Origin of the sequence: Nitrospira sp., from assembly GCA_016788885.1 — a bacterium.
Taxonomy (GTDB): Bacteria; Nitrospirota; Nitrospiria; order Nitrospirales; family Nitrospiraceae; genus Nitrospira_A.
The window spans coordinates 1-56,491 of record JAEURX010000013.1 but is presented as its reverse complement, the minus strand read 5'-3'; the positions used below and the strand labels follow the sequence as shown (position 1 = coordinate 56,491).

At 59.0% G+C, this 56,491-nt stretch carries 60 protein-coding genes (1 of these 60 cut by a window edge); 14 read left to right on the top strand and 46 right to left on the bottom strand.

Translation table 11 applies throughout. The annotated features are described in order from the left end of the window. The 15 genes from JNL86_03190 to JNL86_03120 form a co-directional block, all read right to left on the bottom strand. Positions 1-74: the 5' end (the start) of a hypothetical protein gene (locus JNL86_03190; protein ID MBL8041906.1), read on the bottom strand. It extends 604 nt beyond the left edge of the window; 74 of the gene's 678 nt are visible here — the first part of the coding sequence; the start codon lies at positions 72-74; the stop codon falls past the left edge of the window. A gap of 54 nt (positions 75-128) precedes the next feature. Next, a complete protein-coding gene (locus JNL86_03185; GenBank protein ID MBL8041905.1) occupies positions 129-641 on the bottom strand; it encodes a hypothetical protein in 513 nt (170 codons plus the stop codon). A gap of 374 nt (positions 642-1,015) precedes the next feature. Continuing rightward, entirely contained in the window at positions 1,016-2,269 is a 1,254-nt protein-coding gene (locus JNL86_03180; protein MBL8041904.1) for an insulinase family protein, read from the bottom strand. Between the two features lie 6 nt (positions 2,270-2,275). After that, positions 2,276-4,393, bottom strand: a complete 2,118-nt coding sequence (gene pnp / locus JNL86_03175) for a polyribonucleotide nucleotidyltransferase (protein MBL8041903.1) — start codon at positions 4,391-4,393, stop codon at positions 2,276-2,278. A gap of 186 nt (positions 4,394-4,579) precedes the next feature. After that, complete coding sequence (rpsO, locus tag JNL86_03170) at positions 4,580-4,849, bottom strand: 30S ribosomal protein S15 (GenBank protein MBL8041902.1); 270 nt, start codon at positions 4,847-4,849, stop codon at positions 4,580-4,582. 6 nt (positions 4,850-4,855) lie between these two features. Continuing rightward, a complete protein-coding gene (gene truB, locus JNL86_03165) occupies positions 4,856-5,878 on the bottom strand; it encodes a tRNA pseudouridine(55) synthase TruB (GenBank protein ID MBL8041901.1) in 1,023 nt (340 codons plus the stop codon). A 12-nt stretch (positions 5,879-5,890) separates the two neighbouring features. Next, positions 5,891-6,289, bottom strand: a complete 399-nt coding sequence (gene rbfA / locus JNL86_03160; protein MBL8041900.1) for a 30S ribosome-binding factor RbfA — start codon at positions 6,287-6,289, stop codon at positions 5,891-5,893. 9 nt (positions 6,290-6,298) lie between these two features. Further along, positions 6,299-6,580 carry a DUF503 domain-containing protein gene (locus JNL86_03155; GenBank protein MBL8041899.1) on the bottom strand — a complete coding sequence of 94 codons (282 nt, stop codon included), beginning with the start codon at positions 6,578-6,580 and terminating at the stop codon, positions 6,299-6,301. Continuing rightward, a complete protein-coding gene (gene infB, locus JNL86_03150; protein MBL8041898.1) occupies positions 6,577-9,147 on the bottom strand; it encodes a translation initiation factor IF-2 in 2,571 nt (856 codons plus the stop codon). Before infB ends, JNL86_03155 begins: the two co-directional genes overlap by 4 nt. A 63-nt stretch (positions 9,148-9,210) precedes the next feature. Then, positions 9,211-10,350 carry a transcription termination/antitermination protein NusA gene (nusA, locus tag JNL86_03145; protein ID MBL8041897.1) on the bottom strand — a complete coding sequence of 380 codons (1,140 nt, stop codon included), beginning with the start codon at positions 10,348-10,350 and terminating at the stop codon, positions 9,211-9,213. Positions 10,351-10,391: 41 nt separating this feature from the next. After that, positions 10,392-10,913 (bottom strand): ribosome maturation factor RimP, encoded by a 522-nt coding sequence (locus JNL86_03140; GenBank protein ID MBL8041896.1) that lies wholly within the window; start codon positions 10,911-10,913, stop codon positions 10,392-10,394. A 90-nt stretch (positions 10,914-11,003) separates the two neighbouring features. Further along, the gene (gene dat / locus JNL86_03135) at positions 11,004-11,843 is read right to left on the bottom strand and encodes a D-amino-acid transaminase (protein ID MBL8041895.1); all 840 of its coding nucleotides are present in this window, start codon (positions 11,841-11,843) and stop codon (positions 11,004-11,006) included. A gap of 23 nt (positions 11,844-11,866) precedes the next feature. Continuing rightward, on the bottom strand, positions 11,867-12,199 hold the full coding sequence (locus tag JNL86_03130) for a protease inhibitor I42 family protein (protein MBL8041894.1): 333 nt from the start codon (positions 12,197-12,199) through the stop codon (positions 11,867-11,869). Between the two features lie 36 nt (positions 12,200-12,235). After that, entirely contained in the window at positions 12,236-12,562 is a 327-nt protein-coding gene (locus JNL86_03125) for a Rieske 2Fe-2S domain-containing protein (protein MBL8041893.1), read from the bottom strand. A gap of 9 nt (positions 12,563-12,571) precedes the next feature. Continuing rightward, positions 12,572-13,069 (bottom strand): DUF192 domain-containing protein, encoded by a 498-nt coding sequence (locus JNL86_03120; GenBank protein MBL8041892.1) that lies wholly within the window; start codon positions 13,067-13,069, stop codon positions 12,572-12,574. Between the two features lie 260 nt (positions 13,070-13,329). Here JNL86_03120 and JNL86_03115 point away from each other — a divergent pair, with 260 nt between their 5' ends. Beyond that, a complete protein-coding gene (locus JNL86_03115) occupies positions 13,330-13,677 on the top strand; it encodes a 4Fe-4S dicluster domain-containing protein (protein ID MBL8041891.1) in 348 nt (115 codons plus the stop codon). Between the two features lie 228 nt (positions 13,678-13,905). Beyond that, on the top strand, positions 13,906-14,241 hold the full coding sequence (locus JNL86_03110; GenBank protein MBL8041890.1) for a hypothetical protein: 336 nt from the start codon (positions 13,906-13,908) through the stop codon (positions 14,239-14,241). A gap of 101 nt (positions 14,242-14,342) precedes the next feature. Here the strand turns inward: JNL86_03110 and JNL86_03105 are convergent, their stop codons facing one another. The 3 genes from JNL86_03105 to JNL86_03095 form a co-directional block, all read right to left on the bottom strand. Then, on the bottom strand, positions 14,343-14,822 hold the full coding sequence (locus JNL86_03105; GenBank protein ID MBL8041889.1) for a hypothetical protein: 480 nt from the start codon (positions 14,820-14,822) through the stop codon (positions 14,343-14,345). A gap of 284 nt (positions 14,823-15,106) precedes the next feature. Beyond that, positions 15,107-16,672, bottom strand: coding sequence for a fused MFS/spermidine synthase (locus JNL86_03100; GenBank protein ID MBL8041888.1), 1,566 nt, complete (start codon positions 16,670-16,672; stop codon positions 15,107-15,109). A 64-nt stretch (positions 16,673-16,736) separates the two neighbouring features. Continuing rightward, a complete protein-coding gene (locus JNL86_03095; protein ID MBL8041887.1) occupies positions 16,737-17,147 on the bottom strand; it encodes a CBS domain-containing protein in 411 nt (136 codons plus the stop codon). A gap of 189 nt (positions 17,148-17,336) precedes the next feature. Between JNL86_03095 and JNL86_03090 the strand changes: the two genes are divergently transcribed. Then, positions 17,337-18,656 carry a UDP-glucose/GDP-mannose dehydrogenase family protein gene (locus JNL86_03090; GenBank protein MBL8041886.1) on the top strand — a complete coding sequence of 440 codons (1,320 nt, stop codon included), beginning with the start codon at positions 17,337-17,339 and terminating at the stop codon, positions 18,654-18,656. A gap of 20 nt (positions 18,657-18,676) precedes the next feature. On the opposite strand, the gene JNL86_03085 is transcribed toward JNL86_03090, so the two are convergent. From JNL86_03085 to JNL86_03055, 7 genes are all read right to left on the bottom strand, one after another. Further along, positions 18,677-19,387, bottom strand: a complete 711-nt coding sequence (locus JNL86_03085) for a HEAT repeat domain-containing protein (protein MBL8041885.1) — start codon at positions 19,385-19,387, stop codon at positions 18,677-18,679. A 20-nt stretch (positions 19,388-19,407) separates the two neighbouring features. After that, positions 19,408-20,169 carry a HEAT repeat domain-containing protein gene (locus tag JNL86_03080; GenBank protein ID MBL8041884.1) on the bottom strand — a complete coding sequence of 254 codons (762 nt, stop codon included), beginning with the start codon at positions 20,167-20,169 and terminating at the stop codon, positions 19,408-19,410. Next, a complete protein-coding gene (locus JNL86_03075) occupies positions 20,162-21,262 on the bottom strand; it encodes a HEAT repeat domain-containing protein (protein MBL8041883.1) in 1,101 nt (366 codons plus the stop codon). Before JNL86_03075 ends, JNL86_03080 begins: the two co-directional genes overlap by 8 nt. A gap of 9 nt (positions 21,263-21,271) precedes the next feature. After that, positions 21,272-22,471, bottom strand: a complete 1,200-nt coding sequence (locus JNL86_03070; GenBank protein ID MBL8041882.1) for a HEAT repeat domain-containing protein — start codon at positions 22,469-22,471, stop codon at positions 21,272-21,274. Between the two features lie 133 nt (positions 22,472-22,604). Next, positions 22,605-23,975, bottom strand: coding sequence for a HEAT repeat domain-containing protein (locus JNL86_03065; GenBank protein ID MBL8041881.1), 1,371 nt, complete (start codon positions 23,973-23,975; stop codon positions 22,605-22,607). Continuing rightward, complete coding sequence (locus JNL86_03060; protein ID MBL8041880.1) at positions 23,956-24,414, bottom strand: hypothetical protein; 459 nt, start codon at positions 24,412-24,414, stop codon at positions 23,956-23,958. Before JNL86_03060 ends, JNL86_03065 begins: the two co-directional genes overlap by 20 nt. Before the next feature lie 34 nt (positions 24,415-24,448). Continuing rightward, positions 24,449-25,492 carry an alkaline phosphatase family protein gene (locus JNL86_03055; GenBank protein MBL8041879.1) on the bottom strand — a complete coding sequence of 348 codons (1,044 nt, stop codon included), beginning with the start codon at positions 25,490-25,492 and terminating at the stop codon, positions 24,449-24,451. Between the two features lie 189 nt (positions 25,493-25,681). Here JNL86_03055 and JNL86_03050 point away from each other — a divergent pair, with 189 nt between their 5' ends. The 3 genes from JNL86_03050 to JNL86_03040 all read left to right on the top strand — a co-directional run bounded on the left by JNL86_03050 (position 25,682) and on the right by JNL86_03040 (position 28,842). Beyond that, positions 25,682-26,959 (top strand): hypothetical protein, encoded by a 1,278-nt coding sequence (locus tag JNL86_03050; GenBank protein MBL8041878.1) that lies wholly within the window; start codon positions 25,682-25,684, stop codon positions 26,957-26,959. Positions 26,960-26,967: 8 nt separating this feature from the next. After that, positions 26,968-27,519 (top strand): LPP20 family lipoprotein, encoded by a 552-nt coding sequence (locus tag JNL86_03045; protein MBL8041877.1) that lies wholly within the window; start codon positions 26,968-26,970, stop codon positions 27,517-27,519. Between the two features lie 69 nt (positions 27,520-27,588). Beyond that, positions 27,589-28,842, top strand: a complete 1,254-nt coding sequence (locus JNL86_03040; GenBank protein ID MBL8041876.1) for a hypothetical protein — start codon at positions 27,589-27,591, stop codon at positions 28,840-28,842. 84 nt (positions 28,843-28,926) lie between these two features. Here JNL86_03040 and JNL86_03035 read toward each other — a convergent pair whose 3' ends face one another. The 3 genes from JNL86_03035 to JNL86_03025 all read right to left on the bottom strand — a co-directional run bounded on the left by JNL86_03035 (position 28,927) and on the right by JNL86_03025 (position 32,647). Continuing rightward, complete coding sequence (locus tag JNL86_03035; protein ID MBL8041875.1) at positions 28,927-29,313, bottom strand: metallopeptidase family protein; 387 nt, start codon at positions 29,311-29,313, stop codon at positions 28,927-28,929. A gap of 180 nt (positions 29,314-29,493) precedes the next feature. Continuing rightward, positions 29,494-32,139 carry a DNA polymerase I gene (gene polA / locus JNL86_03030; GenBank protein ID MBL8041874.1) on the bottom strand — a complete coding sequence of 882 codons (2,646 nt, stop codon included), beginning with the start codon at positions 32,137-32,139 and terminating at the stop codon, positions 29,494-29,496. Positions 32,140-32,215: 76 nt separating this feature from the next. Beyond that, positions 32,216-32,647 carry a hypothetical protein gene (locus tag JNL86_03025; protein ID MBL8041873.1) on the bottom strand — a complete coding sequence of 144 codons (432 nt, stop codon included), beginning with the start codon at positions 32,645-32,647 and terminating at the stop codon, positions 32,216-32,218. A gap of 89 nt (positions 32,648-32,736) precedes the next feature. On the opposite strand from JNL86_03025, the gene JNL86_03020 reads away from it, so the two are divergent. Next, positions 32,737-33,132, top strand: coding sequence for a hypothetical protein (locus tag JNL86_03020; protein ID MBL8041872.1), 396 nt, complete (start codon positions 32,737-32,739; stop codon positions 33,130-33,132). 5 nt (positions 33,133-33,137) lie between these two features. Further along, the gene (locus JNL86_03015) at positions 33,138-33,557 is read left to right on the top strand and encodes a hypothetical protein (protein ID MBL8041871.1); all 420 of its coding nucleotides are present in this window, start codon (positions 33,138-33,140) and stop codon (positions 33,555-33,557) included. Positions 33,558-33,635: 78 nt separating this feature from the next. On the opposite strand, the gene JNL86_03010 is transcribed toward JNL86_03015, so the two are convergent. The 5 genes from JNL86_03010 to JNL86_02990 form a co-directional block, all read right to left on the bottom strand. Continuing rightward, positions 33,636-34,295: an endonuclease III gene (locus JNL86_03010; protein MBL8041870.1), complete on the bottom strand. Its 660-nt coding sequence runs from the start codon at positions 34,293-34,295 to the stop codon at positions 33,636-33,638. A 70-nt stretch (positions 34,296-34,365) separates the two neighbouring features. After that, a complete protein-coding gene (locus JNL86_03005; GenBank protein MBL8041869.1) occupies positions 34,366-34,560 on the bottom strand; it encodes a 30S ribosomal protein S21 in 195 nt (64 codons plus the stop codon). A gap of 23 nt (positions 34,561-34,583) precedes the next feature. Beyond that, the gene (ftcD, locus tag JNL86_03000) at positions 34,584-36,143 is read right to left on the bottom strand and encodes a glutamate formimidoyltransferase (GenBank protein ID MBL8041868.1); all 1,560 of its coding nucleotides are present in this window, start codon (positions 36,141-36,143) and stop codon (positions 34,584-34,586) included. Positions 36,144-36,282: 139 nt separating this feature from the next. Further along, positions 36,283-36,528 carry a sulfurtransferase TusA family protein gene (locus tag JNL86_02995; protein MBL8041867.1) on the bottom strand — a complete coding sequence of 82 codons (246 nt, stop codon included), beginning with the start codon at positions 36,526-36,528 and terminating at the stop codon, positions 36,283-36,285. A 20-nt stretch (positions 36,529-36,548) separates the two neighbouring features. Beyond that, the gene (locus JNL86_02990) at positions 36,549-37,079 is read right to left on the bottom strand and encodes a DsrE/DsrF/DrsH-like family protein (GenBank protein MBL8041866.1); all 531 of its coding nucleotides are present in this window, start codon (positions 37,077-37,079) and stop codon (positions 36,549-36,551) included. A 240-nt stretch (positions 37,080-37,319) separates the two neighbouring features. Here JNL86_02990 and JNL86_02985 point away from each other — a divergent pair, with 240 nt between their 5' ends. Next, on the top strand, positions 37,320-38,408 hold the full coding sequence (locus JNL86_02985) for an aromatic ring-hydroxylating dioxygenase subunit alpha (GenBank protein MBL8041865.1): 1,089 nt from the start codon (positions 37,320-37,322) through the stop codon (positions 38,406-38,408). Positions 38,409-38,438: 30 nt separating this feature from the next. On the opposite strand, the gene JNL86_02980 is transcribed toward JNL86_02985, so the two are convergent. Further along, positions 38,439-40,463 (bottom strand): cation:proton antiporter, encoded by a 2,025-nt coding sequence (locus tag JNL86_02980; protein MBL8041864.1) that lies wholly within the window; start codon positions 40,461-40,463, stop codon positions 38,439-38,441. Between the two features lie 130 nt (positions 40,464-40,593). On the opposite strand from JNL86_02980, the gene JNL86_02975 reads away from it, so the two are divergent. After that, positions 40,594-41,322 (top strand): HAD family phosphatase, encoded by a 729-nt coding sequence (locus JNL86_02975; protein ID MBL8041863.1) that lies wholly within the window; start codon positions 40,594-40,596, stop codon positions 41,320-41,322. 44 nt (positions 41,323-41,366) lie between these two features. On the opposite strand, the gene JNL86_02970 is transcribed toward JNL86_02975, so the two are convergent. The 4 genes from JNL86_02970 to JNL86_02955 all read right to left on the bottom strand — a co-directional run bounded on the left by JNL86_02970 (position 41,367) and on the right by JNL86_02955 (position 45,190). Beyond that, complete coding sequence (locus JNL86_02970; GenBank protein MBL8041862.1) at positions 41,367-41,750, bottom strand: hypothetical protein; 384 nt, start codon at positions 41,748-41,750, stop codon at positions 41,367-41,369. A 224-nt stretch (positions 41,751-41,974) separates the two neighbouring features. Further along, positions 41,975-42,997: an NAD-dependent epimerase gene (locus JNL86_02965; GenBank protein MBL8041861.1), complete on the bottom strand. Its 1,023-nt coding sequence runs from the start codon at positions 42,995-42,997 to the stop codon at positions 41,975-41,977. Between the two features lie 121 nt (positions 42,998-43,118). After that, positions 43,119-44,741 (bottom strand): MBL fold metallo-hydrolase, encoded by a 1,623-nt coding sequence (locus JNL86_02960; protein ID MBL8041860.1) that lies wholly within the window; start codon positions 44,739-44,741, stop codon positions 43,119-43,121. A gap of 23 nt (positions 44,742-44,764) precedes the next feature. Then, a complete protein-coding gene (locus JNL86_02955) occupies positions 44,765-45,190 on the bottom strand; it encodes a VOC family protein (protein MBL8041859.1) in 426 nt (141 codons plus the stop codon). Positions 45,191-45,365: 175 nt separating this feature from the next. Here JNL86_02955 and JNL86_02950 point away from each other — a divergent pair, with 175 nt between their 5' ends. Both JNL86_02950 and JNL86_02945 read left to right on the top strand, forming a co-directional pair. After that, positions 45,366-46,205, top strand: coding sequence for an SUMF1/EgtB/PvdO family nonheme iron enzyme (locus JNL86_02950; protein MBL8041858.1), 840 nt, complete (start codon positions 45,366-45,368; stop codon positions 46,203-46,205). Positions 46,206-46,329: 124 nt separating this feature from the next. Beyond that, positions 46,330-47,175: a uroporphyrinogen-III synthase gene (locus JNL86_02945; GenBank protein MBL8041857.1), complete on the top strand. Its 846-nt coding sequence runs from the start codon at positions 46,330-46,332 to the stop codon at positions 47,173-47,175. Positions 47,176-47,327: 152 nt separating this feature from the next. On the opposite strand, the gene JNL86_02940 is transcribed toward JNL86_02945, so the two are convergent. From JNL86_02940 to JNL86_02925, 4 genes are all read right to left on the bottom strand, one after another. Further along, complete coding sequence (locus JNL86_02940) at positions 47,328-48,257, bottom strand: SUMF1/EgtB/PvdO family nonheme iron enzyme (GenBank protein ID MBL8041856.1); 930 nt, start codon at positions 48,255-48,257, stop codon at positions 47,328-47,330. 27 nt (positions 48,258-48,284) lie between these two features. Next, positions 48,285-48,935, bottom strand: coding sequence for a hypothetical protein (locus JNL86_02935; protein MBL8041855.1), 651 nt, complete (start codon positions 48,933-48,935; stop codon positions 48,285-48,287). Positions 48,936-49,226: 291 nt separating this feature from the next. Next, positions 49,227-49,838 (bottom strand): polyisoprenoid-binding protein, encoded by a 612-nt coding sequence (locus tag JNL86_02930; GenBank protein MBL8041854.1) that lies wholly within the window; start codon positions 49,836-49,838, stop codon positions 49,227-49,229. Positions 49,839-49,840: 2 nt separating this feature from the next. After that, the gene (locus tag JNL86_02925) at positions 49,841-50,869 is read right to left on the bottom strand and encodes an energy transducer TonB (protein ID MBL8041853.1); all 1,029 of its coding nucleotides are present in this window, start codon (positions 50,867-50,869) and stop codon (positions 49,841-49,843) included. Between the two features lie 247 nt (positions 50,870-51,116). Here JNL86_02925 and tdh point away from each other — a divergent pair, with 247 nt between their 5' ends. Next, on the top strand, positions 51,117-52,151 hold the full coding sequence (gene tdh, locus JNL86_02920; protein ID MBL8041852.1) for an L-threonine 3-dehydrogenase: 1,035 nt from the start codon (positions 51,117-51,119) through the stop codon (positions 52,149-52,151). Between the two features lie 86 nt (positions 52,152-52,237). Further along, positions 52,238-53,428 (top strand): glycine C-acetyltransferase, encoded by a 1,191-nt coding sequence (locus JNL86_02915; protein MBL8041851.1) that lies wholly within the window; start codon positions 52,238-52,240, stop codon positions 53,426-53,428. A 2-nt stretch (positions 53,429-53,430) separates the two neighbouring features. Here the strand turns inward: JNL86_02915 and JNL86_02910 are convergent, their stop codons facing one another. From JNL86_02910 to JNL86_02895, 4 genes are all read right to left on the bottom strand, one after another. Beyond that, complete coding sequence (locus JNL86_02910; GenBank protein MBL8041850.1) at positions 53,431-54,411, bottom strand: VacJ family lipoprotein; 981 nt, start codon at positions 54,409-54,411, stop codon at positions 53,431-53,433. 222 nt (positions 54,412-54,633) lie between these two features. Continuing rightward, positions 54,634-55,395, bottom strand: coding sequence for an alpha/beta hydrolase (locus JNL86_02905; GenBank protein MBL8041849.1), 762 nt, complete (start codon positions 55,393-55,395; stop codon positions 54,634-54,636). Positions 55,396-55,401: 6 nt separating this feature from the next. Further along, complete coding sequence (locus JNL86_02900) at positions 55,402-56,034, bottom strand: outer membrane beta-barrel protein (protein ID MBL8041848.1); 633 nt, start codon at positions 56,032-56,034, stop codon at positions 55,402-55,404. A 105-nt stretch (positions 56,035-56,139) separates the two neighbouring features. Then, a complete protein-coding gene (locus tag JNL86_02895; protein ID MBL8041847.1) occupies positions 56,140-56,466 on the bottom strand; it encodes a TRL-like family protein in 327 nt (108 codons plus the stop codon). Positions 56,467-56,491: the final 25 nt, after the last annotated feature.

Below are 56,491 nucleotides of genomic sequence, written 5' to 3'. Positions count from 1 at the left end.
GTGGAGGCAAAACTTACCACCAAAGCTGCGGCAGCCATGAAGGTCCACCCTTGCTTTTGAAGCTTCATCATCACATCCTCCTTAAAGAAGACAAAAGAGTCTCAAGAATGTCGCCTCGCGAATAAAATCTACTTCAATACTTTAAAACCAGTAATAGTGCGACCGTCAAGGGTCACTTCCATCGCAACAAGCTCTTGCGAGGCCTTGATGATCTGATCCATCAAGCCCTTGTCCTTCACAGCCAAGCGAACCGTCGTCTGAGCATGGTGCCAACCGGCGTAAGGATTATTCCTGTCCGTACCGCCCGTGTAACCCCAGGCACAACAGGTGAAGAGAGGATCCGGCGGCTTCACATCCATGGAGGTTGACGAACGACCACCACCCTCTCCTGAGGCGGGATCACCCGTGTTCCAATATTGAATGCCGAACAAAATTTCACCATCAGGGTTGTCCGCCCACTGCGACCAGACCCGCCCCTTCAGTGTGTTCGTAGGCTCACCCTTAAAAAACTTTCCGCTGCCCGTAGTGACTTCGCTGGGTCCGCCCCCGGCTGGAGCGTCGGCCGCCATCGAGACACCGGCGGTCAACAAGCCGACAACGGAGGAGACTGCAAGTGCGGCTAGAATTCCGACCCTATTCATAACCCTACCCTCCTTGGAAAAATGATGACCAGAGAACCGTTGAATCACAGTATCCAAAAAAAGAGTTCAAAAAAACAAAAAATGAGAGAACGCGCTAGCAGGAGGAAGTGCGAACCACACCCCCTTTCTCTCTGCTTACCTTCCCCTGTAATGCAGTCGAAATAAATTCGAACGTATAGGATGAAAACGCGGCCATGGTACTTAAATCCACCAAACGTGTCAAGAAAATGTTTTTCGAAAATTCTGGCTCAACCCTTGAGAGCGAGACCGTTGTTCTTCAATCAGTTAGCCGCTCCCATCGAGACCGCTCTGACCTGTATCGTTTGCCCACAAGAGCGCAGCTTCCACCGAATCCCGCCAGGCCCGATGATCTATTATGAGGCAAACGACTGAAGACTGTTCGCTGGGATCGGTCCAAGCGCCGTGATCGCAAGACACCGTTGGTCCAACAGGGTTTGCGCAACCCGATACACCTGGTCTGTGGTCACTCGATCAATTTCCCCTATCATCTGCTCGAGAGACACATGGCTCCCCTGCGTCAACTCATCCTTTGCCAACTTGCTCATCCGGCTATGGGAACTTTCGAGACTGAGCATGAGGCTACCCTTCATTTGATTCTTGACGCGAGCCAGGTCTTTCCGATCAATACCGTTCGTGCGAAGCTTCTTGAGTTCACGGCACACGACCTCCACCACACGCTCCACTTCTTTGGGGCGGGTGCCCGCATACACCGTGGTCATACCTCCATCCGAGTACGTCGACAAGAACGAATAGATCGAGTAGACAAGCCCGCGCTTCTCTCGCACCTCTTGAAATAACCGCGAGCTCACGCTTCCGCCCAGCACGCCGTTCAAGGCATGCGCGGCATACCGATCCTCGTGCCCCGCGCTCAGTCCCTGCAACCCTAAACACAAGTGCACCTGCTCCAGCGACTTACGCTTTACCAGCACTCCCCCACGAACCTCCGGCGGGCGACGGCTTGGCTTGACCGCCACGCCCTTGTGGGATGCGGAAAAATACCGCGACAACAACGTTTCCAGTCGCCTCCAGGTAAAGTTGCCTGCCACAGAAATCACCGTGCGCTCCGGATCATAGTGCGAGCCGACATAGGACACGAGGTCTTTGCGCCCCAACGCTTGAATTCTAGGAGCCTGCCCGAGGATGGGCCGTCCTAACGGATGACTGCCCAACGTGTGCTTCATATGGAGTTCTTGGACCAGGTCCTCCGGATCATCCTGAACCATCCGGATCTCTTCCAAGACCACCTGCTTCTCTTTCTCGACTTCCTTGGACTCAAACCGAGACCGGTAGAACAAGTCTGAGAGAAGCTCCAGGGCCGCCTCCAATTGCTGATCCAGCACTTTGACGTAAAAGGTCGTCGTCTCCCGGGTGGTAAACGCATTCATCTCTCCGCCGAGCGCATCAATCTCACGGGAAATCTGCGTCGCGGTTCGACTTCGCGTCCCCTTGAAAAACATGTGCTCGAGAAAATGAGACAGCCCTTCTTCACCCGGCAGCTCATCACGCGATCCGACGTTGACCCAGATCCCGATGGTGACGGACTTCAACGTCGGCAGCAATTCGGCTACGATGCGCAACCGGTTGTCGAGAACGATCTTTCGATACACGATCGATTATCCCGCAGGCGTCGGTTCAGTGGCTGGGGCGCCCGCTGGTGCCGGCATCGCTTCCTTCCGGCTGAGGCGAATTTTCCCCTGCTTGTCGATTTCCAACACCTTCACCATGATCTGGTCACCCTCTCGGACTTCGTCGGTCACCGCCTTCACCCGGTGATGAGCCAACTGAGAGATGTGCACCAGTCCGTCCGTGCCAGGAAGAACCTCGACAAAAGCCCCGAAATCCATGATTTTCCTGACCGTGCCCTGATAAATCTTGCCGATTTCGACTTCTTCGGTCAGGCGCTTGATCATATCGATGGCCTTCTGTGCCGAGGCTTCGTCCGATGACGCAATCGTCACGTCGCCCGTGTCTTCGACATTGATCTTCACACCTGTCTCCGCGATGATGCTGCGGATCATTTTCCCGCCCGGGCCGATGACGTCCCGAATCTTGTCTTGCTTGATCTTCATCGGGAAAATCCGAGGAGCGAACGCGGACAACTTGGTCCGCGGAGCGGTCAGTGCCTGAGCCATGCATCCCAGAATGTGCAGCCGGCCGGCTTTGGCCTGGGCCAACGCTTCACGCATCAGGTCGGACGTGATTCCACCGATCTTGATGTCCATCTGCAAGGCCGTGACACCATTCTTCGTCCCGGTCACCTTAAAATCCATATCGCCCAAGTGATCCTCGAGTCCGAGGATATCAGACAACACCAGCACCTGGTTGCCTTCCTTGATCAACCCCATGGCGATGCCCGCGACGGGTTCCTTGATCGGTACACCCGCATCCAGCAATGCCAGAGTGCCTCCGCACACCGTCGCCATGGACGAGGAGCCGTTCGACTCCAGAATTTCCGATACGATCCTGACCGTATAGGGAAATTTATCCTTGCCAGGCATGATCGACTTCAGCGCGCGCTCGGCAAGCGCCCCGTGCCCGACTTCACGTCGTCCCGGAGAGCGGAGCGGCCGTGCCTCGCCGACACTGAAGGGCGGGAAGTTATAATGCAGCATGAACGTGCGCATGTACTCCCCTTCCAGAGCGTCAATACGCTGTTCGTCGTCGGTGGTCCCCAACGTGACGACCGCCAAACTCTGCGTTTCTCCACGAGTGAACACCGCCGATCCATGCGCGCGGGGCAACACACCCACTTCACAGGTGATTGGGCGAATGTCGGCAGGCCCGCGACCATCCGCGCGCACCCGCTTCTCGAGAATCATGTTGCGGACTTCGGTGTATTCCAATCCATGAAAGATGATCTTGACGTGTCGATCCCGATTCGGTTCATCCGATTTGAGAGCCGTGAGCGTTTCGGCTAATACTTGATCCAACCGCTCCTGCCGCGCACTCTTGTTAGGAATCAGGATCGCTTCGCGAATCGGTCCGGCAACCAGCTTGCGTACTTGTTCGGCCAATGCCGCATCGATCGACTCTTGCTTCACAACTCGTTTCGGCTTCCCGGCCAGCGCGCGCAACTCTTCAATCTTCGCGACGATTTTCTTGATCTCGCTGTGCGCCAGTTCGATCGCTTCCAGCATCGTCGCTTCCGGCAACTCATTGGCTCCCGCTTCCACCATCATCACAGCATCGGCAGTACCCGCCACCACAAGCTGGAGTTCGCTGGATTCCAACGTTTCCAGATCCGGGTTGACCACAAGCTGCCCGTTCACGCGGCCGATCTTGACGCCGGCGATCGGTCCGTTGAACGGAATGGGAGAAATCGCCAGAGCCGCCGAGGCGGCGATGATGCCGATCACATCCGACACGCCGCTCTTATCGGCCGACAGGACCGAGGCAATGACCTGCGTTTCAAAGTAGTAGCCTTCGGGAAAGAGGGGACGAAGGGGACGATCAATCAACCGGCTGGTCAGAACTTCTCGTTCCGAAGGACGGCCTTCGCGCTTAAAGTACCCGCCGGGAATCTTGCCGGCCGCGTAGGTCTTTTCCTGGTAATCCACGGTGAGCGGGAGAAAATCCACACCTGGTTTGGCCGTCTGGGACGCGACGGCCGTCGCCAACACCACGGTATCGCCGTACGTGGCCCAAATCGCACCGTCAGCCTGCTTGGCAATTCGGCCGGTTTCCAGCGTCAAGCGGCGGCCCGCCAGCTCGATCTCTACAACATGTTTCATCTATGGTCTCCTCCGGTTAAATCCCACAGATGCCCACAGAGATACGTTCAAATGACGAGCGGACCCTCCGCCTCTCCCGGCACCACGGCTTGCGGCACCCTCCACTTGAACGTGTTTCAGTGTTCACCTGCGGGGACAATAGGTCGGCCGCCACAAACCAGGGTGGCGGCCGATTCGATCACCCGACTACTTGCGGATCCCCAAACGCTCAATGACGGCCCGATAGCGGCTTTCTTCAATACGTCGAAGATAGTCCAACAACCGACGGCGTCGGCCCACCAACGTCAACAATCCACGCCGCGAGTGGTGGTCTTTCTTGTGCAGCTTAAAATGTTCCGTCAGATACGTGATGCGATTCGTCAGAATGGCAATTTGCACTTCCGGAGATCCGGTATCCTTCTCGTGCTTCTGGAAGTTCTTCACCAATTCCGTTTTCACTTCTTTCACCAGTGCCATACGTCTCTACTCCTCTATTGAGTTCGCAATACTCGACCCCTGTGACTCGTCTGTGACTAACACTTTTGATACGGCAATCGGGAGTTCATCTGCGCGACTCCCCTGCATACCCAGGCCAGCTGGCAGCGTGCCGATCGCGAGCAAGCGCCCGGCTTCGTCCTTGATCCGGATCGCTCGGCTGGCGCCATCAGAACACGCCGTGGGCACCCCGTCCCAACCCAACACCTCCGAACCCGGAACCGGCATGCCATGCAACACCCGCCTGGCAGTTCCAGCACCCACCGTGCACATCGGCAACCCGACCAGCGCCTCGTCCAACGTCAGCACTGAGGCCTCCAAGGTCCCCTGCGCCAACCGGGATTCGACCTCGCCGACGGTTAATGCCTGCTCCAGCACCAAGGGCCCCACCCGTTCACGAACGAGGGCGGCCATATGGCCGCCGGTCCCTAACTGCTCTCCGATATCTGCGCACAATGTGCGAATATACGTGCCCTTCGAGCAGGTCACGCGAAGCATGACTCGCGGGAATGCAATGTTCACAATGTCGAGCCGATAGACGGTCACTTCACGCGCCTGACGCATCACATCTTTGCCGGCTCGCGCAGATTTATAGAGAGGAACTCCTCCGACCTTCACGGCCGAATACATGGGGGGAATTTGCTGAATAGGACCCTGAAACCGCGCCACGACCTCTCGGAGACGGGCTTCGTTCAACGAGTCAGTGGATACGCGTCGGAGTACGGTCCCTGTGGCATCTTGTGTATCGGTCGCTTCACCAAGCCGCAATTCGGCCAGATAGGCCTTATCCCACTCCAACAAATATTCTGCGATGCGTGTACCGCGACCAAGGAGCAGCGGCAGTACCCCGGTTGCCGCAGGATCCAGCGTGCCCGCATGCCCAAGCTTCACCCCGCGGAGCTTCCCACGGATGCGCGCCACCACATCGTGAGACGTCCACCCAGCTTCCTTATGGACATTCAGCACGCCGTCCTGAAGCTTCCGCACGACCTGGGATTCCGTCGATGGCATCGCAATCATATGCTAGACATCGGTGCGAGGGGATTCCACGAGCACCTCTTCCTTCACCGCGTCACTGTGTAATCCGTCCAGCAGCTTCAGCACCCGATCCGCCCGAGGACCGCTGACGTCCTTCATGAAGATCACTTCCGGCAGGTATCGCAAGGCCAAACGCCGCCCCAACTCCGCCCGCACAAAGCCGCTCGCCTTCGCCAACCCGTCGAACACATGCCGCTCGTCTTTGTTCTGCTCCATCGTCGTGACAAACACCCGCGCGATGCGCAGATCCTTCGTCAACTCCACATCCGTCACGGTCACGGATCGCACACGCGGATCTTTGATCTTCCGCATCAGAATGTCTGCCACTTCCATGCGAATTTGGTCTGCAACCCGATCGGCCCGGCTGTATGTCGACTTTGACATGAGGCGGCCTTACAGCAATTCGATCCGCGAGCGCAACAACTGGATTGTGGGTACCGCCTGAATCAAATTCACGGCTTGGTCGAGCACCTGGTTCACGTGCGAGGATTCATTCGCCACGCAGGCCAACCCCAAAATCGCTTTCTGCCACAACTCCTGATCACCAACCTCAGCCACCGAGACATTGAATTTGTCCCGCAGCCGGCTTTTCAGACTTTGCAGGACCTGCCGCTTGTCCTTCAACGAATGGCCATCGGGGATAAACAGTTCGACCGTACAGAGCCCGACGATCATGCCCGATGGCTTGGCGCCGCGCCACGATTGACTGGTTCGAGCTTTGCGGCGACCTTGTCGATCGCAAACGCTTCAATGATGTCTCCGGCTTTGAGATCATTGAAGTTTTCGACCGTGACACCACACTCATATCCCTGCTGCACTTCACGCACATCGTCCTTGAAGCGCCTGAGCGAGCCCAGCTTCCCTTCATAGACGACCACACTGTCCCGAATTACGCGGACACCGGCACTCGCCCGGGAGATGACGCCATCCACCACATAACAACCGGCCACCAAGCCGGCTTTGGGGATCGTAAACATCTGCCGCACTTCAACCCGTCCGAGCACACGCTCCTTCAGGGTCGGTTCGAGCAGCCCTTCCATCGCGGCACGAATGTCATTCAACGCATCATAAATGATGCTATAGAGGCGAACATCCACCCCTTCGCGCTCCGCCAACGACGCAGCCTTCGGCTCCGGACGGATATTGAATCCGATCACGATGGCCTTGGAAGCCGCTGCCAACAGCACGTCGGTTTCCGTAATGCCCCCGACCCCGGTGTGCATGACGCGCAACTTGACGGCGCCTGCGGGCATTTTTTCCACCGCAGCCGCCAAGGCTTCCGCAGAGCCCTGCACATCGGCCTTGATCACGATCGGCAACTCTTTGACGTTGCCTTCCTGAATCTTGGCAAAAAGATCATCCAGGCTCACCTTCGCCGGACCAGCCAACTCAGCAGCCCGCTGCTTCATCGCCCGCTCCTGAGCGATCTCTCGCGCAACCCGCTCATCCTTCACGATGGTGAAGACATCGCCGGCTGACGGCACTCCCGGCAACCCGATCACCTCAACAGGCACTGACGGTCCCGCCTCGGTAGTTTTTCTTCCCGTATCGGTAATGAGCGCGCGGACACGTCCGCTGAAATTGCCGACCACAAACGCATCGCCGACATGGAGCGTGCCGCTTTGCACCAGCACCGTCGCGATGGGTCCACGGCCGCGATCCAGCTTGGCCTCGATAACCAATCCCTTGGCCATGCGCGTGGGATCTGCCTTCAACTCCAACACTTCCGCCTGTAGGAGGATCATCTCCAAGAGCTGCTCCAAACCCGTCCGCTGCTTGGCCGAGACCTCGACCATGATCGTGTCACCGCCCCACGCTTCCGGCACCAATCCGTGCTCGGTCAGCGCATTCTTGACGCGATCGACGTTCGCTCCAGGCTTATCCACTTTATTCACGGCCACGATCAGCGGTACCCCGGCCGCCTTGGCGTGATGAATCGCCTCAACGGTCTGCGGCATCACTCCATCGTCAGCGGCGACGACTAGAATCACGATGTCCGTCGCTTTCGCACCACGGGCACGCATCGCCGTAAACGCTTCGTGACCAGGAGTGTCCAGGAATGTCACCTGCTTGTCGCGCACCCCGACCATATAGGCCCCGATATGTTGCGTGATGCCCCCAGCTTCGCCTTCCGCCACCTTCGTCTGCCGAATCGCATCGAGCAAGGAGGTTTTCCCGTGATCGACATGGCCCATGATGGTCACCACCGGCGGGCGCGGCACGGCTTGTTCTTCGCCGGACGATTGCGCCGCCTCTTCCAGCAATGCCTCGCCGGCCTTTTCCGTCGAAACTTCCACCTTGGTCCCGTACTCTTCGGCGATCAAGGAAGCCGCCTCAAGATTGATGGACTGGTTGAAGGTCACCATTTGCCCCATCTCCATCAGCTTCCGGACCACATCCGCCGGCCGCTGACCGATGAGTTCCGCAAACTCCTTCACACTGACACCCGCGCTTAATTTCACGCTTTTCCTTCTCGGCTTCGTGATCTCCGTCGGCGAGGCGTGATGAATATGCTTGGACCGGTCCTCACGCCGCTGTACGGGAATCGCGCGCAGATCACCCCATCGGGTGGCGTCGTTCTTGAATTTGGCTTCGTCTTCCTCTCGAGTCCGAGGTGCCTTCTTGGCCTTCTTCAGTTTCTCACGGGCAGCCGCTTCACTTTCCAGCGCCTCCGCTGCAGGAGACTTCTTTTTCGCCCCCGCATCGGGCAGAGTTGGCGTGACCACAGAAACTTGAGCGGGTTTGGTCGCCACCGCCTCCACGACCGGAGCCACCGGTGGCTGCGAGACGGCCGGTTCGACCGGGGCCAGCTCCGGCGATGCCGCCTCTACGACCTCGGGAGCGGTCGCCTCAGGAGCCGCAACCGACGGGACCTCCGCCCCTTGTGGGGCAGCCGGCGCAAATACCGCCTCCGCCGCAGCCAGCGGCGCGACGGCTTCCTCAGCACCCTCTTCCTTCTTCTTCTTGATCAGAATACGCTTTTTATCAGGCTTCGGTGGCTCTTCATGGACCAATGCGTGCGTCGCGCCATGCTCTTTGGCACGCCCCGCCTTCTTTCCCTCATGACCAGCAGAAGCCTCACCAGCTCGCGCTTTTGAGCTGAGCTTCTCGATCGCCACGCGAACCGAATCATCATCCAAGGCGCTGCTGTGGGATGCCACCGGAATCCCGAGCCGTTTCAGTTCAGGAATCAGCTCCCGATTTTCCATCCCCAGCTGCTTTGCTAATTCGTACACGCGCATACAGTACCGCTCAGCTCCACCCGCTTAGATGATTGCCATTCGGCTCGTGACCACCGAGCCGCGTTAGTCCGCCTGCTGGGCTGCAGCCCGCGCCTCGTCCTGCTGGCGCTGGGCTTCCGTCTCTTCCGCTAAAGCCGCCTTGATATCCCGATCCCGCTCAGCTTTTTCCTTCTCGTACTCCGTGGCGCTGATGATGTCGATCTTCCAACCAGTCAGGCGCGCCGCAAGCCGGACGTTCTGTCCATTCTTCCCGATCGCCAGCGACAATTGCGAATCCGCCACCACCACCAAGGCCGACTTTTTCTCTTCGTCGATGCCAACCTTTTCGATCGTCGCCGGATTCAATGCTTCCGCGATGAACACGCGAGGATCCTGCGTCCACGTGATAATGTCGATCTTCTCTCCGCGCAACTCGCGGACCACCGCCTGCACGCGCGACCCCTTGATGCCGACACAGGCCCCTACCGGATCCACGGCTTTATCCCGCGACGACACCGCGATCTTCGTGCGGTCACCAGGCTCGCGCACGATCGACTTGATCTCAACGATTTTCTCCCCGACCTCCGGCACCTCCAGCTCAAACAACTTGGCGACAAACTGGGGATGGCTACGAGAGAGAATCACCTGCACATCTTTAGGGGTTCGACGCACTTCCAACAACAAGGCCTTGACACGATCTCCTCGGCGATAGGTTTCACGCGGGATCTGCTCCTGGATGGGGAGAATCGCCTCGGTCTTACCGAGATCGACCAGAAAGTTCCGGCGCTCCATGCCCAGAATAATGCCGTTGACCAAGTCGCCTTGCCGTGTCGAATACTCCTTCTGAACGGCTTCCCACTCGGCCTCGCGTACTTTTTGAAAAATGACCTGCTTGGCCGTTTGAGCTGCGATACGCCCCAGCTCATCCATCTCGATCAGAGAACCGATCTCGTCGCCTACCTCCGCACCTTCGTCATACTCGCGAGCTTCCTTCAGGGAGATTTCAGCTTTGGGATTGGCCACGGTATCGACAATAATTTTCTTGGAGACGACCGAAATTTCTCCCGTCTTGCTGTCGATTTCCACCTGGATGTTTTCAGCCTGGCCAAATCGTTTCTTGGCGGCAGTTTGAAGCGCGGACTCGATCGCGCCAATGACCCGGGCCTTGTCGATCCCTTTTTGACGGCCGATTTCATCGATGACGGCGATCAACTCTCGGTTCATAGCTCACACCTCATGGTTAACACAGCCCTCGGCGGCTCCGGCTATTTCGAAAACTCAACTTTTCGGCGCGCCAGCGCAATATGGTCAAACTCAATTCGCAACGTTTCGACAGTCTTTTTCTGCAGGACCGATAGGGTGACCGCTTGGTCATCCACATCGGCCACGGCACCCTCCAGCCGCCACTGCGTCTGAATCGGTTGGCGCAGCTTGAGCGTGATTCGCTGCCCGATTAGTCGCCGATAGTCCTGCACGCTCCGCAACGGACGATCCAACCCCGGCGAGGATATTTCCAACGTATAGGCATGCGGGAACGGATCAATGACATCCAGCGCCGGGCTCAACGAACGATGCGCCTGTTCACAGTCCGTCAGCGAGATCCCACCGGGCTTGTCGATAAACACTCGAACCACGGTCCGCGGTCCCTGGCCGACACAGACCGCTTCGACCAACTCAAGACCGTGGGAACGAAGAATAGGAGCCGCAATTTCCTGCACGCGAAGGTTCAGCGCCTCAGCGCGTTTCACCGAAGGCTTCCCTACCGACACTGCTCCCACGTCACGCATATGCAAAAGTTGCTCAAACAAAAAAGTGGGCCCAGGCCCACTTACAGCGGTGAGACCTTACCATGCCATAGAAGTGAAAGCAAGGGACGGCTACCCGAGCAAGGCCTCCCAACGACGGGACAGAAGCTGCGTCATGGGGCCGGGAACTGCGGGGCCAATGGCCTGCCCATCCACACGCACGACCGGCAGCACTTCCACCGTCGTCCCGGTCAAAAACACTTCCGATGCCCCAAGGAGATCTTCGCGTCTGACAACGGTCTCGGCAACCGGAATCCCCTCTTTCTTCGCCAGCTCCAGGACCTTGGCACGCGTCACTCCGGAAAGAATGCGTGGCCCCTCGGGTGCCGTCAGAATGGTTCCGTTCTGCACGACCATGACATTGCTGACCGATCCTTCGGTGACTGCACCATCTCGAAGCAGGATTGCCTCGAAGACGCCGGCTTCTTTTGCCCGTTGACGTGCCAGGACGTTCGCCAAGAGATTGACGCTCTTGATATCGCAACGCCCCCACCGAATATCTTCCAACAAAATAGCCTGAACGCCCGCCTGGCGAACCGACAAATCCAGGGGATGGAGTTCGCGAAAGGTCAATACAGTGGTCGGCGAGAGCTCGGCAGGAAACGGATGATCGCGGGGCGCCTGCCCGCGCGTGATCTGGAGATAAATTTTCGTCTCGGGAAGACTGCTCCGTCGCAGGCCTTCCTCGATCAACGCGATCCACCGCGCTTTCGTATAGCCCAGGGAAAGCTGCAGCGCCTGAGCGCTACGTTCAAGCCTGGACAGATGCTCGTCGATGGCGAAGGGACGCCCCCGATAGGTGCGAATGACTTCATACACGCCGTCGCCGAACTGAAACCCACGGTCTTCGACGCTGACCACGGCTTCAGCCAGGGGACCAAAGCGACCATTCACACAGGCAATATCAGGCATGGTCTCCTTCCAGACCAGGCATGTCAGGACACCGTCACATAATAAATCTGCCGGTCTTCAGCCGTAAATTTCCATCCCATCCGCTTTTCGAATATCAATCGATGCATCCCGGCAGTCACCGGCCTGAACTCGAAACTGCGCTGTCCTGCATCGACCGCATTGTTGCTGGCGGTACGGAGAAAATCGTCCTCCACCAGGGGCATAGCACCGGGGTCGTAGTAGGGAACCCACTGCTCCCCCCTCGTACGATCCTCCCAGAGCCGGATGTGCACTGATGCACCCAGCCGTGCCTTGATCATCTTCGCGCCCGCCTCCGGTTCAGTGCCTGTCGGAACCACTTTGCTCAAGGGACTCATAGATGCCCTTCCTACCTCGACCAGAATTTCGCGCGACTAGACCTTCCGTCTGGCACCCACAAATATCTGCCCGTCCTCGACACGCACGTCATAACTCCCCACACAGTAGCCCCCACCGTCCGTGCCTTGACCATTTCGCACATCAAACGCCAGATCGTGCCAGGGACAGGAAACCACGTGCCCCTTCACGCGCCCCTTGTGCAGGGGCCCGCCTTCGTGAGGACAGGAATTATAAATCGCGTGAAATCGCCCGTCGATATTGAATACCGCAATATCACGTTCATTCACCTTGACGACCTTCACCCGGCCTGGCGGAATCTCCTCGACCGTGGCGACACGCTGAAACCCTTCCATAACCAACATGCACTCCCTCTACATACGAAGCGTAAATCTAAGCTCCATCCCGAGCGCAATCTCCGCGCGCTTGGCATAGCCCGCCTCGGCCTGGATGAGATAGCGCACCGGCTCGGGGGGAGGCCCATAGAGCGGACAGGGGTCCTGGGCACAAGGCGGCACCTGCTCTTGAATGTGCACGATGTGGTGACTCTCATCAATCCACATCATGTCGACGGGAATACGGAACTGCCGGGTCGCCACGCGATGCAACCCGGTCGATTCAAAGATATAGAGCATCCCCGTGTCGGGTGGCAATCCTTCCCTGAATGCAAGGCCGAACAGTAATTTCTCCGGCGTACTCGCCACCTCCGTTTCCATGGTTTTCCCATTCGGAAACTCGACAATGATGAGTTCCGATTCTTTCGGTCCCCCCAGAAACAGACTGACGCTGATCAGCAAGATCACCAGCAGCACAAACGTCACAATCTTCTTGCGACGCTGCTCCGACTCCGCTCCGCCCGAACGCGTTACCATACCCACATGCTGTCGAACATTGATGCATCCTCATCTGACCACACACGTGATCACACACGCGCAGAGCCGCATGTATATTGGGCCCAAAGCCCCATGACTTTCCTCATGCTAGGCCTTCTTACCAAGCCGCACTCTGTTGACTTGCCGAAGAACGCCAGCATAAAATGCGGACCTGTTTCGCCGCGAACTATGGTCGCGGCGGCACGAAATTGTCAACATCTTATCCGTCATCAAAAGGAACCGAGAAGGAGGCACAGGCCATGGCGCTTCTGATCACCGACGAATGTATTTCCTGCGGGGCATGCCTGCCAGAATGTCCCAATGAAGCGATCTTCGAAACGCGCAGCGATGCTGAAGGCAAAGGCAACCATGTGGGAGACGGCCAAGGCGTCGGCGACAACATCTATGTCATCACGCACGATCGCTGCACCGAGTGCGTCGGACATTTTGATGAACCCCAGTGCGCAGCGGTCTGCCCAGTGGACAATTGCTGCATCGCCGATCCCGCCTACCCGGAGACGACCGACGTGTTGCTGGAGAAGGCCAAGACCCTGAATCCGGACAAGGAAATTGATCCGGCTAAAGTCTGGAGCGGTGTTCGCAACTAAGTCTCAGACCAGTAGCTATTGCATGGCACTACGAAGGCTCCTCCGGGAGCCTTCGTTATTTCTAGATCGAACCGGATCCGACTTCACTCCCCAGCGACAACAGACACTTCCCTGGCTTTCCCCGCTCGACCGCTGTAGACTTTAAATAGATATGTGGCATGCGTCGGCCACTGCGCTCACGTGGACACGCTGCGCCGTGATGTCCCATCCTCTCAACGGGAGGACCAAATGAGAAGTTTTACTCGCCTCATACTGCTTGCGGGCCTAGCTCTCGCCGCGTCCCCAGCCTATGCCATGACCGATCCTGGCGATATCGGGACCGTGATAGAAAGTTTCGTGACTCGGCAGTTTCCGGATGCCGCCAGTCACTTCTGGATCGTGAACGACACCCAATGGGACGGCGATGAAATAATTGTCGATATGAACGCCATCGTGACAGAGCGGCGACAGACTCCCCCGACGGAAAGTCGCTTCCTGCTGCTGATCGTGGAGGGACAGATCAAGGGGATCCAAAGCATCCCGCTGGATACGGCTGCTGAATGCCAGAAGGAACAAGAAGTGTAGCCGGGCGCTTCGCTCTCGCCACTATGATGGCAAAAATGCCAACGCCCCAACTGCATCACTGCAGTTGGGGCGTTGTACTATGAACGACTATCGGAAATGAACTACTTGATCATGACGAGCTTGCCACCGACATGCGCCGGGTGCAAATGGCAGCGATAGGTCAAGGTATTCCCCTGGGTCGCATTGAACATATCACTGGTCGGAACTCCGATATACTTCGTCTCGCCCGGCTTGAGCACCACTTCCGCCTTCATCACAAACGGCGAAGCAGCATTCACAGGATCGGTCATCTGGAACCCATGATCAGCAGACGAATTGTTCGTAACTTTCAACACCACGGGCCGACCTGGCCGCACCTTGAAATCAATCACAGTCACCGGCGGATACCACGCCTTCATATTGCCGATTTCGACGGCGTATAATTCCGCATCCACAATCAATTCTTTAAACGGTTGGCCAACGACAGAACCGGTATCTAAATCACCGATTTCGACACCGCCAGCTTGCAGCGCGTATGCGCCTGATGCCCCAGCCACCAGCATGACCAGGCCGAAAAATACTGCCACCATCGTCTTACCCATGACCTACCTCCTTAAAGAGATTAAGAAGAGATGCGATTAGGTTGGTAAATAATGACCACCGCGCGCTGAACTTTCTGCTAGACACTCCGCCCAGAAGGCTAGCCACAACTGCTCGAATGTGTCCTAAGTAATAGGCTAATGAGCGACACCTTATAGCACAGGGATTTAAAAGGAAGCAAGAAAGTTTCACAGGCGACCAAGGGGGCCACTGGAGAGGAGCGCATACCTTGCGCCCATCAAGCCATGAAGCAGAATAAACTTGGCGTTTCAATGGTTTGTGACGATCATCGACTGTCCGGCGCCATTTCCACCGCGTGGGATCCGATCAAGAGATCGTAGGGGGTGTAGTCGTCGGTCAACTGTAAACCCGGCGACCAGGGCGTGGTCCGACGGGCAGCCAAGAGCGCGGCCGCCTCCAGCGGCAACCGTCTGGCTTCTACCTGCGATTGGATCCGCTGCACGAATTCGTCGTACGGCATGGTATCGATTGGACCGCCGCCGAAAAAAATCAGATTCTCCGCCGTGGTTTGATGGGCCCGCCACGGGCCCTTTACACCAAAGGATTCAATCTTCGGGAACGCCGTCTTCAGCGTCTGCACCACCGCACTCGCTCGCTGCAGATCCCCTCCTTCGCCGGAAGAGGCCAGATTGAGCGCCAGCACCCCGTTAGGATTGAGTCGCGCCCTGAGCTCCGAAAAGAATTCCACGGTGGTCAGATGAAAAGGAATCAGATGCCGAGCAAACGCATCGACCCAGATGATGTCATAAGTCGCCTTCGTGTCGCGCAGGAACACGCGAGCATCCTTCACCCACACATGGTGATTGGCCGGGGGGCGATACTCGAAATACTGCTCCGCCATCCGCACCACGACGGGATCAAACTCAACGACGTCCAGCTCCATCTCCGGCCAGGACTGGGCCAGCCACTTTGCCAGTGATCCCCCCCCATGCCCTAAGATGAGTCCCCGCTTGGGTTCTGGAGTCAGCGCCACCGCAGCAACCATCAGCTGACTGTAGGGAAGAAAGAGGGTGTGTGGATCGGCACGCCACATCACGGCATGCCACGTACGGTCGAGGACCAAATACCGAAACAGATCGTCGTCCCGCACGCGCACCTGCTGATAAGGACTATCCTCCTGGTACACCAACCCCGCTACCGGAGGAGCCTGACCAAACAATTGCCACCCCAGAATCAACAAGCCGGTCAGGGCGATCCCCGTAAACCTGATCACTTTGCCGCTCCCCTGCTGCAACCACAATAGGCCCAACAGAAGTTGGATCACCCCCAAAGATGCCACGAGCGTCTGGGTCCCCAACCACGAGAGAAGAAAAAATGCCGTCCCCCATGTCCCTGCGAGACTGCCGACGGTCGAGAGCGCAATCATGCTGCCGGTGTGTCGCCCCAGATACCCCATGTCGACAACGGCCAATCGGAGCAGGGCAGGCATCACCCCGCTCAAGCCGAACGCCGGTGGAGCAAGCAGCACACAGGCCGCAAAGCTGGGGCCCCATCGAGGGTCTTCGATCAGCTTGGCGACTTTGAAAATCGCAACCTGCCCCAGCCACGACATCAGCAGCGTCCACGCACCTGATCCCAGGAGGAGCCACGCCAGCACCGCGGCAACACGATACCGATCCGATGCCCAGCCACCAAACGCATACCCGGAACTCATGGCCGCAAGAATCACCCCGATTAACGCGCCCCACACGAACAAGGAATTCCCGAAGACCGGAGCGAGTAAGCGACTCCCCAAAATCTCGAGCGCCATGACAATCGCGCCCGTTACCATCGCCGTCGCAAGGAGAAACAGACGTGAAACGGGCGTAGCGGCAGGTCCCTGAGCCATCATCGGCGAGGAGCCACGGAACACCACGTGGGGGAAGGAGATTGTCCGGGGTCTTGTCGAACCATCGCTATACCGTGCCCCAGTTTTTGAAGTATCGCAGCAAATCGCGCACGGAGATCATGCCCACCACCCGCCCTTCCTCGGTGATGACCAGGTGCCGGATGCCTCGCTCAGCCATCAGGTCGCTCGCCTCATGGGCCGACTGAGCGATGTCGATCGTCATGACGGGCGTGCTCATCACAGAGCGAGCCAACACCTGCTCGGCTGACGCCCCGCTGGCCATGGCTTTCCGGACGAGATCGGCCTCGCTGACGATTCCGAGATAGTCACCGCGGTCGGCAACCAGCATTGCCCCGACTCGGGCATCACGCAACCGCTGCGCCACCACCAGCAAGGAATCATCAGGATGCACCGTGTTGGTGATAGGGCGCATCATCATCGCCAAGGGTCGCTGAATCGGTCCGCTTACCGCCGCCATCTGTCAGCATCTCCTGCGGAGAGGCCCGAATTCTACTGAAGTGCACCACAATCTGCAATTCACCTCGACGGCTCGTCTCGCAAAAACCCGCGAGACGATTGCTCGGTTTCCCGGGCATTGTTATACTACCGGCTCTACACGAGTACTCACCAAACGGCTCGCGGCTGTTCTTCAAGAGGAGATGCATCCATGCATATTAGTGTGATTGGAACGGGCTATGTCGGCTTGGTCACCGGGGCCTGCTTTGCGGAATTCGGGGTGAACGTGACCTGTATGGACACAGACGCACGCCGAATTGCCAAACTCGAAAAGGGCGAAGTGCCCTTTTTCGAACCCGGCATCGCCGAACTGGTCGCCAAGGGCATCAAAGAAGACCGACTCCATTTCACCACCGATATTGCCAAAGCCGTCGACAAAGCGCTGGCCATCTTCATTGCCGTCGGAACTCCCCCGAAATCCGATGGGTCAGCCGACTTATCCTACGTGGAAGAGGTGGGACGCGGAATTGCGAAAAATATGACCGGCTATAAGGTCATCGTCACCAAGTCCACGGTTCCTGTCGGCACCGGCGAAAAGTTGCGCGAGGTCATTAAGGCCAATCAAACCGGCCGGTTCCGGTTCGACATCGTGTCCAATCCGGAATTCCTACGGGAAGGCTCCGCCATCGAAGACTTCATGCGACCCAATCGCGTCGTCATCGGCGCGGATAGCGAACAGGCTGTCGCCATCATGAAGGACCTCTACCGTCCGTTGTATCTGCTCGAAACGCCAATCGTGGTCACGGACATTCCGACCGCCGAAATGATCAAGTACGCGTCCAACGCCTTTCTCGCCGTCAAAATCTCTTTTATCAATGAAATTGCGACGGTCTGTGAAAAGGTGGGCGCAGACGTGCAGATGGTGTCTAAAGGCATGGGGCTCGACAATCGCATCGGGAACAAGTTTCTGCATGCCGGCCCAGGATTCGGCGGGTCCTGCTTCCCGAAAGATCTCGCAGCGCTGGTGCAAACCGGCGAGCGCGTGGGTTATCCGTTCCAGATCGCCGGCGCAGCCGCTAAGGTGAACTATGAACAGCACCTGCGCATGGTGCAGAAGGTGAAGGATGCCTGCGGAGGCGTGAAAGGCAAGACGCTCGGCGTCTTGGGCCTGTCGTTTAAACCCAACACGAACGACATGCGTGAAGCCCCGTCACTGACCATCTTGAGTGAGTTGATGAAGGAAGGGGCGACGATCCGCGCCTATGACCCGGCATCGATGGAGGAATCGGTCAAGCTCTTGCCCGGCATGGTTGCCTGCCAGGATACGTATGACGTCGCGGAAGGCGCCGATGGCCTGATCATCATGACTGAGTGGAATCAGTTCCGAAATCTCGACTTCGAACGGCTCAAGAAATCCCTGAAGGAACCGCTGCTGCTCGATCTGCGCAACACCTACGAATCTGATCGCGTAGTGGCCTACGGCTTCCGCCACGTCTCGGTCGGTCGCACGACCAAGAATCCGGCCGCCTAACGGCGGCCGGACGGCCACTCTTAACTTAACAACTTCGCCGGTTCAGCCTGAGCGCTCTCCTTGGGCTTCGGTTTATAGCCCATCCGGTCGAGTACCTTCATAATCTTCGTCTTCAATCGATCATCCGCATCCGCCAACGCCGTCGCCAACGGTTCGACGGCCGGCTTGCCGATCTTGCGAATGATTTCGGTCGCCGACTGACGCACATCGTCTTCCTCGGCGGCCAACAAAGGCACCAGCGACGGCACAGCCGACCCGCCGATCTTGATTAACGAGTCATAGGCCCGTTGCCGCACATCCCCAACTTCGTCCGTGAGCGCCTCTACGAGCGGAACGACGGCCCGCGGATCCTTCAATTCACCAAGCACCTCAGCCGCATACTTACGATTGAGCCAATGTGAATCCTTCAAATCGATCAACATGGCATCGGCTTTGGCCGCATTCGGATCTTTCGCACGAATCCGGAAGCTTTTGGCGACCCGTTTGCCGCCTTCTTCCACGACCCGAATCGTGGCCCCGTCACCAGGCTTAATCTTAAGAAACTCTTCGAGCGCCTCGTCTCCCACATCAAGTACAACGGTCTTCCCGTCATACGCGAGCAACTCAACTTCCAACTGCTTGGCTTCAGGATTCACGGCCACCACTCGCTCCGTCACCAAGTTGAAGCCGTCTTTCTTGGGGCCGCCCTTCGGTCCGATCTGAATCAGTTTTACCTGTGCTTCTTCAGCCATAATAAAGTTCCTTTATCGGGTTATGACGAGGTCGCCTGTTTCCATCCCAAACTCGCAAGGACACCTTCGACGGTTTCCTGCACCATCGTATTTTCGTCTTCCAACAGGGGGAGCAGCGGTTCGATCGCCTGCTTCGCCCCGAGCCGCGCCAATGATTCGGCCGCGTTGCGGCGCACGAGCCAGTCCTCATCCTGCAGCGATTGGATCAACGCTTCGGCACTGCGGGGGTCGCCGATCTTCCCAAGCGCCTCGGCAGCATGACGCCGCACCATCCAATTGGGTCCGAGGAGCCCTTCAATCAACGCATCGACCGCGCGGGTATCGCCAATCTTTTTCAGGACCCTGGCCACGTCTTCACGCACCGTTCCATCACCGAGCGCCTCGATCAAGCCGGGCGTCGCACGCGAGTCACCGATCCGTTCCAACGCCCACACTGCCGCCGTCCTGACCGCCCCGTCCTTATCTTTGAGTGCTGCCATCAACGGATCCACGGCGCGGGAGTCGCGGAATCGGCCGAGTGCATTGGCGGCCTGCTCGCGGATCGCCCATTCATCATCGCGCAAGGCCTCCACCAGTTGATCGAACGCGACAGGGCCAATGCGCACCACCGCCGTCGCCGCCGCCTCACGAATGACGACATCCTCGTCCGCCATCAGGCCGATCAGTTGCGGAACCGCCTCGACACCCATTTGCCCAAGGCTCGCCATCGCATGGTCTCGCAGCGCTTCGTTGTCGTCACGTAGCGCGGCAATCAGTTGTGCAATTCGCTCGGCATCACTCATGATCCTCCGACTCCTCCTGTCCGACCGGCTGTTCGCCCTCAAGCGCCGCCAGCTTGTCCGCAATGAGGCCGGCGCTGTATGACACGATACCGTCCCGATCACTGCGCAACCGGTTGAACAGCTCGTTATAAGGACGCAAGACCTCAACGTCCTTGATCTTTGCCAATGCCTCGATAGCCATCACTCGTAGCGGCCTGATCGGAATGGCTTCGATATACAATTGTGCCGGGCGCGGGTCGCCGATGAGGCCCAACGATTTCACGGCATACTCCTTCACGCCGGTATCTTTATCCTTCTGCAACCGCTGCATGAGCGGTTCAACCGCGCGCACATCGCCGATTTTTCCCAGCAAATCCGCGGCGGCTTCGCGGATGAGCCAATCGTCGTCTTCCAAATATTCGATCAAAATCTCAACCGCCGGCCGGCCGATACCCAGCAGATCCATGACCGTCGCCATGCGAGCTTCTTCCCGTTCGCTGGCCCCCTCCACGTCGCGCAACGCGTGAAACGTCGCATCGATCCGGTCCCGAACAGCACTCAGCTTCTTCAGCGTCCGCACGGCAATTTCACGCACCGCCGGAGAGGCCATGGCGTCGATCAACCCATCGGCTGAACGCGGATCGAGCAAATGTTCGAGAATCGTCGCCGCCGTCGTCTGCGCATCCTCGTCCGGATGCTTCAACATGTCGCACAGGGGGGTGATGGCATTGGGAATCACGCCCAAAAGTTGTCGAACGCGGTGACGGACATCCTCATCGGGCGATTCGTGAAGATTGCGCACCAATCCCGCGGCAGTGTCGTCGTCCAAATTGCCGGCCATCTGCTCAAGTGCGGCAAACGCGGCCTGCCGGACCGTCTCCTCAGGATCCCGAATCAACGCGACCAGAGCCACACCCGCGGCCGGATCCTTGATGCGCGACAACATCGCCGCCGCTTCAACACGAAGTGGCACATCGCCGGTCTGCAACGCCTGCGTCAAGGCGTGGACTGCCCGGGGACCGCCGGCCAGGCAAGCCGCCGTGGCTCGCATACGCCGCCATTCCTCTTCATGCGTCAACTCGGAAACTAAGGTATCGATCGATTCCTTGGACATCGTAATGTTCTAAACTCGCCCGGCTCGCCAGCCGACAGCCGTGAGTGTTTCCCGCACATGGTACCGAACGTTTTCGTCCTGCTCTTTGGCCAACATCGGCAAGAGAGAAGGAATCACGGTCGGGCCAAATTTCGTCAATGCCGCCGCCGCTTCAGACCGCGTAATCGTATTCCGCAACGCGATGATCAAGGACGGAATCGCCACCGCATCGGCGATCATGCCTAGTGCACGAGCGGCCATTCCCATGGTGGCCATTTCGTCCGTCCACCCATCGGCACAAGGAGTCGCCGAATCCCTCGGCTCCCCAAGCGGCACGCCCTCGACCACACGACGCAGCAGCGGCACCACACGACGATCACCGATATGGCCAAGAGCCTCGACGGCCAACAACCGCAGCCCCGGCTCCTTCATCGCCACCACCAGGTAGTCGACGGCGCGCACATCCCGAATCGTGCCCAGCGCCTTGACGACATCCTCACGAATCGCCGAATCCCGCTCATTGAACAGGGCACGAAGCAGCGGGTCGACGGCATCCGGAGACTTCAGCTTACCCAACGCCTCCACCGCATGAAGACGTACCAACCAGTCCTCATGCTGCAGCGCCTCCACCAGTCCGGCGACAGCGGCTGCGCCGATAGTCGCCAATGCACTGGAAGCCTCCTCCCGCACCGCCTTGACCTTGTCCTGCAAGAGCGGCATCAGGGCAGGAATGGCTTGCGCATCACCGATTCGCCCCAGCCCTTTGGCCGCGTGCATCCGCACGATCCAATCGCGGCTACCCAAGGCCTGCATCAGGGGCATCAGCACCCGCGCGTCGGCCAGCGATGCGAGAATCGCCGATGCCGCCTCCTGGACTTGCAGGGCCGGATCCGTCAAGCATCCGGAAAGCGCCGGAACCGATACGGCCCCCAGTGCAGAAAGCGCCCCGACGGCCGCCTCACGCACCGCACGGTCCGGATCGCGCAGCGCTTTCGTGAGCGGAAGGACTGCTCGCGCATCCTTCAGGCCACCCAGCAGGGTCGCCGCCTCCTCACGAATCGCCCAATCCTCATCCGACAATGCGGCGATCTGCTCACTGACCGTGTCGGCCATGGTACCTCGGCATCCGATGGGGCCATCGACCTTCGCGTAGCATTCGGCTGCAGGGGACTGATCGAATTGCCCGAGCGCCGGCTGCAAGAGAGGACCAGTGGCCGCAGAGCGCCTCATACACGTCCCTGCTCGCCTGCTTCAACTCGGCCTCACACCAGTTCCACGAGCCCCATCGACACGGAAGGAGAAGAAACGGCAGGAGCGCCTGATGCTCAGAATCGGCAAGGCCATTGCGAAAGCCCCGTGGTTGTTACCGTACCGATCCTTTCGCGAAATCTCCGCTCGGACCGAACCGCCCGATATCCCCCAAGGGGCGATCGACGCGAAGATTGTCGGCCTGACTGGAATCCACCGAGGTCTCTTCATCGGGAGGCGTCCATCCCAGGTGCTCCAATGTTTCCACGACCAATAACCGCAGAGAGTCTTTGGCCGTCAACCGGACCGAGGCATAGGACAATACCCGTTCGCCTTCGGACTCAACTTCGGAGGCTTTGGGATCGTAGAGGAATGAAATCAACGGTTCGATCGCGGAGTCGCCGATCAGCACCAACGCAGAGGCGGCCTTCTCACGCAAGACGCCGTCCTTCAACAGCATGATGAGGTCGGGAATCACTCGCGGATCGCGAAAATGTCCGAGTGCAGTGGCGGCCGCCTCCTTGATGAACGCATCCTCACTCACGATACATCCGGGAGTCGGTGTTCCATCCTGGCGCACCCCTTTGCCCTTGAGCGCCGCCAAGACGGCAGGGAGGGCGCGGGGATCGCCGATCATCCCGAGCGACGCAATGGCATGACGCTTCACGGCACCGTCCTTCATGGCTTCCAACAGCCCATCGATCGCGCGAGGGTCACCGATCATGCCCAAGGCAATCGTGGCATCTTCGCGCACGGCACGGTCCGGATCTTTGAGTGCTTCGATCAAGGCATCAACGACGCGTGGCTCGCGAACCCAACTCTTGCCGATTTGATAGTCCGTCGTCATCCCGCCCAGGGCGCGAGCCGCATGGCAGCGCACGACGAAATCCTTATCCTTCATGGTCTCGAGCAGCAGATCGACTGAGGGCTGACCGATGGCCACCAACGCGATCCCGGCCGTCTCACGCACAATCTTCGACGAATCCCGGAACAGCTTGATCAAGACGGGAATCGCCTTGGCATCACCGATTTTCCCCAACGCCTCCGCGGCAGCACTTTTCACGGCGCCGTCCCGATCCCGGCAGGCAAACACCAGCCCGTCGACCGCGCGTGCATCGCGCAGATCGCCACAGGCTTTCGCCGCATGCTCCCGAACGCGCCACCGCTCATCTTTCAAGGCTGTCAGCAGACGATCCAGTTGACCCGCTCCGAGCGACACCACGGCCGCAACCGCTTCGTTGCGGACCTCCATGATCGGGTCATTGAAGAGCGCAATCAACGCTTCAAGGGCCTTCGCGCCGCCGATCTTCGCCACCCCCCAACCGGCGCGCGTCCGCACGGACCAGTACTCGTCGCCACAGGCGCCGATCAGCGCATCCAGCGTCTTCGGGTCCGCCAACTGCGCAAGGGACTTTGCGGCCTCTTCGCGGGTGGCATCGTCCGGATCTTCGAGGGAATCCAGCAAATCATCGAGTGCCTGTGCCATCACCTACCTCATTGTTTCCATAATAGGCGTCACGTTGACCGCCATGGGGATAGGTACGCTTGCACCGTACCACCAGGGTCTGCGTCCCGCGGCCCTCCACACATTGATCGAGTGACTTGGAGTATTCCAGTTTCCCATCCAAACTCACCGTGAAGGGAAAGTCGAAGGTAAAACTGATGAACTTGTATTGTCCTGGCTTGAGTTTCAACTCACGCGTTTCTGTCGTACGATAGGCATCCGAGGTTTCAGGGTCCAACACCCAGAGCGGCGGCGTGATACCAGGCACCTGCCACCACGATTGCGGCACCAGCGGAGTCGGATCGATCGTGATGGCGTGCTCCTTCGTATAGGCTGGGGGAGGGCCGGCGGCCAGAAGTTGTTCCGAATACCCCACCAGACCGGTCAGGATCAGGACCACCATGAACGCCGACCGCCCCATGAGAGATCTATGCGACGCTGTATACATCGGTCCTCTATTGCAGGAGTGGGCTGACAGGAGCCGCCGTGAATGCCGTCTTGAAAATCTCTTCGACGGGGTGGCTCTCCCATTCAGTATAGGTGGTAAGTCCGAGCGCGCGCATGACGGTCGCACCGGTATCGATGATCGACACCGGCTGACGGATCGCATAACCCGCCTTGATCCCGACGCCGGATGCGATCCAGGGCACTACCGGAACGGCAGCCGCCTGCTCGCTGCCCACCTCACCGGAGGAGAATTGCGTCTCCCCGAAGGCGCTCAACGAAGTGGCGAAGATGGTCGTCCGCTTGATCAAACCCAGTTCGCGGTATAAATCGAGCACCGTCCCCATCGCCTTATCCACGGCCTTGAGGGCATCTTTGTACGCAGCCGATTTCCACCCCTGCGCCTCACCGACACGACCGGGTGCCGGCAAATGCACCACCAGGAGATGGGGCAACGATGGGATGGCGTGACCATACCCGGAACCGCTGGTGGCCTTCTTGAAGTAGTCCCGCACGTACCCGACCAACCGGTCTGGGTTGCACTCGGCCCTCAGTGGCCCACACATCTGATAGTCGGTATACGGTTCCGGCTTGGCAAGCTGATAGAGGGACTCATCCATATAAAAAATGGCGCTGTCCCGCCCCCCGCTCAAGTCGAGATAGTCAAACACAGTCGGCGCGCGGGGGTATCCACGGCTGAATTCAAAGACATTCCAGGTGATGCCGTGTTTGGCAACCGGCATCCCCGTCACCAACGACGCCATCGTCGGCAAGCGACGCGCAGGCGCGACGGCAGTGGCCGACCAGGTGACAGATCCATCCTTCACCAGAGACGACAAGACGGGCATCACCCCACTCTTCAATGACTCCTGGCCGAGCCCTTCCAAGACAAACAGGATGACGTGTTCGGTTGCCGCTTCCGGTGCTGAAGGCGCACCGCCGCCACGCGCGGCCAAGGCCATGGATGATGTGGAGGAAAATACCAGGGTCAGGCCCAGAAACAGGGCCATACGAAACGCCGCCGCCGTGATAGAAAACGCGCGGATATCACTCATGAGCTGCCTCACCAGAGAATCGTGTAACAATGCGAAGAGAAAGTACCTTAGCACGCTGTTTTCCGGGAAGGCAAGGCGCGAACCGCGCCTCTCATAGCGCTCCAAGACGATCGATGCTATCCTGAATCTGAGGACACAATTCTCCCCGAATCAATACACCGGCAGCTCCCTCAGGTGCTGGGTACGCCCATGACCGACCACCAGCAGTTTCACCATCCCCACATCACCCCGCGCAGGTTTCTTCGAAAATTGGCGACCTCCACGCTCAGCAGCCTACTCACGCTCAATGTGGCACTCGTCGTGGCCTGGCCGACTGCGAGCCATGCCGACATTCGAGTCGTGACGGCCTCGGGGGAGCATCGTATGACCGATCGGGAAACGAGAGTGGATGCCATCCGGCTGGCAGGCGACCAAGCCAAACAAGACGCGTTGGAACAGGTGGCCTCCTATCTCGAACGCGTCACGATCGTACGAGATCTGGACGTCACCCGCGATGAACTGCGCAGCTATACCGCCGGGATGGTGCTGGTGCTCGATCAACAGGTAGGAACCAGGTTGGACGGTGAGGTCGTGGTGATCCACGTCGACCTGAAGACGCAAGTGGACACCGACGAGGTCGCTCAGGCTCTCGCCGCGCTGAAGCAGCAGGAAACCGTGCGAGACGAGTTGCTCGCGCTGAAGGCGGATATCGATCATCTGCAGCAGCAACTCGCCGATGCCAACCGAGCGCTGGCCCAAGCCCAGTCCCCCGAACAGGCCCGAGAGCTGAATCAGCAGCGCGCCCGCCTGCTCGATCAGGCGGAGTCGAACGCGATGGTGGCGCAAGCCTGGACCGATTGGCTCTTGATCGCACCATTTGCACAGCCCTATCCGGCAGCAGGCCTCGCCCATGTGCAAGGCCTCCTCGGCTTGGCCGGTCGGCTGAATCCCGACAATCCCCACCTCGTCGCAGCGCAACAGACGGTGACAACGAACACTCCTCCTGCCCCACCTCAACCGAAACAGCCGCCCGTTCCCCATACCGTCCCGTTTCTTCCCGGATACTACGTGGTTCCGCAATCGCCGGCTCAGCCCGATACCACTCCGTCCACCGACTCGCGACAACTTTCCAGCGTCTATCAACTCAATCCGCTGCTCCCCAACCCGACGGGCCAACCGGCCCAGCCAGGCAACGGCACCACCATTATCCAAGTCCACCCTCGGCCGGGAACCGGCGTGCCGCCCGTAAGTCGAGGCACAATGCCGACCTATCGGCAAGTCCCACCCCCCAACGGCCAGACGGGCCAGCCAACCTTGCACACCTATCGCGCCGGAGGAGCCTCTGGTTCACCCGCCGGCACACCGCCACAAATGCCGACCTTTCGTGGGATTCACCCGCCAAGCCTCCAACAGACTCCACCAGGCGGTTCATCCAGCCTGGTCCCCCAGCGCAACTCGCCCCCGGGCAACAACCAGGGAGGACAATGAGGATGTTCATGACAAGAGGACAGGTGTGTGCGGGAGGGTGGCTCCTGTGCGCCCTCGTGACCACCACGCCTGCGCCGGCAGCGGATTCCACCCCAGAGGTCCGCGATCATGCCGACCGTACATTCCGCCAGTTGCACACACGAGAACAGGGCCTTGCGCCTGAGCACCAGAATCGAGCGCAACCACCGTCGGCACGAACCTATGATGCCGAGCACTTTCTGATCGGACAGGGCCAAGGTGACTTGAACAAGGGCCCTCTGGTATGTCAGCGCGTGTCGGAATTGGCCGCACGGGCCGACATCGCCAAACAGATCCGCGTTCAGGTGAAGGAGCATGCGATCGACCGCCTGCGCGAGCGCACCGGCCGCGAGACCGAACAGGACATCGAGGTGGTGCGTGAAGAAATCGTCCAGGAATATCTGCAGGGCGTCACCATCGTGGACCGCCACATGGATGATGGAACCAAGACCTGCTCTGCGGTGGCCGTGATGCCAAAAACTCACCTCCCGGCTTCTCCCGCCGTTGAGCCGATGGCCCACGATTCGCCGACACGCCGCTAACCACTCCCGCAGAGCCTGACGACCTCTCCATTGAACTTCAGGTTGGATTTCGGGTAAGACAGTCGTCCCATGCCCGTCGAAAACAATTTTCAGCACGATGAGCTCTCTCGCAAGAATCCCGGTGAGCGCCTCACCGCTGCCGAGTGGACCCCTTCCCCCGATATGGGATCCCCTCAGTGGCAGGTCACCATGGGGCAAGTCGGGCAGAAACTGTCGCAGGCCGGGGTGCGCGTCATGCTCTTTCTTCATGGTGCGATTCCAGGCACCGATATCTTCGGCCTGGGACGGCTCGATGAAGTGGGGGGACTCAAGCGCGGCTATTCACGCGGGATTTCAGGTCTGGATTCGCTCCTCTCGTTCATGCGGGAAGGCACGAACGGCATCACTCCGCTGCCCGGAGGCCTCAAACCGCCCCTCTCGAACGACGACGCCACGAAGCACATGCTGGACAGCCAGATCGGCGACGCCGGCAATTTCACCGCACACACCATCGAACAGTGCCGCAAGGCCCTGAACCAGCAGGTCGCGAAACCGATTCTCTGCCTGCGGGAACTGTGGTCCAGCGAGCACCATCATCTGGGACGCGCCCTGGCTGCGTGCCGACTCTTGGATCGACTTCGCGCCCTCGTGGTCGAGCAGCATCTTGGAGCCGGCGATCGTATCCTGGTCCAAGCCCACGGTCAGGCCGGACTCGTGCTTGCCCTGGCCTCCAATCTGCTCTGCCCGTCACCGATCACGGGACGAAAGACGTTCTTCGAATTGCTCCTTGCCGCACAACCACAAGGTCCGGACGCACACGCCATTCACCACATCGATCCATTGCTGAGCCAAGGAACCCTGCTCAACGGGGCCTCGCTCGACATCGTGACGTTCGGCACTCCGGTACGATACGGCTGGGATCCATCCGGCATTGGCAAGCTACTCCACATCGTGAACCACCGTAATCTACGCACAGACGGGAAGACCTGGCTCTCCAAAATGGAGCTGCCACAGATCTCTGTTGAAATGCCGATCGCCTGGGGTGGGGACTACGTACAGGAACTGGCCGTGGCCGGAAGTGACGCGCTGCCCGCGGAGAATGCCAAAACGGCCAATAAGGCTGTGTGGGAATTAGTGGAGCCCTACGACGGATTTGAACGATGGGTGGAATGCGCACGCCGCGCCACGCGCTTCCCGAGCGAAGGACAGTGCCTGCTGGTGGATTACAAAGACTGCACGAGTTCGACGAACGTCCGCGACCATTACTACGGCCACGCCGCTTACACCCGCGCGAACGCCATGCTGTTCAACTTCACTCAGATCGTCGGCCGGCTATACTCGTAACGACCTCTCAACACCTCTTTGCGCTGACACCCCCTACCTCTCCCACCACACGCCGTCCAGCAGCTACTCCTTCGTCACCGTTGCTCAGTACGGCATCTCGTCGTCGTCAAAGCCGAAATGATGCCCGATCTCGTGCACGACGGTATCGCGCACTTCCTGCACCACTTCCTGTTTGGTCCGACACAGTCTGAGGATGGGTCCGCGATAAATTGAGATTTTGGCCGGCAGTTGCCCGCCTGCCTGAAAGAAGGACTCTTTGTCGATGGGGAGACCTTGGTAGAGGCCGAGGAGATCTTCGCCGTCCTCCAACTCCAGATCAGTGCGGACATCAGGCGGAGGCTCTTTCTCGACCACCACGGCCACGTTGGTGAGGAGCTTGGCGTATTCATCCGGCAGGCCGTCCAATGCTTCCTGCACCAAGGCCTGAAACTCAGACTCGGGTATGGTCAATGTACGCTTTCGTGGCGACATAACCAATTAGCTCCCGCTCATGTCTCTGCAAAGCTTGCACCGTTCGTCAATCATCAGCGGCTCAAAAAGGTCGTCCAACGAGGCCGCAGGGTGCGAGGCCTCCGAGGCTGTACGTCGTGTAGTACGTTGAGGAGGCCGAGACGCCCGAGAACGAAGTTGGAGACCTTGTTCAGCCGCTGGCTAAGGGTGGGCCACTCGCCAATTGGCCCCCACACCCACATCCACCTTAAGCGGGACCGAGAGCTTCAGCGCCGTGCCGGTCGCCTCCATTTCCTCCTTCACGAGGTGCTGCGCCTGCTCCAACATTCCGTCCGGCACTTCGAAGATCAGTTCGTCGTGCACTTGAAGAATCATCTTGCACGCCGGCAACTCGTCTCGCAGCCGCCGATGGACGTTGATCATGGCCACCTTGATCAAATCCGCAGCCGAGCCCTGAATCGGACTATTCACCGCCATCCGCTCACCGACGCCACGCTGCGAAGGATCGCCGCTCTGCAGTTCCGGAATCGGCCGGCGGCGACCGAGAATCGTGGTCGTATACCCTTTGGTTTTGCCGTCGTCGATGTTCCGATCCATGAGCGCCCTGACGGCCGCAAACTTCTCAAAGAACGTCTCAATATATTTCTTGGCTTCCACCTGGGACACACCGATATTTGAGGCGAGGCCGAACGGGCTGATGCCGTACACAATGCCGAACACCACGCTCTTCGCCGCCCGTCGCATCTCACGCGTCACCTCCCCGGCAGGAAGATTAAAAATCTCCATGGCCGTGGCCATATGAATGTCTTCGCCCTGCTCAAACACCTGCAGCAATCGAGGGTCTTGCGACAGATGGGCCAGAATCCGCGGTTCCACCTGACTATAGTCTGCACAGAGCAAGTGATGTCCCGGCGGCGTGATGAAGGCTTCACGAATACGGAGACCGTAGTCCCCCTTCACCGGAATATTCTGCAGATTCGGATCGGTGGAGGAGAGGCGTCCTGTGGCCGCCACCGTTTGGTTAAGCGAGGTGTGGAGCCGTCCGGTGTCGGGATTCACCAACTGCGGCAAGGCATCGACATAGGTCGATTTGAGTTTCGTCAAGGTCCGGTAATTGAGAATGTGTGCGGGGAGTTCATGCTGACCGGCCAGCTGGGTGAGCGTGTCTTCATCGGTGGAGAAGCCGGTCTTGGTTTTCCGAAGCGGCTTGAGGCCAAGATTCTCGAACAGCACTGTGGCCAGTTGTTTGGGCGAGCCGATATTGAACTCACCACCGGCGAGCCGATGGATGGTGCTGACCATCTGATCGAGCTCTCGTTCCAGTTCTCGACTCAGCGAGCGCAGGCTCTCAACGTCGAGCAAGAACCCATTCCGTTCAATCTCGACTAGCACCGGGACCAGCGGCATTTCGACGTCTTCAAACAGGGCCAAGCTGCCCTGCTCCCGCAATCGTTCGCGCAACAGCGGCGCCACCTTGGCCGTCACGGCCGCCGCCTCACCTGATCGATGAATCGCGTGCTCGTCCACGTCGAATAGGGATTGCGGCCTCGGGTCGATCTTCTCAGCTGCTCCGGCGCCAAGTTGATAACTCAGCGCATCCATCGCGATAGCGTCGAGCGTATGCGCGCGACGATTCGGATTGAGCAGGTAGTCGGCCACCATCGTGTCGAAATAGGGCCCCGGCATCTCAAGGCCCTGCCGATGGAGCGCCAACAGGAACGGCTTGAGATCTTGGACGACTTTTCTATGACTCCCGTCTCGCAGATAATCGATCAACGGGCCAGGCCAGTCACGGGCATCGCCTTGGACGAATGCTGCAGCACCGTCAGACCAGCCCAGGGCGCAGCCCCGAATATCGGCCCGCACACCGGACGCCTCACTCAACACGCAGGCCACGCCCAGGAGCGGCTCCGCCTCCTGCCGCGTCAGGAATTGCGTGGCTCCCGCGGCATCGTGAATGTCGATCACGTCTGAACCTAAGCGGTTGGGCTCAGGAGTCTCCCCCTGGAAGGCTTTGGCCAACGTCATAAATTCCAACTCGCGCAAGAGACTCACGAGCGTCTCCGTATGCGGCGCCTTGGCTTGGAAATGGGACGGGACAAACTCCACCGGGCACTCGATGTCGATCGTCGCCAGTTGCTTGCTCATGCGCGCATTCTCGCCCTGCTCCAGCAGGAGATGCTTCGTCTTGGCCGGTGTGACTTCCTCGACCCGGCGAAGCAGTTCGTCGATCGTCCCGAATTGCGTGATCAACTTCAGTGCGGTTTTCTCTCCAATGCCTTTGACGCCGGGAATATTGTCGCTCGTGTCACCCATCAGCCCCATGATCTCGACGACGCGCGCCGGCTCGACGCCAAACCGCACCAACGAATCCGCCTCGTTGAACCACTTATCCTTCACCGGATCATAAATCCGTGTCTTTGGCGTCAGGAGCTGGAACATATCTTTGTCGCTGGTCACGATCACGACATCGAGCCCCTCGCCCTCACCTTTCCGCGCCAAGGTGCCGATCAAATCATCCGCCTCATACCCCGCTTGGCGGATGACCGGTAAGGACAGGGCTTCTACCACCCGATGAATGTAGGGAATCTGTGCACTCATCCCTTGGGGCATGGGCGGCCGTTGCGCCTTGTACTCCTTGAACGCTTCGTGGCGATGGGTGGGGCCTTTCTCATCAAACACCACCGCCACATAGTCCGGTCGATGGTCGCGCAGAACCTTCAGCAACATGGTCGTGAAGCCGTACACGGCGTTAGTCTGTAAGCCCTTGGAGTTCGACAGGGGAGGCAGGGCAAAAAACGCCCGATAAATGTAGGCGCTACCGTCGATGAGATACAGAGTCGGCATGGTGGAGTACAAGGCACAAGGCAGCAGGCACAGTGATGTTAGCTTGGATTGCGTAACACGATTGAGCTCAACCTGATCAATCCGGCGCGATGATCAGTGGGGGTTTGTCGAACTTCGCCCGCATGGCGTTGATGGTGCTCAGGACGGTCGATTGCCCCACGATCTTCGCTTCCACGCGCCGCTTCCCCGGGAATTCAATCAACGAGAGCCCGATTAGCATCGTCAACACCCCCTGCCCCGGCAGAAACAGCATGAGAAACCCTGCGAAGAGAAAAATCGCCCCGACGACATTTTTGACAATATGCCCCAACAGCCGAATAATCGGATGGTGATTTTCCATCCAGGGGCGCGGCGTGCGGACATCGAAATAATCAGCCGGCAACCGCATGAGAATAATGGGAATCGCGATGAGAGTCCCGACAAACATGAACACGGACGAAACAGCAAACCAAATGAGCACGTTCGCCGGGACGTAGGACTCGATCTGCGCCAACAGGTCGGACATCACCGGCGCATCCTAGCATGGGGCTTTGTACGGCGGAAAGAGTATCGGCATGCCGGTTTACGTTCCCCACGCCTCCAGATATAATTCGCCCTATGCCGCTGCACCTTGTTGAGAACTGGCTGCCGACGCAGCATCCTTCCATCGTCTACGTCCTGTCCCTCCTTGGCCTCGTGCTGACACTCAGTCCCCTCGTCCCACTGCATCACGGAGCTCAGGCTGCGGATGCACCGGACGGGCCCACACTCGCTATTGAAATCACCAAAATCGGGCTCGGAAAGGAAGTCGTCATCACCCAGGACGGGAAAGAGTGGTTCATGCGGGTGGAAGTCACTCCGGAAAATTCCGTGGTGGTCCGGCAAGAAAAAGAAGGCACGCGGTACCTGCTCGACGAAAGTGAAATGCACGACCGCGCCATGACACCGGCCGAAGTGGATGCGGCCATCACCGATTTTGTGAACAGCGTCAAAACCCGACAGAAGGTCAAATAGCCGCCATGGCCGAGAAACCCAAATTCGTCATCTTCGCCCACAACGCCACGTACGATAAATTGCACCAGGTGGCCACCCTCGGCCTGACCGCCGCAGCGATGGGCAAAGACGTGATTGTCGTCCTGCTGTTCTGGACGATCAAGAAACTGGCGGAGGGCAAACTCGATCAGATCGACTTTCCTCAGGAATATGCGGCCTCCGCCGATGAGGTCGCCCGTCTCCTGAAAGAAAAAAAGGTGCCCACTATCTCCGAAATGTTTCGAGAAGCCCGCCTCGTGGGCCAATTTCGTGTCATCGCCTGCAGCGCGGGCCTTGAATACATGGGAGTTGACGCAGGGGCCGTCGAGCGAAACGTCGACGAAGTGCTGGGCCTGCCCTCCATCCTGTCATTGACGGCCCAGGCGGAAACCAAGCTGTTTATCTGATCGCCGTTGCGGCCGCGTCTAACGCGCGCCATCCGCCACCACTCTCTTCATCCCAGCGATTGCCTGAATGAGGTACGTCTAACGGCTTTTCGTCACACCGATTCGATCGCAATATTTCACAATTTTGCATCGGCTACAGAACGGCGAGACAGGTTGGCAGAGGTGCTGTCCGTAAGGGACGAGCAGATCGTTGAAAGTGATCCAATACTGGCTGGGTAGTTTTCTGCGGAGCGCCTGCTCCGTCTCGTCCGGGGTGTTCGCCTTCACATACCCCCATCGATTACTGATCCGATGGACATGAATGTCGACACAAATCCCCGGCTTCTCATATCCAACTGTGACCACTAAGTTCGCCGTCTTTCGCCCCACACCGGGCAGCGTTAACAGCTCTTCGATGCAATCCGGCACACGCCCTTGGTATCGCTCGAGCAGCTGCGTGCAAATCTGAAGAATCTGTTTCGCCTTGGTCCGGTAGAACCCAACGGGATAAATGGCCTGCTCGACGGCCGACAACGTGAGCTGCCGCATCGTGGCCGGAGTGGACGCCAGCGCAAACAGCCGCGCACTGGCTTCGGCAGTGGTTTTGTCTTTTGTGCGTAGACTGAGGAGGCAGGAAATCAGAACCAGGAACGGATCGCGGCTGGTCTCTTTGGCCACAACGCCGACCACCGGATCAGGCCATTGGGCAATCTCCCGCTTGACCGTACGGATGGCAGCGTGGATTTGTTGCGCCTGCATGGATCTGCCGGAGCGGAGAGCTTAGCTGGAGTGATCGCAATGGTCGTCTGAAGGAAGGAATGCCCGACGACTATTCAGGCCGTCGCTTCGCAAGCCACTTCTGTCGCCGACGTTGAGCCTCGCGCTCTTTCGCCTTCTTGCGAACACTCGGCTTTTCATAATACCGACGTCGCTTCAGTTCGCGGAACAATCCTTCGCCCGCCAACTTTTTCTTGGCGACCTTCAGGGCCTTTTCAACGTTGTTATTGAAAACCTTAATTTCCATCGTCAGCTACCTTCGACTCTCTTTCACCGAAGTTTCAGGATATTCAACATGTTTTGGGGCCACGAATCGAAGGGCGGAGTGTAGCATAGCGATTTCGCATCCACAAGCATTTGTTCGACACGCGAAAATCGCTGCCGGATCGACTCAATAAGCTGCTGATTTGGTTGAGTTTTCATGTTCTCTTCCACCATGGCCACACACCCATCGATGACCGCATCGGCCAACCGCATCCCCATCGTGAGATCCGGATGCACCTCGGGCTTCGCCTGCGCCATGAGTCCGCGCAGGAGCGGAATGAGTTCGCAGGACAGTTTCACGATTTCCAGGGGAGTCTCAATCGCACCCAGGAGACCGGACGACAGGGCGATCGCACGATCGGGATGATTCGGTGGAAGCTTCTTGGCCTGTAGCACACGGGCATAGGCATCGCGATCACCCTGCACCAGTTCCGAGAGTCTCGCTGAAATTTCAGACAAGCGCGTTTCTACCGCTCGCGCGCGATTCAACTTCGCCACCATGACCCCCAAGGCAGCCGCAAACATGGCGGAACGGGCGCCCGCGCTGCCCCCGGTCAGTCCCTGCTCTGCACCTTCCCACACATCAGATGCCCCGAAGCGGGTCGCAGATGGCTGTGCTTTGACTGATGGGGATGCGGCTAGTCGCCCAATCGCCGAACGCGATTCGGCAGTCTCCAAACGCGCTTCAAGCACCTGCCGCCTCTCGAATCGATCCAGACAGAGCGCCTGTTGTGCCGTCTCAATGAGGGCCTGCTCTGGGACAAGACCGATGAGTTCGGTCCCGGCAACCTCCACGCCATGAGCCGCCGCCGCCTGCTGCACCGCGGCAAACGCCTTGTGCAGCGGTGTCTCCTCATGGTTCGTCAGATTCATCGAGACCTGCACGAGTCCCTGACTGCGCAGCTCGACGCCGATGGCTTTCACACAGGGAAGGCCTCCGCTCGACTGACGAACGACCTTCGCAATTGCTTTCGCGACTGACAGATCCTGCGTCTTCAAATTCACATTGAAGGCGATGAGCGGCCACCGCGCACCCACCACGGTCGCCCCGGCGGACGGGTGCAACTGCTTCGGTCCAAAATCCGGAGCCCATCCAGGATCGGCAGCCATTCGGTCGGCCAATCCTTTCAGCCCTCCCTTTCGAATCCACTCCAGTTGCTTCCGCTCAGGCTTGCTCGCCGCCTGTTCGTAAAGGAAGACGGGAATTTTGAGTTCGTTGCCGATCCGTTGCCCCACCATGCGAGCCAACTGCACACAGTCCTGCATACTGACGTCACGAATGGGGACGAAGGGCATGACATCTGTCGCCCCGACGCGCGGATGTTCACCATGATGCGTCTGCAGGTCGATCAGTTGCGAGGCGAGCCGCGCCATCTGAAAGGCGACTTCCGCCACAGCATAGGGCCTTCCCGCGAAGGTCAGGACCGCCCGATGGTGGTCCGGATCCTTCGTCTCATCCAGCAGCACCACGCCGGGCACAGACCGAACCAGGGCAGCGAGCGCGTGAATCACCTCAGGATTCCGGCCTTCGCTGAAATTCGGCACACATTCGACGATCTGACTCACTGCGTGCGTGCTCCCATCCTCTCAGATCAAGACACCGTCGCCGGGGTTCCTCGACGCAAGAAAAAAGCCGGGGGGTTTCGGCTCCCCTCCGGCTTGGCAGAAACACGACGGCCTCGCATGCGTGGCCTGTCCTCGAATGTTACTTGGCCTTCTTGACGAACGCCTTGTAGATTCGCTTGGAAGAACTGTGCTCTTCCTCCAGTCCCACCATTTCATGGCCGGTCGTTTCACACCAGGCCGGCATATCTTTCTTGATACCCTCATCGTCCGAGACGACTTCCAGCACCTGGCCCATCGTCAGTTCCTTAATCTTCTTCGACGTCAGAATGATCGGCATCGGACAAAAGTACCCGAGCGTATCGAGTTTCACATCGGCCTGTATCATGCCCTCTCCTCAACCCCTGCTTATATGAACAGATTGACGCTGCCCTGCTTCGCTTCAGCCAGGTAGGTGGTCACACCCGCGAATTGGTCGATGCCGTCGATCAACGTGTCTTTGGTAATTCCCATCAAGCCCATTGTGGTGGTGCAGGCAATGAAGCGAACATCAAGGTCCAGCGCCATCTGCATCAGCTCCGGCACGCCAGGCATGCGATTCTGCCTCATCACGACTTGCATCATTTTTGTGCCCAGCCCCCAGAAGTGAAAACGGGACAGAGGCAAGGTATCGGCTCCGCCTTTGTTGAGGAAGCCGAACATCCGGCGCAGCCAATCCGACGCTGAACTGCTTGCCCCTTTTTTGCGAATCGTATTGAGCCCCCAGAAGGTGAAAAACACTGTCACCTGCATACCCATGGCAGCAGCGCCGGTCGCGATAATAAACGCGGCCATTGCCTTATCGAGGTCTCCACTGAGGAGCACGATCGTCACGCGGTCGGCCTTTGACTCGCGGAGTTGCGTCAGGGCCGCTGTGGGCTCGATTTGTGCGGTCGTCATCGCTTCCCTCGCCGGTGAGAACACAGAGAACACGCGGACAAACTACTGAAAATGACTATAGTCTCCGCTTCTTTTTCTTGTCAAGAAATGGGACCCGTGGACGAAGGCGTGCCCGCATGGGTATGGCCCCACAGCGGCTTTCGCCCGATACGCATGCGATACAGGTGCTTGCTTGACCTGCCGCAGGCCCACCGTTATAGTCCAAGCGTTCATTCAGCCCAGAAGCTTGCCCGGTCGCCCATGAGCACAGACCTCATTACCGAACTCAAACCGACGAAAAGTGCCCCTCTCTTCGGCTTCTGGTACCCGGCGACGACCAGCGAGGCCCTGGCCGTCGGTCAGATGCAAACCCAGGTCATGTTGGGACAACCGATTCTCGTGTGCCGAGACCGACAAGGTCGAGTGGCGGCCATGCGAGACATTTGTCCCCATCGGGGCATGCCCCTGTCGTTCGGTCATTTTGACGGAGAACGCGTTGAGTGTGCCTATCACGGATGGCAATTTGATACAGGCGGTCGCTGTCGTCACATTCCGGCTCTTGTCGAGGGATCGGCGCTTCGACCCGAGAAAATCGGGATCACCTCCTACCCGTGCCAAGAAGCAGACGGGTATGTGTGGGTCTATCTACCCGATCCGCAACGGCTGGATGGGCCGATGCCTGAACTTCCACGCCTTCCACTGCCGTCCACGCCGTATCGTATGGTTCACATCTCCACGATCTTGGATTGCACCATCGACGACGGCATCGTAGGCCTCATGGATCCTGCACACGGCCCTTTCGTCCATCAAAGCTCTTGGTGGCGAACTCAAGCCAGCATGCACGACAAGGCAAAGACCTTCGAGCCCATTCCCAACGGATTTCGGATGGTGCCACACGCCCCCTCCAAAAACAGCGGACCCTATAAGCTGCTCAATAAACTCTACGGTGGTCCGCTGACGACCACGATCGACTTCGTCCTTCCCAATCAACGATTTGAGTTCGTGCAGTGCGGATCGATGTTCGTGTCTTCCCGTGCCACCGTGACGCCGGTGGGGGAGCAGCAGTGCCGAATCGACTTCGCCGCCGCCTGGAACATCCTTCCCTGGCTTCCGTTTGCCAAACCCCTGTTTCGATACTTCGCCAATATCTTCATGAAGCAGGACAAGCAGGCCATGGAGCGGCAAGCGGTGGGGTTGAAGTACAAACCGGCGCTGATGCTGATCGACGATGCCGACACTCCGGCCAAGTGGTACTACAAACTCAAAGCCGCCTACCTGACCTCGGTCCAAACCGGGACACCGCTGGACCATCCGCTGAAAGACCGCGTCACACTTCGGTGGAGAAGCTAACCGACTGGTAAAATCGGGCGCGCGATGAGGCTAGCTCATCGGGTGGCTCGTGCCATGATTGGGCTCGTTCAGCAGCGCCATGGCCCGACGAATCTGCTCTCGGGATCCGAGCAGCGTGATCACATCGCTTGCCTGCAGGCGGACGTGCTCCGACGGATTGGACTGCGTCACCTGACTCCGGGTCCAGGCTATGACCGACGCCCCGGTTCGCGGACGAATGGACAGCTCCGCCAACGATTTTCCCACCGCCGGCGCGTCGTCATCGATCCGGCAGGTTTCGACCTCGACATCAGTCAGTGTCCCGCCACGGAGGTGGTGCGCCAATTCCGGCATTTCACTGCGCCGTAACAAGGCGTACCCTTCCCGCCTGATCTGCTCGGCCTTGCGCGCCACGAATTCCTGGGGCAGGCTATAGGTCCGTAACACCAACGCAAAAATTTCGATCGAGGTTTCGAATTCCTCCGGCACCACGTCGTCTGCGCCCAGCTGATGCAGTTCTTCCAACTCCCGCAAGTATCGCGTCCGCACCACAATGTGCAGCTTCGCATTCAACCCCTTTGCGACTTTCACCGTTCTTCGAGCCGTGAAGGGATCGGACAGGGCGACCACCAGCACTTTGGCGTCTTCGATCTTCATGTGTCGAAGCACATTGGCATTCGAGCCGTCGCCGTAATAGATCGGTACGCCATGGCGCGCTTCGCGGCGCACGGTTTCCCCATCCAGATCCAACGCCACATGCGGAATTTCCGTTTCGCCAAGCACACGAGCCAGATTGCGCCCATTGAGACCGTACCCCACAATGATGACATGGTCTTTGATCCGGACCTGCGTCCCCTCTAATTGCTCGACATGGGCCACCGTGCGCGACGGCATCCATCCGCGAACACGCTGCAACGCTTCAATCCGCCTCCCCAGATGAGGCGACCACTGCATCACGAACGGCGTCACGACCATCGTCAGGACCGACACTGCCAGAAACAACTGATACTGATCTCCGGTAAAGAGGCCAGCGTCCTGCCCCTGCTGCGCAAGGATGAAGCTGAATTCGCCCACCTGCGCAAGCGCCACCCCCACCAGGACCGCCGACCTGGGAGGGGCTCCAGCCGCGACCATCGCGCCGGCGCCGGTGAGCAACTTCCCGACAATGACGGCGACCAACAGCCCCAGGACGATGAAGGGATGGTCCAACACCACCCGCAGGTCCATCAGGACGCCAATCGAGACGAAAAATAAACTATTGAAGCTGTCCCGAAACGGCAACACCTCCGCCAACGCCTGGTGGCTGTACTCAGACTCAGACATGACCAGACCCGCGATAAAGGCGCCCAAGGCCAGCGACAGGCCGCCCAGGGAGGTCAACCAGGCGATCCCCAGACACAACACAATGATCGAGAGCAAAAACAACTCGCGGCTGCGGCTCCGCACGATATGCCGCAACAATCGGGGGACCAGATACCAGGCCGCCGCGACGATCAACCCGACCACGACGGCCGCCTTCACCAGCGTCATCAGCACCATCCCCATCGCACTCCCGCTGGGTGTGGCCAGGATCGGCGTGATCAGCATCATCGGCACGACGGCAAGGTCCTGGAAAATCAAAATCGCGACCGTGGCGCGGCCGTGAAATGAATCGCTCTCGCCCTGCTCCGAGAGGGCTTTCAAGACGATCGCTGTGCTGCTGAGCGCGAGGAGGAATCCCCAGAAAATTCCCTGCTGATAGGAAAGGCCGACGGCCAGCGCCCCAAGCAGCGCCAGAATCAGGACCCCACCGGTTTGAACAGGAGCCGCCACCATCAGCGTACGGCGGGCCGCCGCAAAGTGCGCGGACGAAAACTCCATACCGATCGTGAACAACAACAGGACGATGCCGATCTCGGCGAGCACATGGACCTGAGACACATCGGGAATCAGGTGCAACCCATGCGGGCCGATCAAAGCCCCGGCGACAAGAAACCCGGCGATCGACGGGAGACGGAACTGGTGAAACGTGAACACGACCGCAGTGGACACTGCATAGATCACCAACAGGTCGCCGAGAACTGCGTAATCACTCATAGGGGAAATAGGATCGGTTTGCCGTTTCGATCGGCCATGAAGCGAATTCGTGCCGCAGCATACCGTAGGGACCTCGGCGGAACAAGGCGTTCCATTTGTCCTACGACCCGCACTCAGCTAGAGTACGGCGCTGGTCCGTCAAGGCTGCACAAAGGAGTCGACTCTGCGCGCAATCATTTTTGACTTCAACGGCGTCATCGCCGACGACGAAACACCGCACCTGGAATGTTTTCAGCAAGCGCTTGCTGAATCCGGACTGACGATCAGCAAGGACGAGTACTATGACACCTATCTCGGGATGGATGAGCGGACCTGTGCCGCCGCGCTGCTGCTGAAACGGGATGGCCGATGCGACCCCGTGATTCATGCCCGGATCGCCGAACGGAAAGCGGCGCTGTTCCGTGAGCATACGGCGACACGAACGCCGCCCCTTTTTCCCTGGGTGTCCGGGTTTGTCGAACGAGCGTTCGGGCACTACCGGCTGGCCATCGCATCGGGAGGCCGACGGGAACACATTCTCTCCGCCCTCGCGGGAACGGCCATCGAGGGACGATTCGAACTCATCGTGTCCGCGGACGAATGCACCGTCGGCAAGCCCGATCCCGCGATGTATGAATTCGCGCTTCGACAGCTCAACGCCCGCAGCCCCAGACCACCCCTCCTTCGATCCGGCGAATGTCTCGTCATCGAAGATTCCCGCGCAGGAATCCAGGCGGCGCTGAAGGCCGGCATGCGTGTCCTCGCGGTCGCGACCACCTACCCGGCCGCCCAACTCACCGAGGCGCATCTGGTCCTCCCGTCACTGGAAGAGATCCAGCCGAACGACGTGGCCCGGCGACTCTTTCACGCCGGCGCTTGAAGCGCACCATACACCTGGCTGATGAAGTGAGGGATCGAGTGAGATTAGAAGGGAATGCGAATGCCCATCTGAAACTCGTTCGGCATCATGCTTTTACCCATGGACTCGCCGAAGAGGTGTTGTTGTGGAAGGGTCGGTTGTGGACCCAGGGCTCGATCACGTTCCGTCACATAGCCCCCGCCGAAGCCGGCGCCAACATACGGAATCAGCGTCTGTTCGCTGACACGTAGCCGACCGGTCAGCGTGGGCGCCTGGCGAAACAGGTCCGACTGCTGATCACTCGGGGAAGAAACCTGGGCGCCCGCGCCTGAAGTCTGAGCCCGCAACTCGGTCCACGCCGGTGCATCGGATACGGAAGCCTCGGCTCGTGCGGTCTCCATACTTCCGGCATACACCAATCCCCCCACCGACAGCGCCCAGAGCATCACCGCAGTTCTACATCTCCTTGGCTTCATGATTGTCACTCTACTCCATCCATCACGCCGCAACAAGTCGCAGGAACAGAAGAGTGACAGTATGCGGTCCGATGGAAGTCCACCAACGATTACAGGCAGCCTGCACGAGAGGGACCGTGTGCGAGGAGAGCCATCTGACGGCCCGTGTCTCGGGAGGATGGTGCTCGACGGACGTGGCTCGCAGCACCCAGCTGTGCTCAGACCTTGTAGTACTCGCGGTACCACTCGACGAACCGCGCGATGCCCGTTTCGATCGGGGTGGCCGGCTTAAAGCCGGTATCCCGCATGAGATCCGCCACATCGGCATAGGTTGCCGGCACATCGCCGGCCTGGAGGGGCAGAAAGTTCTTCATAGCTTTCTTGCCGAGTGTGCTCTCTAGTACCTCAATGAATCGTAGGAGGTCTACCGGTTGGTTATTGCCGATGTTGTAGAGCCGGTAGGGGGCGGAACTGCTCCCGGGGTCGGGATTGTCGCTCACCCACTGAGAATCGGCCTGTGCGGGGCGATCGAGCGTGCGCAACACGCCTTCGGCGATATCGTCGACATAGGTGAAGTCGCGCTGCATCTTCCCGTGATTGAACACATCGATGGGTTTGCCTTCAAGAATCGCCTTTGTAAACAAAAACAGCGCCATGTCGGGGCGACCCCAGGGCCCATAGACGGTGAAGAACCGCAAACCGGTAATCGGGTAGCGATATAGATGCGCATAACAGTGCGCCATCAATTCATTAGCCTTCTTCGTCGCCGCATACAGCGAAACCGGATGGTCGACATTGTCATGCACGGAAAACGGCATCTTCGTATGGCCGCCATACACCGAGCTTGTGGATGCATAGACCAGATGCTCGACCTGATGATGCCGGCACCCTTCGAGAATGTTCAGAAATCCGTCGACGTTGCTAGCCGTATACGCGTGGGGATTCACGAGCGAATAGCGGACACCGGCCTGCGCTGCTAAGTGCACCACCCGCCTGATGCGCTGCTGCGCAAAGAGGGCGGCCATGCCGGGCCGATCCGACACATCCAGCTTCACGAACTGAAACTGAGGGTGCGTCTGCAGCCGTGCCAGACGCGCTTCCTTCAGCCGAACATCGTAGTAGTCGTTGAGATTGTCCAGCCCCAGGACGGCATCCCCGCGATCCAGCAGTCGCCTGGCCACATGAGACCCGATGAACCCGGCAGCACCAGTGACCAGTACGACCCCATTTGCAGACCCCATACCGGTTCTCTCCTTCTGGCAGGTCATTCGACGAGTCCGACCGCCACGGCCACAGGAACGACCTCGGCCGCAGCGCCGGTGCACACATCACACGGGCGCGCACCGAGGGGATCCCCCTGGCCTATCGGCCACCCCGCTTCATGAACGACGGGTCCCCATGATCGACTCGGTAGAGCGGCAGCGGCGACAGGGACTCAGCCGCCGAGCGGACTTCCATCGATTCATCGCCGACGTTTCGAAACACGTCCAGCGCATGAGCGCGATGATACCGGCAATCGTGTTGCGCCAGAAGATCTTTCAGCTTTTCCGGCGGCTCCCAATGTGCGGTGAGCAGGGCCGTACGGGCCGGATTGCGCTGGCTGAACATAAATGACAAGTGATCCGGATACCAATCGGCGCCACCCGTAGCATAAGACACAAACAGGCGCGCCTGCGCAGTGGCGCACAACTCGTCCAGATAGCGGTTGGTCAGGTACCCGTTCTCCCCGACCTCAAGCCACTGGCCCGGATGCGACAGCGGCGCGTGGGCAGCATAACTGCGAATCTCCTGCAGCTGCTGTTGGGAGGCCAGGAGGAGGGAGAGCGGACCATACTTCTGGACTAACCGCTGAATAACCCCCTCCTGAATGGCCGATCGGCCATTGTTCGTCGGACCGCTATCGGCATGCACGAGCACGTTCTGCCCGCGATCGGTCACAAGATAGCAGTTTCTTGGCATCTCCAGGTCGCAGGGATCCTCGCCGTAGAACGGAACCGAAACCACGGCGCCGCCGTCAAAGCTCCAACTCTCGCCGTGGGCGAGTTCGATGATATGACTGAACCCCAGTTCACGAAGCAACGGCAGATAATCGTAGAAAAATTTCTTGCGATTTCGTCGGCTGGGAATGACGATCGGGACATCCTTCGGCACGTGCAATAACGTTCGAGGGTCCACATGGTCGTCATGGTCGTGCGTCAGGAAAATCGCCGCCGGTTTCGGCAACAACGACACCCAGAGGCTCGGCACATTCGATTCCGCGAACCACGGCAACAGCCAGGGGTCGAACAGAAGAAATTGATCACGCTGCCGATACATGAGCGCGGCATGGCCGAGGTGCACCGTGTCCCGGTCGTTGATCTGCCGCAACCACTGATCGCGAACCGAAGCCTGGGTCGTGGGCGTGAGACACTCATACTGGACGAATAACTCCATCAATTTGGTCAGCAGGCGCTCGCCGTCCCTCCCGACCGTCGTCACAATGGTCCGAATCGCCCCGGCCTGCTGCGTGCCATCCAACATCCCCAGCAGTTTGCCGACCAGCGGCCCCATGGGGCGCTCGAACGGCACGGGGATCGCCTGCCGTTTCACGGCATTGAAGATGCGCAGCCCGGTGTTGACGACGGTGGCGGATTTCGTAGGATCGAACGGGTGCGACCAGTGGAATTGGCCGTCAGGTTGACGCCGCGCCGTAATGTGCTGACTCAATTGCTGGCGGGAATTCACCAGTTCAGCATACGCATCCTCGAGCCGCACCCGGGTCTGCGGATCATCAAGGACGGCGCGCCGGGAAAATATATCGCTGATGGCCGTTTCGATACAGGCCAGAAAGAGGCTATGGGCCTCGTGCAGGCTCCCCACAACCTCCGGTGCCACGCCGCCGACGAACGGAAACGGCCCCGGCGACTGGTTGCTTTCAAGCTGGACCCAGACCCAGGGGGCCAACCCCACATACTGATCGCGCGGTAATGCGTCCCAGAGTCCCATGAGTGACAGGCGTGAGCCGTGGGTTACAGCTTCAGTTCCAATCGGCTGATGGTCGGCTCGTACAACGCCTGAATCACGTTGCCGTCCGGATCGGTGAAATAAAAGGAGTAACTGCCGTCACGATGCTGTTTCGGCGGTTTGGCAATCGTGGCGCCATACCGGGCGCCCTCGTGCTGCACCTCCGTAAACATCTCGTCCACCTGGGCAGGACTTTCCAGGATCACGCCGAAGTGGTCGAGCAACTGGCCCCGTGGCGGCTGATACTGAGCCAGTTCGGCCTGGCCGATCTGATGCAAGGCTAGATTGTCCGCTCCCGAACTGAAATAGACGTTGTCTGGATCCGGCTCCCACACCACCTTCATCCCCAGCAGTCGCTCGTAAAACACGCGCGACCGGGCCAGATTCGTGACACGGAGGGCCAGATGTCGTAAACCTCGATGGAACGTCACGCGACAATCTCCTGGCGCGTATAGTAGGTGCGGGGCCACCATCGCGTCAATCCTCAACCGCCGGGGCCGGACGTCCCTCAGAACGATCATTTTGGACCGGCAAGTCATGTTTGAAAACTCTGCGGCTGTGGTACGATCGGGGATCAGTGGTTACGAACTAAAGGAGCTTGGAACTATGTTGGTACGATCCGTCCTCGCAGTCGTGGTGGCGCTCATCGGATTCAACGGCACGGGATCTCATGCACTGGCCGCAGAGCCGGCCGCTCTGCCCAAGGAAATCACAGGGAAAGACGGGGCGCCGCTGGTGCTCATCCCGGCCGGCTCATACCCCATGGGCGTTCCAGCCGGCGACCGTGATGGCGGACGCGACGAATATCCCCGCCACGTGATCGAGATCGATCCCTTCTACATCGACAAGTACGAGGTCACCAACGGACGATATCTGGAATTTGTGAAGGCGACCAATCACCGCGTGCCGCAAAATCCCAAAAATCCCACTCGGAATCTCTGGGAAGGGATCGGCATTCCCGCCTCGCTCGCCGATCGCCCGGTGATCAATGTGGACTGGGCCGATGCCGACGCCTACTGCACATGGGCAGGCCGTCGGTTGCCGCGTGAAGCGGAATGGGAAAAAGCCGCCAAGGGCAACAATGATTGGCGCTTTCCCTGGGGCAATGTCGAACCCACCAACGGCCATTTGAACTTCAATCAAAAGTGGATCGGGGAAAAAACCCTGATGCCGGTGGGCACGTACGAGAAGGGAAAAAGCCCGTACGGCGTCTACGACATGGCGGGCAATGTGTGGGAATGGGTGAACGACTGGTACGACGCGAAGTACTATGAAAAGAGCCCTGCAAAGAATCCTCCCGGACCCGAGAGCGGCACGAAGAAGGTCATCCGCGGGGCCGGCTGGCAAAATGAGACCCCGACGGTTCGCATCTTCACCCGCGTGGACAGCGATCCGACCATGAGAAATGAATCGACGGGATTCCGCTGCGCGGCGGATGCCCACTAGGAACGGAAGCGCTGGGAAACCTTGGCGATATCCGGTCGCTGAAGTGAGGGCAATTGTGCAGCACACACGGCAAAGCACCGGCACGTTTCATGAGTAGCGGTTCACCCTGTAGCCGAACACCACAATGACGGAATCCCGCGGATACGCTGGTCTCACCGTGGCCGCATTCGAATCACGAATGGCAGCGGAGATGACCCGCCTGATCGAACGCCATGGTGGCCGGCCACTCGTGGCGCCGTCGTTGCGGGAAATCCCGTTCGAAGACAACTCGGCGGCGTTGCGGTTCGGCGAACAACTGATGAGGGAAGGGTTCGACGTGCTGGTGCTGATGACCGGCGCCGGCACGACCGCCCTGTTTGAGGTGCTCGAGCGTCGCCACTCCAACAGCGACCTCGCCGCAGCATTGAAGAACACCGTCCTGATTGCACGTGGCCCCAAATCGGTCGCCGCGCTCAAGGCGCTGGGATTCCCACCTACCTTCACCGTCCCTGAGCCCAATACGTGGGCGGATGTGATCTCCACATTGGACGCCCATCGGCCGGTGAAGGGATTGCGCGTCGCGGTACAGGAATACGGTCTCTCCAACCCTGATCTGCTGACGGCGTTGACGCAGCGCGGAGCCCTTGTGACACCTGTACCGGTCTACCGCTGGGCACTCCCCGAAGATCTCACCCCCCTGAAACAGGTCGTGAGCCAGATATTGGACGGCCACGTTCAGGTCATACTAGTGACCAATGCCGCTCAGATCGACCATGTGATGCAGGTGGTTGAGCAGGAAGGCAACACACCTCAGTTCAAAACGATCTGCCGGCACGTCGTCGTCGCCTCGATCGGTCCCACCGCCAGCGAACGCATTCGCAGCCACGGCTTGCCGGTGGATTTCGAACCCTCACACGGGAAAATGGGAATTCTGGTAAAGGAAACGAGCGAGCAAGTCCACGAGCTGAGGGCGAGGAAAGCGTTCGCATGACGGGAGCACGCGTGACCGCTCGCCCATGGTCAATGTTGAATGATATCTGCCCTCCGCTGACAAGCGACCAGCACCAGCATCAGGCTCCTCGGGCCTGAGACGAAGTCATTGCTGCGTCGCTGTGCTGGAATTGCCAGGGAGAGCACCGCCCGCTATTTCGCGTCAGCCTGCGGCGCCGCCGCACCCTCGTTGGCATCCCGCGCACAGCGGAACCCCATCCAGTTCATCTTGGTGTTGGGATCCGTCCCGTTGCGTTGTGCGACACGGACACTGGGCGTGCTATCGATCCACCCGCCCCCGCGAAAACTCCGCTGGCTGCCGGTTTCAGGACCTTTGGGGTTCTTGTCTGGCGCCCCGGGATAGTATTTCGGGTCATACCAATCCGCGACCCATTCGGCCACGTTCCCGGCCATCTGAAACAGCCCATACGGGCTGACGGCATTGTCATACTTATCCACCGAGATGATCGGCGGATAGAGCAAGAGCCGCTCCGGCCGATCTCGCACGGGCCCCGAGAGACCGGTGCGACCGAAATTGGCGCGCGTCAGTCCGGCCATCTGGTTGCCCCAGGGATAGATACGGCCGTCTTCGCCCCGGGCAGCCTTCTCCCATTCGGCTTCGGTCGGTAGGCGTTTCCCCGCCCACTTGCAGTAGGCCTCCGCATCGAACCAGGACACGTGCATCACCGGATGGCTGACCATGGTCTCTTGAAAATTCCCGCCGTCGTACTGCCAATCGATCAGAGGGGCGAGGTTGTGAGCGAGCACATACTTGAGAAACTGTACGGTGGTGACTTCGTACTTGTCGATGTCATAGGCATCGAGATAGACTTTTCGCTGCGGGAACTCGGCCAGATAGGAGTTCTTGTCGACCTTGCGATCGCTGCCCATGAGAAACTCACCGGCCGGGATACGAATCATCTCATCGTGCGCCGGCAATTTCACCCGTTCGGCCGCCAGCGTTTTCCCCTCCGGCGTCCATTCCCTGACGACATCGGCGACATCAAGAGCATAGAGAGATCCGCTCATCCCCAGTAGCGCCGCACCCAACACCCACACCGCGAGACCTCGTGTACGCACCATGACACTCCTTGTATCTCTTGACCGTTCCTACATCGGCTGGTGATTCGGCTCCGCAGCAGCCGGCTGGTGATCAAATTCTTCCAATGGCTCAAAATTGAGCGGCAACTGAAACAGATAATCGATCAATGGCCGGAATTTGACATGCTGATACTCGACGATCCAGCTCCCGTCTTTCTTGGCGAGTTTCATCGGGAAATGAATATCAGTGGCAAGCCACTGATAATACACCTCCGTCCGTTCGCCTTCCTTCACCGTCACCTCATACAACGTCGTCGGGTGCCCCTCGCGCGTTTCCGTCCCGATTTCTTCGCGCGAAACCTCTCCCTCCAAGTGCTCCGTGACTTTCAGGTCCTGATCGGCCTTGTACGGCACAGTTTTGAAGTGCTTCATCCTCGACAACAACAGCCACACCACCTGCTTGTCTTTCCGGATGATGCTGACGTTGACCGGGCCCATCGTGTGATGCTCAATCCGCCACATGTTATCGCGGTAGTAGATGTTGGATTTTTGGGTCCGGCCGTTGATCTTCGTGACCTGATCCGCCGTAAATTCGAGTGCCCCGGCGTCCACCACGCCGACCGTCCACGCCAACACCAACGCCCCTGACAGTGTCCACGACCACATCCCGCGTATCCTACCGATGACCGATCCGATTTTTCCAGCCCACCTGCTCCCCATGACGATGCTCCTACTCTCGGCCTCCGAACGATACGCTCCCGATCTTGCGTCCTCTCCCGGATCGCTCCCTCACGCGCCGTCTCATTCGGCCGCTTCGCGCCGGCGCAGCCGTTGCCTCGAGCGAGAAGGCCCGGCGAGCTTCCAGTCCTGAGCAACCGCTGTGTCGAATGAAATCGGTACCACCTGGTAGGGTGGACTGCATCTCCGGTTCGAAGATGGTCCGCTGCGGCATCAGCCTACCCGGTAGGAAACCGGGTAGGCGCGTGGCCCCCTAGAAAAGGGGTGTTTGAACTACGATTTTGCTTTAATACATTCGATGTCCAACTTGATAAACACGTCGTCGCCGACCACCAGTCCCCCACTATCGAGCGCTTTATTCCAGACCATGCCGAAATCCTTGCGGTTCAGTTTCCCCTCGGCTGTAAATCCGGCGCGGGTATTGCCCCACGGATCCTTGGTCACACCGTTAAATGTCCCCTCCAGTGTGATTTCCTTCGTGACACCGTGCAGGGTCAGATCTCCCACCGCGAGATAGCCGTCACCGGCTTTCTTGTAGCTCTTCATCTTATAGGTAATGGTGGGATACTTCTCGACATCGAAAAAGTCTGGGTTTCGCAGATGTGCGTCACGCTTTTCGTGATTGGTGGTCACCGAAGCCGTCTTGATCGTTGCTTCAAGCGCCTTCACCGTACCCGACTCAGGGTCCATTTCGATGAATCCGGTGTAGTCTTTGAAATGCCCGGTCGTCTTGGACACCACCATGTGCGCGACCTTGAACTCCACAATCGAATGATCAAGGTCCACGTCGTACCGCGCCGTCTCGGCCTGTACAACCGTTGCGCCCAGCAGCATCCCAGCTCCCAGGCACCACATGGCGACCACACGACAGATCGATTTCGTCATAGTTACTCCTTTGTAGAGCCGCTTGCCGCAGCTCCTTCTTTGGATGGGGGGGATGGGGGCGGAAGAGACTTGGACGGCTTTTTCTCCACACCAATCTGCACATCTTGTGTGGCGACTTTCGCCCCCGTTCTCATTCGTACATGCACATCGACGACATCGCCACCCAAATCCGGCGGAATCGGCGGAAACGGCTGGGCATGGATGATGGTTTGCAATCCCGCATCATTGACATCCCGTGCACCCGAACTCTTTTCCAATTGAATCACCTGGGCCACGCCGCTGGCGTACATTTTAAAATGGACCCGGACCGTTTCGCTGCTGGGTGCGCGGCGGATGGATCGGATTTGCCGGCTCCAGTTCCGGCTGATCAAATCACTGACCTGCTTCCAATAGGCTTTCGATTCGCCTGGCGGGGGCAGGGGTAACAGATCTTCCTCGGCGATGGTCGCATTCACGGCGAGGACCTGCTCCGTCGCCTTTTGCACGGCCGCGGCGTCGGCCTCAGAACTGTCGGCCACCGGTCCCGGCTGAATTTCAGCCTCGGCGTCGCCGGGAGGCGGCTCACCGAGGGTGACGTAGACATCGCGTTTTAAGAATTCTTCCAGTCCCGTGATCTTCGCTCGTGCGAACGAGACCCGGACGCGCACGGCCTTTGGATGCACCGTGGTACGGCTTTTCAGCGTCGAATTCGGCTCCAGGATGACCGTCCCCTGATAGACCGATGCCGTCGGCTCTTCACTCAAGGAGACCGTCTGACTTTGAAATCCGTTGGACTCGATCATCGCCATGACGGATTCTGTTCCCGGCGGTACACCACCCAACGTGATGCTCAGGACTACGTCTTTTCCAGCTTGGACTGATCCATCAGGCTCCGTACTGACCAGATCGAACTGGGCCCATCGTTTAGGCGCCACCAGGGCGGGATTCGCAGAAGGACCAGCCTGAGCATCGGCTACCGGCCCACTGACGCAGACGCTCAAGGCCAACCCGACGATGACACACCTGCAGAACGTATAGTACTGGTACTGCATATTCGCATCCTACCCAGGAGCCTAACCCAGTTCAACCCGTTTTTTCCGCAGCCACGGGGATCATCAGCCCTCTTCAGCCTCAAGCCGAGGAGAAATTGCGGCCGGGACAGACACGTTCCGCCAGCCCACCCAGCCTCACATCAATTACCACGGCCTGCCCCTGTGGCGGCTCGCGCTATTGTGCCGCATCGAATGCCTGTTTCACTCGTTGGCTGGGCATTTCACGCCATCTTGTTATAATGGGCCCATGCGTGCACTCGTCAAAACGGCTGCCCAACCTGGCCTGACGTACACCGAACGCCAGGACCCAATGCCCGGCCCCAACGACGCCGTGATCCGGGTCAAAGCGACGTCGCTCTGCGGAACTGATGCTCACATCTACAATTGGGACGCCTGGGCCCACAGTCGGATCCATCCTCCACGCATCATCGGTCATGAAATGTGTGGCGAGGTGGTCGCGGTTGGAACGGATGTCAGTCTGGTGAAAGCCGGCGACTATGTCGCAGCCGAATCGCACCTGACCTGTGGCGCCTGCTTTCAATGCCGTACCGGCCAAGCCCATGTGTGTAAGAACTATCGCATCCTCGGCGTTGATCTGGATGGATCGTTTGCCGACTACATCGTCCTGCCGGAGACCGTCCTCTGGAAGACATCGCCGGACATTCCTCCGGAATTGGCCTGCCTGCAGGAACCGTTGGGCAATGCGGTCGATGCGGCACTCGTGGAGGATCTCACCGGCCACACAGTCCTGATCACCGGGTGCGGCCCGACCGGCCTCTTCGCCGCCGCCGTCGCCCGCACGGCCGGAGCCGCGACAATTATCGCCACCGATATCAGTGACTATCGCCTTGGATTGGCGAAGCAGGTAGGAGTCGACCACGTGTTGAACGCACACACCGACGGAGCGGATGCCATTGCTGCGGCGATTCTGGAGATCACCAGCGGCGAAGGGGTCGACGCATCGTTGGAAATGTCGGGGCACCCCACCGCGCTGCACCACGCCTTTCGCGCCGTGAAAAACGGCGGCCGTGTCACCCTGTTCGGTATTCCCAGCGGACCCGTCACCTGCGATCTTGCCAATGAAGTCATTTTTAAAGGTATCCGTGTCCATGGCATTACCGGTCGCCGGCTCTTCAGCACCTGGTATCGCCTGGCCGGCCTCTTCAAAGCCGGCCTCAACATCCGCCCGGTCCTGACCCATACCTTTCCGCTCAAAGACTTTGCCCAAGGATTTGAATTGATCAAGTCCGGCCAATGCGGCAAAGTAGTGCTGTTTCCCTGACGTTTCAGGGAAATGAACGGGGAAGCGTACCGCGCATCTGCGGCGGGCTCGCTTGAACGGGTCACGATTCACCACGCACAGGCACCATGGCCTACACAACACTCAAGCACGCGGTGGAACAGCAACTGGCAGAGATCCGCTCGGCAGGTCTCTATAAGACCGAACGCCAGATCCTCAGCCCGCAGAACACTAAGATTCGCGTGGCACAGGGCGAGGTCATCAATCTCTGCGCGAACAACTATCTCGGCCTGGCCGATCATCCGGATGTAAAACAGGCGGCCGAAGACGGCCTCAAGACATTCGGCTACGGCATGGCCTCGGTGCGATTTATCTGCGGGACACAGCAACTCCACAAACGGCTCGAGCAGGCCATCAGCGCCTTTTTCGGCACCGATGACACGATTCTCTACAGCTCCTGCTTCGATGCCAACGGCGGACTGTTCGAAACCCTGCTCGACGAACGGGATACCATCATCAGCGACGCCCTGAACCATGCCAGCCTGATCGACGGCATTCGTCTCTGTAAGGCCGCCCGCATGCGTTATGCCCATGCCGATATGGCGGAACTCGAAGCGCGATTGGCGGAATCGACCGCGAGCCGCGTGAGGATGATCGTCACGGACGGGGTCTTTTCGATGGACGGCGATTTGGCAAAACTCGAGCGCATCATCGATCTGGCCGACCGCTACGACGCGGCCGTAGTCGTGGACGATAGCCATGCGACCGGGGTGTTGGGAAAAGGCGGGCGCGGGACACCCGATCATTTCGGTGTGGCCGAGCGGATCGACCTCATCACTAGTACCTTGGGCAAGGCGTTGGGCGGTGCAACCGGCGGGCTGACCACCGGCCGTAAGGAGCTCATCGAACTTCTGCGGCAGCGCTCACGGCCATATCTTTTTTCTAACAGCCTGCCGCCGGTCATCGCCGCCGCCACGCTGAAAGCCTTAACCTTGGTCGAGCAGGGCGAGCACCTGCGTGCCAGCCTGATGGAACAGGCCCAGTGGCTCCGGAAGGAGCTGACGGCGCTCGGGTTCACGCTCGTGCCCGGCCCCCATCCGATCATTCCTGTCATGTTGGGCGACGCGACGGTGGCCGCAAATATGGCCGACCGTCTGCTGCGAGAAGGAATCTATGTGGTGGGGTTCAGCTATCCGGTCGTACCAAAAGGACAGGCGCGGATACGCCTGCAGCTGTCCGCAGCCCACACCCGCGCGCAGCTCGAACGGGCGGTGGCCGCATTCGCGACCGTCGGCCGCGAACTCAACGTCATTACATAACCCTATTCCCTGATCTGGTTCCGCCGCTTCTGAAGATGCGCGTTCTTGACCGCCGTGTAGAGATCCAGCGTTGCCTCCTCCACTCCCTGGAATTTCTCCAGGTTCAGCGACCGTTCATTCAGGATTTCTTCGACCCGACCACCGATTTGAGCGATCGACGACGTGGTCCGGTTGTGATGAGCGACCAACGAAGGAATGCCGTTCACTTCGATGATGGGAAAGACCAACCAGTTGATCGGATTGAGCGCAATGTCTCCGACATAGCCGACCAGATCGCGCAACGTGAACGGGGGCAAAAACGGCAAGATCACATAAGGCCCCGGCTTCACCCCATAATACCCCAGCGTCTGGCCTGTATCTTCTTCCGGCGTGGTGATGTCCATGTACTTCGCCACATCGACCAGTCCGCCCAGCCCAAAGCTGCTGTTCAGGAGAAACCGGCCGACCTCGGTGCCCGCACCGGACAATTTCCCTTGCGCGAGATTGTTGATCAGCCGCGAAGGAAACCGCATGTTGTAGAACAGGTTGCTGATGCCGATCTGCACGGGATTCGGCACCACCTTGTTATATCCCTGCGCGACCGGTTTGAGCACCCAGCGATCTACCTGGCGATTGAACTCAAAGACCTTGGTATTGAGTGGCTCCCAGGGATCGTACTCTTCTCCTCCAGGCGGCTCGTCGTCCTTTGCAAACGGATCGTAATACGGATCTTCTGCCGGCTCGGAGTCTACGGGCTTCTTTTCCACCGGAGCGGGCACATTGGCGATCAGCACCACGTGGGGCAACGCCGCAGGAGCTACCGTCTGCTCAGCTGTGTCGGCGTGATCGTTCGACCGATCATCCCCCGCCAAAAGCCGTCCTTCCGAACCGATATTCACTGTCGGTCGTGTCGGCCCACCGGCACATCCCACCATCAACAACAGAACCATTATCGACACGGCTCGCACGACTCCCGTCACGCCCACGCCTCTCCGCTGCACCATGCCTCCTTGTGCATTTGCCCTCAGTGTCGCTTGACCGCCGCGCACCAACAGCACGGCGAGCGGTCGCACTCTACCAGAATGTTCCGGCACTCGCCAGATGAGGAGTGGTCTTGCGAACATCCGCTTCCGAGCCACGCCCGCTCTACGTGATGCATCTTACCAAGCGATCTGCCCGTGAACAGAAAAAACACAGAAGCCGCTGCTGGACAGAAAGCAGCCGCGTCATCGGCCGATCACTCTCGCGATAAACTCCGACAGTGTTGCAAAATAGGCTCGCCCCCCGACCGACGGCACATCGTTGTGATCGGCGCCCTGCACCACATACAATTCCTTCGGCGCTTTTGCAGCAGCATAGGCCCGCTGCCCCAGTGAAATCGGAATGATGTCGTCACGATCACCGTGCACGAATAACTTGGGCAGGGAGAGATGCGGCAGCCGATCTTCCAACCTGAACGTCGCCCCCAGTAACCAATGGACGGGCAAGCCCAGATAGTGGTGGCGCGCCACCGCCTCGATCGAAGGGAAGCACGACTCCAGTAACAGCCCCATGGCCGGCCGCTGCGTCGCCAGTTCTCCGGCCACCGCCCCACCCAGCGACCGGCCGAAAATCACGAGCCGCTCGGGCCTGATTCGGCGAACACGCGTGAGATAGTCATAGGCTCCGATCGCATCCTGGTAGAGTCCGTCTTCGGATGGCCGCCCTTGGCTCTTCCCATATCCCCGATAATCGAAGAGGAACACCGAGAGCCCCAACCGATGCAAGGCACGAAGATTCTCCAGGCGGTGGACCATATTGCCGGCATTACCGTGACACCAGAGCAGGACCGGAGATGCAGCAGACTGCTCTGTATACCACCCGAAGAGTTGTGTTCCATCGGCGGATTGGAACCAGATGTCCTCTAACGGCACACCGGCGGCGGCGGACCAGTCACGCTCCTCCCATGGAGACGGGTGATAGACAAAGAATTGGTCCAGCACACTCATGACGCCTCAGAAGCGAAGTCCCGCACCGAACAGCCCGTAGTGCGCGCGGAAATCCAGCGCGAGGCCGTCCCAATGATAGTTCGCGGAAAAATACCGGTACTCGCCGAACACGAATACTCTGGAGTTCACCATCACCTGAGCGCCAGCCAGGTACTGATGGCCAAAGGCGCGGGCGGAATCGAAATCCTTGTCGTTCCGTCCGGTAATGTTGGGGTTGAGCAGAGTCCCGTGCGACCACCCGCCGCCGATGCCGATATAGGGCGTCACCACCTCACCGGGATACCTGAGCACCAGATTGAACATGGTATTCAGCACCAGAAGGTTCGAGCGTCCGGTTCCGTTGTCATGTCCGTTCGCGTGATTGGGAAATGACAACGCACCGCCATGTCCGGACGAATCAATCTCGAGGCCGAGCATCCGATGTGTGGCGTGAGGGAAGAGTCCGATTTTCAGGCCCACACCAACTCCTTGCCGAATCGAACCTGCCACGGTACTGCCTTGATTGAAAATCGGCTCGTCGTGCGGCCAGCTTCCCAGGAGATAAGCGCCCAAATCGATTTCCCCGAATTCGGCGCTCCGGCCTGATACCGGATGCCAGAGAGAACCGATCAGCATGATGAGCAGGATGGGAACCCACATAGCACTCCTACCGTACCATGCAGAACGCGGCGGGACGAAGAACGAAAAAAGGGTCTTCGGGAGAGACTCCCGAAGACCCTTTCCTCAGAGGGACAACGAACCTGATCAGCTGCCCTTAACGATCGTGCACCATTCGCCAAGGATGCCGAGGATGTTCTTCGCCGAGTGGTCCACCGAAGCCACGGTGGTGATCCCGCCGGCCGCTTTCGCCGCCGAGACGCTGGCATCACCGGTCGCCACCCAGCCGAGGATGGACGTACCGCAAGCCTTGCCTTCCTTCGTGGCGCTGTTGTGGGTCGTGGCCACATCGCCGTACTTCGTTTCATTGTAGATTCCACCCGCCATCGGAGACGCCACGATCTGACAGCCCGTGAGGCTGAGATACGCTGCGCTGATCAAGCTCAGAGAAAACAAGACGGTCACCTTCTTCATAAGTCCTCCCTCTCGAGGTTAGTTG

Excerpts from the sequence above, each read along its gene's own strand:
- JNL86_02905 (MBL8041849.1), bottom strand. The coding sequence starts at position 55,395 with ATGAGTGTGCTGGACCAATTCTTTGTCTATCACCCGTCTCCATGGGAG.
- JNL86_03045 (MBL8041877.1), top strand. The coding sequence starts at position 26,968 with ATGACAAGAGGACAGGTGTGTGCGGGAGGGTGGCTCCTGTGCGCCCTC.
- JNL86_03035 (MBL8041875.1), bottom strand. The coding sequence starts at position 29,313 with ATGTCGCCACGAAAGCGTACATTGACCATACCCGAGTCTGAGTTTCAG.
- JNL86_02960 (MBL8041860.1), bottom strand. The coding sequence starts at position 44,741 with ATGGGACTCTGGGACGCATTACCGCGCGATCAGTATGTGGGGTTGGCC.
- JNL86_03055 (MBL8041879.1), bottom strand. The coding sequence starts at position 25,492 with ATGAGTGATATCCGCGCGTTTTCTATCACGGCGGCGGCGTTTCGTATG.
- JNL86_03095 (MBL8041887.1), bottom strand. The coding sequence starts at position 17,147 with ATGGCGGCGGTAAGCGGACCGATTCAGCGACCCTTGGCGATGATGATG.
- polA (MBL8041874.1), bottom strand. The coding sequence starts at position 32,139 with ATGCCGACTCTGTATCTCATCGACGGTAGCGCCTACATTTATCGGGCG.
- JNL86_03010 (MBL8041870.1), bottom strand. The coding sequence starts at position 34,295 with ATGCAGGCGCAACAAATCCACGCTGCCATCCGTACGGTCAAGCGGGAG.
- JNL86_02965 (MBL8041861.1), bottom strand. The coding sequence starts at position 42,997 with ATGGGGTCTGCAAATGGGGTCGTACTGGTCACTGGTGCTGCCGGGTTC.
- JNL86_03060 (MBL8041880.1), bottom strand. The coding sequence starts at position 24,414 with ATGGGGCGGTCGGCGTTCATGGTGGTCCTGATCCTGACCGGTCTGGTG.
- JNL86_03050 (MBL8041878.1), top strand. The coding sequence starts at position 25,682 with ATGACCGACCACCAGCAGTTTCACCATCCCCACATCACCCCGCGCAGG.
- JNL86_02940 (MBL8041856.1), bottom strand. The coding sequence starts at position 48,257 with ATGGTGCGTACACGAGGTCTCGCGGTGTGGGTGTTGGGTGCGGCGCTA.
- JNL86_02910 (MBL8041850.1), bottom strand. The coding sequence starts at position 54,411 with ATGGTGCAGCGGAGAGGCGTGGGCGTGACGGGAGTCGTGCGAGCCGTG.
- JNL86_03140 (MBL8041896.1), bottom strand. The coding sequence starts at position 10,913 with ATGCGTGACGTGGGAGCAGTGTCGGTAGGGAAGCCTTCGGTGAAACGC.
- rbfA (MBL8041900.1), bottom strand. The coding sequence starts at position 6,289 with ATGTCAAAGTCGACATACAGCCGGGCCGATCGGGTTGCAGACCAAATT.
- JNL86_03015 (MBL8041871.1), top strand. The coding sequence starts at position 33,138 with ATGGCCGAGAAACCCAAATTCGTCATCTTCGCCCACAACGCCACGTAC.
- JNL86_03040 (MBL8041876.1), top strand. The coding sequence starts at position 27,589 with ATGCCCGTCGAAAACAATTTTCAGCACGATGAGCTCTCTCGCAAGAAT.
- rpsO (MBL8041902.1), bottom strand. The coding sequence starts at position 4,849 with ATGGCACTGGTGAAAGAAGTGAAAACGGAATTGGTGAAGAACTTCCAG.
- JNL86_02980 (MBL8041864.1), bottom strand. The coding sequence starts at position 40,463 with ATGAGTGATTACGCAGTTCTCGGCGACCTGTTGGTGATCTATGCAGTG.
- JNL86_02985 (MBL8041865.1), top strand. The coding sequence starts at position 37,320 with ATGAGCACAGACCTCATTACCGAACTCAAACCGACGAAAAGTGCCCCT.
- nusA (MBL8041897.1), bottom strand. The coding sequence starts at position 10,350 with ATGAACCGAGAGTTGATCGCCGTCATCGATGAAATCGGCCGTCAAAAA.
- JNL86_03130 (MBL8041894.1), bottom strand. The coding sequence starts at position 12,199 with ATGAGTCCCTTGAGCAAAGTGGTTCCGACAGGCACTGAACCGGAGGCG.
- JNL86_02915 (MBL8041851.1), top strand. The coding sequence starts at position 52,238 with ATGGCCTACACAACACTCAAGCACGCGGTGGAACAGCAACTGGCAGAG.
- dat (MBL8041895.1), bottom strand. The coding sequence starts at position 11,843 with ATGCCTGATATTGCCTGTGTGAATGGTCGCTTTGGTCCCCTGGCTGAA.
- JNL86_02990 (MBL8041866.1), bottom strand. The coding sequence starts at position 37,079 with ATGACGACCGCACAAATCGAGCCCACAGCGGCCCTGACGCAACTCCGC.
- JNL86_03005 (MBL8041869.1), bottom strand. The coding sequence starts at position 34,560 with ATGGAAATTAAGGTTTTCAATAACAACGTTGAAAAGGCCCTGAAGGTC.
- JNL86_03080 (MBL8041884.1), bottom strand. The coding sequence starts at position 20,169 with ATGAGTGATGCCGAGCGAATTGCACAACTGATTGCCGCGCTACGTGAC.
- JNL86_02995 (MBL8041867.1), bottom strand. The coding sequence starts at position 36,528 with ATGATACAGGCCGATGTGAAACTCGATACGCTCGGGTACTTTTGTCCG.
- pnp (MBL8041903.1), bottom strand. The coding sequence starts at position 4,393 with ATGAAACATGTTGTAGAGATCGAGCTGGCGGGCCGCCGCTTGACGCTG.
- JNL86_02930 (MBL8041854.1), bottom strand. The coding sequence starts at position 49,838 with ATGACGAAATCGATCTGTCGTGTGGTCGCCATGTGGTGCCTGGGAGCT.
- JNL86_02895 (MBL8041847.1), bottom strand. The coding sequence starts at position 56,466 with ATGAAGAAGGTGACCGTCTTGTTTTCTCTGAGCTTGATCAGCGCAGCG.
- JNL86_02935 (MBL8041855.1), bottom strand. The coding sequence starts at position 48,935 with ATGGGGAGCAGGTGGGCTGGAAAAATCGGATCGGTCATCGGTAGGATA.
- JNL86_03155 (MBL8041899.1), bottom strand. The coding sequence starts at position 6,580 with ATGATCGTCGGGCTCTGTACGGTCGAACTGTTTATCCCCGATGGCCAT.
- JNL86_02950 (MBL8041858.1), top strand. The coding sequence starts at position 45,366 with ATGTTGGTACGATCCGTCCTCGCAGTCGTGGTGGCGCTCATCGGATTC.
- JNL86_03125 (MBL8041893.1), bottom strand. The coding sequence starts at position 12,562 with ATGTTGGTTATGGAAGGGTTTCAGCGTGTCGCCACGGTCGAGGAGATT.
- JNL86_03120 (MBL8041892.1), bottom strand. The coding sequence starts at position 13,069 with ATGGTAACGCGTTCGGGCGGAGCGGAGTCGGAGCAGCGTCGCAAGAAG.
- JNL86_03185 (MBL8041905.1), bottom strand. The coding sequence starts at position 641 with ATGAATAGGGTCGGAATTCTAGCCGCACTTGCAGTCTCCTCCGTTGTC.
- JNL86_02925 (MBL8041853.1), bottom strand. The coding sequence starts at position 50,869 with ATGCAGTACCAGTACTATACGTTCTGCAGGTGTGTCATCGTCGGGTTG.
- JNL86_03090 (MBL8041886.1), top strand. The coding sequence starts at position 17,337 with ATGCATATTAGTGTGATTGGAACGGGCTATGTCGGCTTGGTCACCGGG.
- tdh (MBL8041852.1), top strand. The coding sequence starts at position 51,117 with ATGCGTGCACTCGTCAAAACGGCTGCCCAACCTGGCCTGACGTACACC.
- infB (MBL8041898.1), bottom strand. The coding sequence starts at position 9,147 with ATGCGCGTGTACGAATTAGCAAAGCAGCTGGGGATGGAAAATCGGGAG.
- JNL86_03065 (MBL8041881.1), bottom strand. The coding sequence starts at position 23,975 with ATGGCACAGGCACTCGATGATTTGCTGGATTCCCTCGAAGATCCGGAC.
- truB (MBL8041901.1), bottom strand. The coding sequence starts at position 5,878 with ATGCCATCGACGGAATCCCAGGTCGTGCGGAAGCTTCAGGACGGCGTG.
- JNL86_03070 (MBL8041882.1), bottom strand. The coding sequence starts at position 22,471 with ATGAGGCGCTCTGCGGCCACTGGTCCTCTCTTGCAGCCGGCGCTCGGG.
- JNL86_03110 (MBL8041890.1), top strand. The coding sequence starts at position 13,906 with ATGAGAAGTTTTACTCGCCTCATACTGCTTGCGGGCCTAGCTCTCGCC.
- JNL86_03100 (MBL8041888.1), bottom strand. The coding sequence starts at position 16,672 with ATGATGGCTCAGGGACCTGCCGCTACGCCCGTTTCACGTCTGTTTCTC.
- JNL86_03085 (MBL8041885.1), bottom strand. The coding sequence starts at position 19,387 with ATGGCTGAAGAAGCACAGGTAAAACTGATTCAGATCGGACCGAAGGGC.
- JNL86_03075 (MBL8041883.1), bottom strand. The coding sequence starts at position 21,262 with ATGTCCAAGGAATCGATCGATACCTTAGTTTCCGAGTTGACGCATGAA.
- JNL86_03020 (MBL8041872.1), top strand. The coding sequence starts at position 32,737 with ATGCCGCTGCACCTTGTTGAGAACTGGCTGCCGACGCAGCATCCTTCC.
- JNL86_03105 (MBL8041889.1), bottom strand. The coding sequence starts at position 14,822 with ATGGGTAAGACGATGGTGGCAGTATTTTTCGGCCTGGTCATGCTGGTG.
- JNL86_03115 (MBL8041891.1), top strand. The coding sequence starts at position 13,330 with ATGGCGCTTCTGATCACCGACGAATGTATTTCCTGCGGGGCATGCCTG.
- JNL86_02945 (MBL8041857.1), top strand. The coding sequence starts at position 46,330 with ATGACGGAATCCCGCGGATACGCTGGTCTCACCGTGGCCGCATTCGAA.
- JNL86_02900 (MBL8041848.1), bottom strand. The coding sequence starts at position 56,034 with ATGTGGGTTCCCATCCTGCTCATCATGCTGATCGGTTCTCTCTGGCAT.